This is a genomic window from Streptomyces sp. NPDC058257 (assembly GCF_042881845.1).
In the GTDB taxonomy this organism is placed as follows: Bacteria; Actinomycetota; Actinomycetes; order Streptomycetales; family Streptomycetaceae; genus Streptomyces.
Genome location: NZ_JBHVXJ010000010.1, coordinates 1 through 57671 on the forward strand (window position 1 = coordinate 1; position 57671 = coordinate 57671).

General features: G+C 68.8%; 44 protein-coding genes, 1 tRNA gene and 1 pseudogene (1 of these 46 running past the window's edge). 27 read left to right on the forward strand and 19 right to left on the reverse strand.

The window, feature by feature from the left end:
- Nucleotides 1-87: 87 nt before the first annotated feature.
- The 4 genes from ACFVXC_RS23405 to ACFVXC_RS23420 form a co-directional block, all read right to left on the reverse strand.
- Nucleotides 88-867 (reverse strand): M48 family metallopeptidase, encoded by a 780-nt coding sequence (locus tag ACFVXC_RS23405; RefSeq protein WP_389908083.1) that lies wholly within the window; start codon nt 865-867, stop codon nt 88-90.
- A gap of 5 nt (nt 868-872) precedes the next feature.
- A complete protein-coding gene (locus tag ACFVXC_RS23410) occupies nt 873-4475 on the reverse strand; it encodes a type I restriction endonuclease subunit R (RefSeq protein ID WP_389908085.1) in 3603 nt (1200 codons plus the stop codon).
- 138 nt (nt 4476-4613) lie between these two features.
- Complete coding sequence (locus ACFVXC_RS23415; protein ID WP_389908087.1) at nt 4614-4985, reverse strand: hypothetical protein; 372 nt, start codon at nt 4983-4985, stop codon at nt 4614-4616.
- On the reverse strand, nt 4982-5227 hold the full coding sequence (locus tag ACFVXC_RS23420; protein WP_389908089.1) for a hypothetical protein: 246 nt from the start codon (nt 5225-5227) through the stop codon (nt 4982-4984). The genes ACFVXC_RS23415 and ACFVXC_RS23420 overlap by 4 nt, the downstream gene beginning before the upstream one ends.
- Nucleotides 5228-5422: 195 nt before the next feature.
- On the opposite strand from ACFVXC_RS23420, the pseudogene ACFVXC_RS23425 reads away from it, so the two are divergent.
- Together ACFVXC_RS23425 and ACFVXC_RS23430 are read left to right on the forward strand one after the other, a co-directional pair.
- Nucleotides 5423-6218: pseudogene (locus ACFVXC_RS23425) on the forward strand (helix-turn-helix domain-containing protein).
- On the forward strand, nt 6211-6432 hold the full coding sequence (locus ACFVXC_RS23430) for a DUF397 domain-containing protein (protein ID WP_389908091.1): 222 nt from the start codon (nt 6211-6213) through the stop codon (nt 6430-6432). Before ACFVXC_RS23425 ends, ACFVXC_RS23430 begins: the two are co-directional and overlap by 8 nt.
- Before the next feature lie 101 nt (nt 6433-6533).
- On the opposite strand, the gene ACFVXC_RS23435 is transcribed toward ACFVXC_RS23430, so the two are convergent.
- The 7 genes from ACFVXC_RS23435 to ACFVXC_RS23465 form a co-directional block, all read right to left on the reverse strand.
- Complete coding sequence (locus ACFVXC_RS23435) at nt 6534-7802, reverse strand: restriction endonuclease subunit S (RefSeq protein ID WP_389908093.1); 1269 nt, start codon at nt 7800-7802, stop codon at nt 6534-6536.
- Entirely contained in the window at nt 7768-10413 is a 2646-nt protein-coding gene (locus tag ACFVXC_RS23440; RefSeq protein WP_389908095.1) for an N-6 DNA methylase, read from the reverse strand. The genes ACFVXC_RS23435 and ACFVXC_RS23440 overlap by 35 nt, the downstream gene beginning before the upstream one ends.
- Before the next feature lie 100 nt (nt 10414-10513).
- Nucleotides 10514-11194 (reverse strand): RloB family protein, encoded by a 681-nt coding sequence (locus tag ACFVXC_RS23445; protein ID WP_389908097.1) that lies wholly within the window; start codon nt 11192-11194, stop codon nt 10514-10516.
- Nucleotides 11194-12471, reverse strand: a complete 1278-nt coding sequence (locus ACFVXC_RS23450; RefSeq protein WP_389908099.1) for an ATP/GTP-binding protein — start codon at nt 12469-12471, stop codon at nt 11194-11196. Before ACFVXC_RS23450 ends, ACFVXC_RS23445 begins: the two co-directional genes overlap by 1 nt.
- Nucleotides 12472-12600: 129 nt before the next feature.
- Nucleotides 12601-14286, reverse strand: coding sequence for a thiamine pyrophosphate-binding protein (locus tag ACFVXC_RS23455; protein WP_389908101.1), 1686 nt, complete (start codon nt 14284-14286; stop codon nt 12601-12603).
- Nucleotides 14283-15263, reverse strand: coding sequence for an agmatinase (speB, locus tag ACFVXC_RS23460; RefSeq protein ID WP_389908103.1), 981 nt, complete (start codon nt 15261-15263; stop codon nt 14283-14285). Before speB ends, ACFVXC_RS23455 begins: the two co-directional genes overlap by 4 nt.
- A 98-nt stretch (nt 15264-15361) precedes the next feature.
- Nucleotides 15362-16828 (reverse strand): sodium:solute symporter, encoded by a 1467-nt coding sequence (locus ACFVXC_RS23465; protein WP_389908105.1) that lies wholly within the window; start codon nt 16826-16828, stop codon nt 15362-15364.
- A 173-nt stretch (nt 16829-17001) separates the two neighbouring features.
- Here ACFVXC_RS23465 and ACFVXC_RS23470 point away from each other — a divergent pair, with 173 nt between their 5' ends.
- Nucleotides 17002-18561, forward strand: a complete 1560-nt coding sequence (locus tag ACFVXC_RS23470; RefSeq protein WP_389908107.1) for a PucR family transcriptional regulator — start codon at nt 17002-17004, stop codon at nt 18559-18561.
- Nucleotides 18562-18656: 95 nt separating this feature from the next.
- Nucleotides 18657-19445, forward strand: coding sequence for a phosphatase (locus tag ACFVXC_RS23475; RefSeq protein WP_389908109.1), 789 nt, complete (start codon nt 18657-18659; stop codon nt 19443-19445).
- Between the two features lies 1 nt (nt 19446).
- On the opposite strand, the gene ACFVXC_RS23480 is transcribed toward ACFVXC_RS23475, so the two are convergent.
- From ACFVXC_RS23480 to ACFVXC_RS23495, 4 genes are all read right to left on the reverse strand, one after another.
- Nucleotides 19447-20445, reverse strand: a complete 999-nt coding sequence (locus tag ACFVXC_RS23480) for a cation diffusion facilitator family transporter (RefSeq protein ID WP_389908111.1) — start codon at nt 20443-20445, stop codon at nt 19447-19449.
- Nucleotides 20446-20523: 78 nt separating this feature from the next.
- The gene (locus ACFVXC_RS23485; RefSeq protein WP_389908113.1) at nt 20524-21432 is read right to left on the reverse strand and encodes an acyl-CoA thioesterase; all 909 of its coding nucleotides are present in this window, start codon (nt 21430-21432) and stop codon (nt 20524-20526) included.
- A gap of 40 nt (nt 21433-21472) precedes the next feature.
- Nucleotides 21473-22630, reverse strand: coding sequence for an acyl-CoA dehydrogenase family protein (locus ACFVXC_RS23490; RefSeq protein WP_389908115.1), 1158 nt, complete (start codon nt 22628-22630; stop codon nt 21473-21475).
- 118 nt (nt 22631-22748) lie between these two features.
- Nucleotides 22749-23339, reverse strand: coding sequence for a TetR/AcrR family transcriptional regulator (locus ACFVXC_RS23495; RefSeq protein ID WP_389908117.1), 591 nt, complete (start codon nt 23337-23339; stop codon nt 22749-22751).
- An 87-nt stretch (nt 23340-23426) separates the two neighbouring features.
- Here ACFVXC_RS23495 and ACFVXC_RS23500 point away from each other — a divergent pair, with 87 nt between their 5' ends.
- The 9 genes from ACFVXC_RS23500 to ACFVXC_RS23540 all read left to right on the forward strand — a co-directional run bounded on the left by ACFVXC_RS23500 (nt 23427) and on the right by ACFVXC_RS23540 (nt 35615).
- Complete coding sequence (locus ACFVXC_RS23500; protein WP_389908119.1) at nt 23427-25043, forward strand: carboxyl transferase domain-containing protein; 1617 nt, start codon at nt 23427-23429, stop codon at nt 25041-25043.
- Nucleotides 25044-25078: 35 nt separating this feature from the next.
- Complete coding sequence (locus tag ACFVXC_RS23505; protein ID WP_389908121.1) at nt 25079-27037, forward strand: acetyl/propionyl/methylcrotonyl-CoA carboxylase subunit alpha; 1959 nt, start codon at nt 25079-25081, stop codon at nt 27035-27037.
- Complete coding sequence (locus ACFVXC_RS23510; protein WP_389908123.1) at nt 27034-27999, forward strand: hydroxymethylglutaryl-CoA lyase; 966 nt, start codon at nt 27034-27036, stop codon at nt 27997-27999. The genes ACFVXC_RS23505 and ACFVXC_RS23510 overlap by 4 nt, the downstream gene beginning before the upstream one ends.
- Nucleotides 28000-28006: 7 nt before the next feature.
- A complete protein-coding gene (locus ACFVXC_RS23515; protein WP_383277534.1) occupies nt 28007-29161 on the forward strand; it encodes an acyl-CoA dehydrogenase family protein in 1155 nt (384 codons plus the stop codon).
- Between the two features lie 166 nt (nt 29162-29327).
- Nucleotides 29328-30374: an ABC transporter substrate-binding protein gene (locus ACFVXC_RS23520; protein ID WP_389908125.1), complete on the forward strand. Its 1047-nt coding sequence runs from the start codon at nt 29328-29330 to the stop codon at nt 30372-30374.
- A 187-nt stretch (nt 30375-30561) separates the two neighbouring features.
- Entirely contained in the window at nt 30562-32010 is a 1449-nt protein-coding gene (locus tag ACFVXC_RS23525; RefSeq protein ID WP_389908127.1) for a pyridoxal phosphate-dependent decarboxylase family protein, read from the forward strand.
- Nucleotides 31994-33295: a lysine N(6)-hydroxylase/L-ornithine N(5)-oxygenase family protein gene (locus ACFVXC_RS23530; protein WP_389908129.1), complete on the forward strand. Its 1302-nt coding sequence runs from the start codon at nt 31994-31996 to the stop codon at nt 33293-33295. The genes ACFVXC_RS23525 and ACFVXC_RS23530 overlap by 17 nt, the downstream gene beginning before the upstream one ends.
- Entirely contained in the window at nt 33292-33852 is a 561-nt protein-coding gene (locus tag ACFVXC_RS23535; protein ID WP_389908131.1) for a GNAT family N-acetyltransferase, read from the forward strand. The genes ACFVXC_RS23530 and ACFVXC_RS23535 overlap by 4 nt, the downstream gene beginning before the upstream one ends.
- Complete coding sequence (locus ACFVXC_RS23540) at nt 33849-35615, forward strand: IucA/IucC family protein (RefSeq protein WP_389908133.1); 1767 nt, start codon at nt 33849-33851, stop codon at nt 35613-35615. The genes ACFVXC_RS23535 and ACFVXC_RS23540 overlap by 4 nt, the downstream gene beginning before the upstream one ends.
- A gap of 73 nt (nt 35616-35688) precedes the next feature.
- Here ACFVXC_RS23540 and ACFVXC_RS23545 read toward each other — a convergent pair whose 3' ends face one another.
- Nucleotides 35689-37311 (reverse strand): beta-N-acetylhexosaminidase, encoded by a 1623-nt coding sequence (locus ACFVXC_RS23545; RefSeq protein WP_389908135.1) that lies wholly within the window; start codon nt 37309-37311, stop codon nt 35689-35691.
- A 129-nt stretch (nt 37312-37440) separates the two neighbouring features.
- Here ACFVXC_RS23545 and ACFVXC_RS23550 point away from each other — a divergent pair, with 129 nt between their 5' ends.
- The 3 genes from ACFVXC_RS23550 (at nt 37441) to glmS (ending at nt 40556) form a co-directional block, all read left to right on the forward strand.
- Nucleotides 37441-38340, forward strand: a complete 900-nt coding sequence (locus ACFVXC_RS23550; protein WP_389908137.1) for a DUF4429 domain-containing protein — start codon at nt 37441-37443, stop codon at nt 38338-38340.
- 86 nt (nt 38341-38426) lie between these two features.
- On the forward strand, nt 38427-38684 hold the full coding sequence (locus tag ACFVXC_RS23555; protein WP_389908139.1) for a hypothetical protein: 258 nt from the start codon (nt 38427-38429) through the stop codon (nt 38682-38684).
- 54 nt (nt 38685-38738) lie between these two features.
- Nucleotides 38739-40556, forward strand: a complete 1818-nt coding sequence (gene glmS / locus ACFVXC_RS23560; RefSeq protein WP_389908141.1) for a glutamine--fructose-6-phosphate transaminase (isomerizing) — start codon at nt 38739-38741, stop codon at nt 40554-40556.
- Between the two features lie 285 nt (nt 40557-40841).
- On the opposite strand, the gene ACFVXC_RS23565 is transcribed toward glmS, so the two are convergent.
- The gene (locus tag ACFVXC_RS23565; RefSeq protein WP_389908143.1) at nt 40842-41366 is read right to left on the reverse strand and encodes a universal stress protein; all 525 of its coding nucleotides are present in this window, start codon (nt 41364-41366) and stop codon (nt 40842-40844) included.
- 562 nt (nt 41367-41928) lie between these two features.
- Here ACFVXC_RS23565 and ACFVXC_RS23570 point away from each other — a divergent pair.
- From ACFVXC_RS23570 to ACFVXC_RS23585, 4 genes are all read left to right on the forward strand, one after another.
- The gene (locus ACFVXC_RS23570; RefSeq protein ID WP_389908668.1) at nt 41929-42201 is read left to right on the forward strand and encodes a hypothetical protein; all 273 of its coding nucleotides are present in this window, start codon (nt 41929-41931) and stop codon (nt 42199-42201) included.
- A 450-nt stretch (nt 42202-42651) separates the two neighbouring features.
- Nucleotides 42652-43887 (forward strand): helix-turn-helix domain-containing protein, encoded by a 1236-nt coding sequence (locus ACFVXC_RS23575; RefSeq protein ID WP_389908145.1) that lies wholly within the window; start codon nt 42652-42654, stop codon nt 43885-43887.
- A gap of 10 nt (nt 43888-43897) precedes the next feature.
- A complete protein-coding gene (gene orn / locus ACFVXC_RS23580) occupies nt 43898-44500 on the forward strand; it encodes an oligoribonuclease (RefSeq protein WP_389908147.1) in 603 nt (200 codons plus the stop codon).
- Nucleotides 44501-44747: 247 nt separating this feature from the next.
- Nucleotides 44748-44820 (forward strand) — tRNA-His (locus ACFVXC_RS23585).
- 194 nt (nt 44821-45014) lie between these two features.
- On the opposite strand, the gene ACFVXC_RS23590 is transcribed toward ACFVXC_RS23585, so the two are convergent.
- Nucleotides 45015-46070, reverse strand: a complete 1056-nt coding sequence (locus ACFVXC_RS23590) for a LacI family DNA-binding transcriptional regulator (protein WP_389908149.1) — start codon at nt 46068-46070, stop codon at nt 45015-45017.
- A 349-nt stretch (nt 46071-46419) separates the two neighbouring features.
- Between ACFVXC_RS23590 and ACFVXC_RS23595 the strand changes: the two genes are divergently transcribed.
- The 7 genes from ACFVXC_RS23595 (at nt 46420) to ACFVXC_RS23625 (ending at nt 56536) form a co-directional block, all read left to right on the forward strand.
- Nucleotides 46420-47730 carry an ABC transporter substrate-binding protein gene (locus ACFVXC_RS23595; RefSeq protein ID WP_389908151.1) on the forward strand — a complete coding sequence of 437 codons (1311 nt, stop codon included), beginning with the start codon at nt 46420-46422 and terminating at the stop codon, nt 47728-47730.
- 5 nt (nt 47731-47735) lie between these two features.
- Nucleotides 47736-48740, forward strand: a complete 1005-nt coding sequence (locus tag ACFVXC_RS23600; RefSeq protein ID WP_389908153.1) for a carbohydrate ABC transporter permease — start codon at nt 47736-47738, stop codon at nt 48738-48740.
- A 131-nt stretch (nt 48741-48871) separates the two neighbouring features.
- Nucleotides 48872-49684, forward strand: a complete 813-nt coding sequence (locus tag ACFVXC_RS23605; protein ID WP_389908671.1) for a carbohydrate ABC transporter permease — start codon at nt 48872-48874, stop codon at nt 49682-49684.
- A gap of 185 nt (nt 49685-49869) precedes the next feature.
- Nucleotides 49870-51291 (forward strand): GH1 family beta-glucosidase, encoded by a 1422-nt coding sequence (locus ACFVXC_RS23610; protein ID WP_389908155.1) that lies wholly within the window; start codon nt 49870-49872, stop codon nt 51289-51291.
- 107 nt (nt 51292-51398) lie between these two features.
- Nucleotides 51399-53078, forward strand: coding sequence for an aspartate-alanine antiporter (aspT, locus tag ACFVXC_RS23615; RefSeq protein ID WP_389908157.1), 1680 nt, complete (start codon nt 51399-51401; stop codon nt 53076-53078).
- A gap of 48 nt (nt 53079-53126) precedes the next feature.
- A complete protein-coding gene (aspT, locus tag ACFVXC_RS23620; protein WP_389908159.1) occupies nt 53127-54830 on the forward strand; it encodes an aspartate-alanine antiporter in 1704 nt (567 codons plus the stop codon).
- A 53-nt stretch (nt 54831-54883) separates the two neighbouring features.
- A complete protein-coding gene (locus ACFVXC_RS23625) occupies nt 54884-56536 on the forward strand; it encodes a bifunctional aspartate transaminase/aspartate 4-decarboxylase (RefSeq protein WP_389908161.1) in 1653 nt (550 codons plus the stop codon).
- Between the two features lie 158 nt (nt 56537-56694).
- On the opposite strand, the gene ACFVXC_RS23630 is transcribed toward ACFVXC_RS23625, so the two are convergent.
- Nucleotides 56695-57671, reverse strand: the 3' portion of a protein-coding gene (locus ACFVXC_RS23630) for a chitinase (protein ID WP_389908163.1). The gene runs 76 nt beyond the window's last position; the window shows 977 of its 1053 coding nt (coding positions 77-1053); its start codon lies beyond the right edge, outside the window — the gene reads right to left on this strand; it ends in the stop codon at nt 56695-56697.

A 57671-nucleotide genomic window follows, 5' to 3' on the forward strand; every position in this document is an offset into this window, starting at 1 on the left:
GCCTCACCCTGCTGTTCGCAGGGTGAGGCGGGACTTTTCCGCGGTCGACGCGGGCTCAGAGGTGCGTCGGCGCAGGACCCGTGAGAGCTACACGATCTCCCCCATCCACATACGCCGCCCCAGCTCGTCGAGATCCGCCCGCCGTTCCTCGTACTCGGGCAGCGCGAGCCTCAGCAGCCGCCAGAAGTCCTCTCGGTGCCCGGACACCTTCACGTGCGCCAGTTCGTGCGCGATGACGTAATCGATCAGGTGCATGGGCAGCTGGAAGAGCGGCCACCCCAGAGTCATCAGACCGGTCCCACCGAGCGCGCCCTCAGGTGGTCGGTACGAACCCCACCGGTCGCCCAGGTCCCGCACCTCAAGGTCCGGCTCGGCCACCCCCATCCGCGCGGCCCACGGCTGGAGGCGGTGCCCGGTCCAGTCCCTGCCCGCACGGCAGTACCAGTCGACGAGTGCGGCCCGCCCTGCCTGCGGGTCGGACGCCGAGTCCGCCCCCATGACGAGGCGCCCGGCGATGAGCCGCACCCGGGCGTCGGGCGGTACATCGGTCGACACGGTCAGCCGGTACGTCCGCCCCAGGTAGCGGAAGAACTCACCGTCGGCGAGCCTCTTAGCGGGATTGAGCGGGCGCGTCCGTTCCCGCTCCCGTCGCTTGGCCAGCAGCCAGTCGCGATGGGCGCGTACGAACTGCTCAGCATCAGCTGTCGAACGCCCGGCAGGGACGTGCAGGGTGAAGGTCGTGTCAGGTTCGACGGTCAGTGCAAACCGTTTCCTGCGGGCACTGCTGCGAACCCGCAGCGACAGTCCGTCCACCATGAGCAGGTCATCGGGGGCGGAAGAGGTCGAAGGGTCGGCAAGCGCGGTCACGCGCCCTATTCTCCCCTCGCCCTGCCCCGGAACTGCCGGTAGTTGTCCTGCGCGAAGGACGCGAGTCGCTCGGCCGCGCCGTCCAACGGTGCCCAGTCGGCGCCGGCGGGCCTCACACCGCTGCTGAGCAGTGTTCCGTGGAGGTGTCCCGCCAGCATGCTGATGTCCTGGTGCTGCCCCTGGTACGACGCCTTGGCCATGGTCCGTGCAGCCACGTCGCAGATCTTGCCCGTGAGTCGCCTGACGTCACCGCTGTCGTCCAGCCGTACACCAGGAGTGTCTTCCAGGATCTGCTCCACGAGCCGGTACACCTTCTGCTCAAGCGGGCTGAGCCCGGCGAGCTCCGGATCTTCCTCCTGCTCCTGCCGGGCCTGCTCGAACAGCGGCCCGAACTCGTCGATCTGTTCCTCGAAGCGGCCTGGCATGGTGCGCAGGATTTCCTCAAGCCGCTTGGAGAGCCGCTCGTACTTCGCGGGGTCCTCCCGCTTGGTCCGCTCCTCCAGGTGGAAGCGCAGTGCATGCCCCATCTCGGCCGCGGCCTCCCGCGGCGGCAGGCGTCGCACGACGTCGTCGAAGGCGGGCGCGGTGAGCGAGACCGGCGGAATGACCTGATCGATCTCCGGGCCTTCGAGGTGGTCCGCGATCATGGCACGGACCTTGCGTCCGTACCGGCGCAGCGTGAACGTGCCGCCCTCGGCATCCCGGCGCAGTCGCCGCACCCGCTTCTGGAGCAGACTCCAGCGTCGGGCGTCCGCCACGTAGTCGAGTGCCGCTTCATGAGGGAGAACGCGTTCCAGGACGGCGAGGAACTCATGCAGCTTCTCGTCGAAGTCGAGCCTCGCTTCCTCGGACTGCAGCGAGAGAGCCGCAGGACCCAGTTTGGCGAGCTGGTCGAGGTCCGCGTCGTCGATGCCACTGCCGCGCAGGAAGTCGCGGACCTTCTTGGCAGCGGGCCCCAGCTTGGCGGCCTCTTCCGAAAGACTGCGCATCGTGTCGTCGACATCGGCGTCCCGGTACCCGGCGAGTGCGCTGGAGAGGTGCTCGAAGACTCCGTAGTAGTCGACGACGTAGCCGACCTCCTTGCCGGGCGAGGTCCGGTTGACGCGGGCCACGGCCTGGAGCAGTTCGGCGTCGCGGATCGGCCGATCCAGGTAGAGAACCTGCTCGCGCGGGGCGTCGAATCCCGTGAGCAGCATGGACTTCACGATCAGGAAGGCGATGGGGCTGTCGGAGTGCACAGGGTCGGGCACCGAGGTGGGTGGCGGTGACGGCTCCGCACTCGTCACGTCGGACCACGGGGCGTTCATGCCGCCGGCGGCGTCGGCCGGCGGTGCGGGCTGCGGCGGCGGATTGAAGGGCGTCGAAGCCACCCACTCCGGCTCGGGCGCCAGCTCGGGGAACGCCTTCTGGAACCGCTCCGTGTACGCCTCCTGACGCCCGGCGTCGGTCCACTCCCGCCACTCGCCGCGTTTATGCCCGGCCCCTGGTGAGATGACCGGCACGAAGTCGATCCTCCGCAGCACGGCACGGAACTGATGGGCCTGATGGAGGTAGCGCTGCTTCCTGGACAGCTGCTCCAGAGGCACCCCGGACGCCGACTCCGGGTCGTACGCAGCGAGTTCGGCAAGAAGCTCATCACGAGCCTTGCGCAGCGCGTGGTGGTACTGCACGGCCGCCTTCCGGCTGACGGCCGCGACCTGTGCCTTGAAACCACCGGGAAGCACTGTGGTCACCCAGTGCTCCAGCATGTCCTCGGCCTTCGCCTCGATCATGGGCACGGACTCGGCGACATCCCGCTCGGTGGGCCAGCGCTTGAGCAGTGCGGCCCGCTCCTCGGGAGTGCGGTCCCGGACCAGGTCGTCGAACCCTTCGTCGAGGACCTCTCCCTCACGGACCTCGCCCTCTCCGGTCCGGCCCTCGTAGCGGATGCGTACCACGACGCCGTCGTGCTCGGCGTCCTCCATCCGGTACTCGTCGAGGAAGCCCCGCTCGGAGTCACCGCGCCCGAAGATCCGGCGGCTGTCCTCCTCGCGGCCGGTGATGATCGGCGTACCCGTGAAGCCGATCCTCGCGGCGTTCGGGATCGCCCTGCGCAGGGCGGCGTGCAGGATGCTGGTGTGCGAGCGGTGTGCCTCGTCGACGAGGACAAGGATGTCCGGCGAGGTGTTGCACTCGGGGAAGTCCGGCACGGGCCCCAGGTCTTCCTCCGTGCCCTCCTCCCGGTCCCGTTCGGCCGCCTCGTACTCCCCGGCCAGGTCCCGGTCGTCCCCATCACCCTCGGCGTCTCCGCCGAAGGTGAACCCGTTCCCGTACTTCTGGATCATCCCGAAGACGACGCGGCGCCCGCCGTCCTGGAGCAGCCCTTCCATCTGCGTACGGGTCTTCGCCGTCTCGACATCGGAATCGCTGAGCCTCAGCGTCCGGGACAGCTGCGACTGCAACTGGGTGCGGTCGGTGACCACGACGACCATGAACTCGCTGAGCCGGTGGTGGAGATGAACCCTCCGCACCAGGAATGTCATGGTCAGCGATTTACCGGAACCCTGCGTGTGCCAGATGACGCCGCCGCGCTCGTCCTCGGTGTCCCACCCGGCGCGAGTCCGCCCCGTCAGCAGCCTGCGCACGGCCTTCTCGGCGGCCCGGTACTGCTGGTGCCGGGCGACCGCCTTCACCGTCCGCACGGCCCCGCCCGCGCCGTCCGACTCGACGGCCATCGGGATCACGTAGTGCCGTACGACGTTGAGCAGACCGGCGGGGCGCAGCACCACGCCGACGAGCCTCTGCTGCTCGCTGAGCGGCCTTGGTGCGCCGTCGTCCGCGTTCCCACCTGCGCCCGCGAGCCAACCCGCGGTCTGCAACTCCCGCCGCAGCCCGCTCTCTTCCTCCGGTTCGACGCTGCGCCACGGGTGGAAGTGCTCGGGCCCGGAAGTGACGGTGCCCAGGTGCGCGGTGTCACCGGTCGCGGCGACGAGAAGCTGCACAGTGCGGAACAGTTCCGGCACACCGGCAGGACGCGGGACGCCCGTCGGCCCGTCCGGATCCGGGACGGGGTTCCCGGCGTAGTGCCGCAGGTCGAGTACAGCGCTGCGGACGGGCTCGGCGAGGTCCGGGTTCTTGCACTCGACGGCGACGATCGGGATGCCGTTCACGAAGAGGACGACGTCGAGTATGGAGAGCTCGCCGGAGCGACCACGCACGCGGAGCTGGTCGACGACGGTGAAGGTGTTGAGCGCGACGCGGTCCGGGTGCCACTCGACGTACTGAACGGTGGCGGAGGGTCCGCCGTGCCCGCCGCGAGGAGCGGGGAGGGTCCAGCCGTGGAGCAGCATGTCGGTGGCGGCGAGGTTGGCATCGACGACGCCCTTGCCGAGCGAGAGGGAGGCGAGCTCCGTCACCACACGTGTGATGTCGTCGGCGTCCATCCAGGGCTGACCGTCACCGGCCCGGACGTTGATCCGATGCAGGGCGGGCCCGAGCTGGTCGACGAGCAGCGGCATACCGGCGTCGAGAGTGTCGAGCTCCCCGCCCGGGATGCGCGTCCACCCCAGCGCCTCCAACTGCGCGACGAACGGCCGCTCCACCTCGTCCCGCTCGACCTGCACCACCACGGTTCCGCGCCTTTCCCCGTACGTCCCTGTGTTCCCCTGAGATCCATTCTGCGCCTTGGGGGTGGGGTGTGGGAGGGGGATCGGGGAGAGGGCGGGGATGGCCGTGTGGACGTACCGGGATTGCGGGGGTACGTCCACCTACGCGGCGGGGCGGGTCAGTTGTGGGGGGCACTCTCCAGGGAGACCGTCGGCCTCGTCATCGGGTACGGGGAGACGGGCGCCCCTGCTGCGGGCGATGCGGTGCACGTCGCGCAGGGACTCGGTCAATCGGGCGGCGAGGAAGTGGAGTTGGGGCGCGGTGGCCTTGCTGTCGCCCAGAAGGTCTGCGGCATGGTCGAGGAGGTCGTCGGCCATGCCGAGCTGTACGGACTCGACGTTGTCGGCGGCGCGGGAGAGATAGCTGGCGCCGGTGCCGTCACTCAGGAGGTAGCAGGGGTTGCCGCCGAGGTTGGTCCAGGGGAGGAGGCGGGGCCTGCTGACGGTGGCGGCGTCGTGACTCTGGTCCATCATGCGGCCACCTCGACGCCGTGGATGCTGCGCGGGCCGACGTCAACACCGTGCACGGCGAGCCAGAGGGCTCGGCAGCGGGAGCGTTGCAGCAACGCCTTCTCGCGTTGATCGTGGGCAAGGAGGCGGCGCGCGGCCGGGAGAGGGGCGGGGATGAGTGGCGTTCCGGACAACCGGTGGCGCCCGGCAGCGGGCCACAGCAGCCGCAGCAGCGGCTCGATGAGGCGGGAGATATGGTGCAACACGTCGTCAACTCCTGTGTAGTTGAGGGCCATGCCCCCGGGCCGTTTCGAGGACGGTCGCGGGGGTCTTCCGTGCCGGAGGCAGGTCGACTTGCATGGACATCGCTGCGTAGCGATTCACTTACACAGTGAGATGGCGCGGGCTAGGCTCGCTAGTGGGTCAGAGGTGCCAAGGCATCTGTCGCACGGGAGTTAACGATGAGCAACACCTATGGGGAGTGGTTCAGGGCCCAGCGGGAGGCGGCGGGCCTGACACAGCAGGAGCTGGCCGATCGGGCGATCATGACGCGTTCGCACATCGCGCATATCGAGGCGGGGCGTCGGCTGCCGTCGAAGCAGGATGCGCAGCGGCTGGACCAGGCGCTGAACACCCAGAACGTACTGGCCAGCTTCCTTCCCGACGAGGACGCGGCAGTCGCCGACCACTTCGAGGCAGCCCTGCAACTCGAACAGCAAGCAGTCAGCATCCGGGAGTTCGCGCTGTCCTTCGTGCCGGGCATCCTCCAGACGGAAAGGTACGCACGTGCGGTCCTGCGCGTCAGCTTCCCCCCGGTAAGAGCTGAGGAGTGTGACAGGCTCGTTGTCACACGGCTTGAGCGGGCGAAAGGTCCTAGAGGATCCCGTGTCGCCCGTAGTGTGGGCACTCCTGGACGAGGCCGTCGTGAGCCGACCTGTCGGCGGCCCAGTTGTCATGGCTGAGCAGATCATGCACATCGTGCGCCTGGCTGAGTCGCAACGTATCCGCGTGCATGTACTGCCGCGCTCCCTGGGCTTCCACCCACTGCTGGAAAGCATGCTTACGCTGATGTGGTTCGATGACCAGCCACCGGTGGCATACAGCGAGGGGGTGCGCATGGGGAAAGTGCACGACTCCCCGTCCATCGTCCAGGAGCTGCAAGGTCGTTACGATCTTGCCCTGAGCGACGCACTGCCGCTCAAGGAGTCACTGACCCTGCTGAGGGCGACAGCAAAGGAATACGGACATCATGGCTGAACCGACCATCTCGCACGCTGCCGCACTGAGCGGCTGGCGTAAGTCGTCTTACAGCGGCAGCGAGGGCGGCAGTTGCCTGGAGGTCGTAGACAACTACCCAGTCGGCGTCCCGGTCCGCGACTCCAAGACCCCGAACGGCCCGGCTCTGCTCTTCCCGTCACCGAGCTGGTCGTCGTTCGTCATAGCGGTCAAGAATGGAAACCTCTCCGCCTGACCGCTCCTCCGCCTCAACCGTCCTGGCCCTCGTCACAAGGCGAGGGCCGGATGCATTTGGCAACACCACTCCGCGTGGTTGAGCCGAGCCAGCCTCCAGCCTCAGGCAGCCAGCGCTGAAGCCCCGACCCGCCCGGACAACAGGTCATCCACAAGCCCCCGCTTCAACTCACGGACCTTCGCCAACTCCGCTTCCTGACCCGCGACCTCACGCAAAAGAGCCGCACCAAGGCCAGCGATCCTCGCCTGATCCTCAATCGGGGGAACTGGAATCTGAAAGTCACGCACGTCCGACTTCGTGATGTTGGGATCCTTCCGTGTGCTGGCAGCAAATCGACGCCACTTGTGCCGTCCATGTTGCAGTGCAAGAAGGAGATAGTCGGGGTCGAGGTCGGACTGGGGAATCAGTACAGAGATCGCCTGGTTCACAGCCGAATTATTTCGCAGAATCGCCGTGCGACCAATCTGCTCCCAGCCTCCGTACATTGCCACGAGCACTGAGTCTGCCGGAAAGACGCGCATGCCGAGATCTTTCAGAGCTGCGGGAGTCAGGGCCTCATCAGTCGTCGAGAGTGAACCCTCGTTGAGGTCAAGGGTCTTGACCCACGGAACACCTACGTCGGCAAAGTATTTATCTCCCGCCGCTCTCGGCGGAGTTGAACCGGAACCAAGCTGGCAGAGCTCTCCGATAGACACCGTGGTCCACCCCTTTGACTCTGACGACGGCTCCTCACCCTTCTGACGTCCCCACCCTCGAAACGCGTCCTCCAAGAGACCGCGCCTGAGCTGCTTCAGCTTGACGATCGACGCCTCGATCCCACGTTCCAGTTCCGTCACGCTGTCGAGCACATCGACGATCCGCTGCTGCGCAGCAATGGAAACTAGCGGAAACGGCAGCGCACCGAACCGGTTCCCACCGAGGTGAGAAATGCTCGTCTTCTCTGCGATTCCCGCGAATACCGCGTTCGCGCGCCACCAAACGAACACCGCCTGCGCGAACTTGGGGAGGAGTTCAGGCCCCGGACGAAACCGGATCAGGGTGTTCTGGAAGCAGAAGGTACCTGGGGCACCGTCGTACAGCGCACTCCGCCCCACCATCATCAAGTTCTCCTGCCCTTCGTTCAGCAGGATGTCACCCGGAATGAGCCCGTACGTCTCGCGCTCCGCCGGAGAGAACGCCATCGCGTTGACGTCCGAGTAATCGATACGCCCCTCATACACGTTCGCAACCCTGAGATAGGGCCGTTGGCCTGCCCCGGATCGGCTCGCCGGCGACAACTGCTTACCAACTCGCACGTCACCTAGGTCCTTGACGGGAACCCAGTGGACAAGCCCTTCACTCCGCATAGCCCAGCTCCCCCAGGAACCCATCCAACATCGCCGCCACTGCTTCCCGCCCCGCCCGAATCTCCCTCAACGACACGGCGTACTTCCGCTCCCACGCCTCATAAGACGCCACCAACTCCCGCTGCCACCACACCACATGCCCCTCCAGCTTCGCCGCAAGGTCATCCCGCAGCAGGTCGAGCACCACGCGGCGCTCCCCCTCCGCGTCCAACTCACCCCGGGCCCGGAACAACCGGGGCGGCTCCTCCCCCAGCGTGGGCGGATCACTCGGATACGGGTGCCGATGGAAGTCCGCCTCAAGGCGCTTGATGACCGCCCCCGCCTTCGTCCGCGCCTTCTTCACCTGCGACAGCTCCGCCGCGAGCTTGGTCAACTCCTCGACGCTGAGGGCGACTTCCCCGGCGTCGGAGTCAGAATCGGAGTCGGAGTCGCCGCCCGAGGACTCACCGTCGGCTTCCCCATCCACCGGCTCCTCCCCGCCCCCCGAAAGCCGAACACTCAACTCCTTGAACCGCGCGTCCAGCTCCGCCTTCCGCGCATCCGCCTCCGCCAACTCCTCCAAGAAGTCAGAGGCAATGGCAGCGACCACCTTGTGGTCATACGCCTGACGCCGCTCCGCAGCCGTCCGCGTCCTCAACTTCTTTGTCCGCGCGTCCTGTTCAGGCGAAAGCATCGTGTCGACGTTCTCAACCCATCCGTCGACGACACCCGTGAACCCGTTCTCGGATAGCGCGAGCAGGTCGTACTTGGCCTCGTACCACCACCCGGCTACCGCCCCGGAAAGCGCGTACCGGTCGAGCAGCCCGACCTGGCTCAGCCGCTCCACGAACGACGCCATCAACTGTCCCCGCACAGCCATCAGCGCAGCCTTACGCTCCGAGGGCGTCGTCGAGTCCAGCACCTCGGGTGTGGCCGCCACCTCGGCAAGGCGTCGCGCCTCCGCGGCCCACCACTCAGCGAACGCCGCCCGCAGCGCCTCCTCCCTGGGCCGCGCCAGCCCGCCCAGCTCGGGCCGCGCACCCTCCTCCCGGAAGTCGACATACGCCGGATCGTCCGACCCGCGCTCCACGAACAGGTCCCCGACTCCGATCCCGTACGAGTCGAGCAGGGGCTTCTTCGCCTCGATCTCCGCACGCGGCACCCCGCCCACCAGATGCGCCCGCACGTCCTGCGGTTCGGGCGGTGGTGTGTTGTCCACGTACCGGCGGATGTTGAGGTTGTCGTCGTTGTCGGCGAGCTCCTCGCGGCTCACGAGCCGGGAGAAGCCCGGCACCTCCGCGTACGCGTGGAAAGTCGAAACGATCTTCTCGGCGTGCTCAGGCAGCAGCACGTTCTGTGCCCGCTCCGCGTGGAACTCACGGTCGGCGTTGATGAACAGCACCTTGCCCGCCCGCGCCGGATCCTTCCGCCCCGGCGGGCGGAGCACCAGGATGCAGGCCGGGATGCCCGTCCCGTAGAACAGGTTCGGCGCGAGACCGATGACCGCCTCGATGGCGTCATCGTTCAACAGCCGCGTGCGGATGCCCTGTTCGCCCTTCTCGCCACCCCCGCGGAAGAGCACACCGTGCGGCATGACCGTGATGACCATGCCGCCCCGGCCCTCTCGCTTGGCCTCCCACAGCATGTGCTGGAGGAACATCAGGTCGGCCTTGCCGCGCTCGCTGGTCTCGCCGTACGCGGCACGCTCGGACTTGAACGCGAGGTCGTCCAAGGCGTAGTCCATGGAGAACGGCGGATTGCTGAGCACGCCGTCGAACCGGTCCTCGTCCGACCTCGGCACATGCGTCGGCTGCGAGAGCGTGTCACCGGTGGTCAGGTCGAAGCGCCGCACCCCGTGCAGGACCATGTTCATCGTCGACATGATCCAGGAGCCACTGTTGGCGTCCTGTCCGGCGAAAAACATCGACGAGGTGTCGCCGCCGTGCTCCTCCACGTACTCCGCCGCGTGGATGAGCATGCCGCCCGAGCCGACGCACGGGTCGTAGATCCGCATGTCCTCGGTCGGGGCGAGGAGTTCGACCATCATGCGGACCACGGCACGCGGGGTGTAGAACTCGCCGCCCTTGCGGCCGGCCGAGTCCGCGAACTCCTTGATCAGGTACTCGTACGCGGCACCGATCAGGTCCGGGAACTCGAAGTCCTCCGTACGCAGACGCACGCGCCCGAAGTGCGCGATGAGTAGCTTGAGCCGCTGGTCGGCGAGCTTGGCCGCGCCGGACGCGGCGCCCGATCCGCCGATGCGGTTGAAGTCCAGGTGGTCGAAGAGCCCCTTGAGCTTCTCATTCTGCGCCTCAAGGGCCTGCAGTGCGGGGCGCAACGTCATCTCGTTGATGTTGTGGGTAGCTGCGGAGACCACGTTCCAGCGAGCCTTCTCCGGCACGTACAGCACATCGCGCTCACTGTAGGGGCCCACCCGCTCAAGGTAGCCGGGGAGCTTCTCGGTGCTGAGCTTCAGCTCCTCGACCGCGAATACCCGTAGCTTCTCCCTGGCCGCCTCAAACTCGTCATTGGCCCGCTTCAGGAACAGCAGCCCGAAGATGTAGTCCTTGTATTCGGAGGCATCCATCGTCCCGCGGAGAATGTCCGCGGCGGCGAACAGATGCCGCTCCAACTGGGCGAGCGTGAGCTTGGCCACGTACGACTCCCTACGACCCGACCGACCTGAGATGACGGAGAGACTTTATGACCCGGCCGGGGTCATACCGAAATCAGCAGGCGCCGTCCAGTGGGAGAGATCAGTACGAGTCGATGTGCAGCGCCTTCTCCACGAAGTCATGCACGTCTGTGTACGGGTCCCGGTCCCACTTGCCCACATGGGCGCCGTGCTGGCTGTTCATGCGCTCGGCGTTGTTCCGCGCGTCCTTGTAACTGCCGACGACCTGGTCCGGCAGGACGACCTTCGGATTCTTGGCGTCCTGGGAGCCTCGCTGGAACGGCAGTCGGTCGGCCGCCCCGTCGCACACCCCGCCGAACGAGCCGCTGACCGGCTTGTAGTGGGCGAGGCGCCACACCTCGAAACACGGATGGGAGAAGGCGACGCCGATACCCGCTGTCTTTGCCTGCTCCAGCGCATCGCGAATGTACTTGTAGTTGTCGTGGTCGAAGAGGCACCAGACTTCGGGCCAAAAATCGTCGTCCAGCTTGGCCCGCTTCGCCTTGCGGTCCTCCTCGCGCTTCAGCTTGATCGCTTGCTCCACGAGGTCGAGCGGCTTGCGGCCGCTGTCCGCCTTGCGGTTGGCGATGTGCATCTCGACCGGGACCTTGTCGGCGTGCGGGACGCCATGGTCCTTGAGGATGTCGAGGTAAGAGGGCTCGGTCACTTTACCCTCGGTGAAGATGAAGACCTGGCGCCTGCGCTGCCCGCCCCGCTGGGCCGGACGCTCCCAAGAGTCCTTGCCTCTCCGCCCCCGCCCCATCAGCCTCGCCCCGCCTGATTCACCTGATCGCCCGCTTCGTCGTACGCACCGACCTCACGCGCCGCGAGCAGCCTCCGCGCGATCTGCCCCTCCAAGAGAGAGGGGACCCCACCGAAGGTCCCCGCCAGATAGGACTGCGTAAGGTCCTCGTCCTCACCCGGCTCCGCGTCACTGAGCGGATAAAGCTCCGTCGCCCCGTCCTTGTCCTTCTGTGTCAGCCACACCTGGTCGGGGTCGAGAAGGCGCTCCCCACTCGGGGTGGTGAGCACCGTCGCGTCGTGCGAAGTGAAGATCAGCTGGGCGCCCTTGGGATTCGCGTACGGATCGTGGAAGAGCCGGACTACCTCCGCGGCGAAGCGTGAGTGCAGGCTGGCGTCGAGTTCGTCGACGAGAAGGACAGCGCCTTCGTCGAGGGCCAGAAGGAGAGGGCCGAGGAGAGCGAACCAGGAGCGAGTGCCGTAGGACTCCTCCTGCCAGTCGAAAGGCACTTCTCCAGCTGCCGAACGGTGCGTCAGCTTCACCACGTCCCGGCCCGGGCCGTCCTGGACGACGTGTGCGCCGGTGATGCCGAGGTCTGCGACCCGCAGCAGCTCCTGGATGCGCTTGGCTCTCGGCCCTGACAGTTCCTTTGTGGTGTACCGCTCGCGTTCCGCCCGCTCCTCCTCCGGGTTGATCATCCAGAGGTTGCGGCGGAACCAGTGGAAGAGCGGAGAGAGCTGCGGGTGGTTGTCCGTGCCGGCCGTGGAGAGCAGAAGAGCGTCCGGTCGTGTACGCCGCGCGAGCTGGGCGCGATCTTTGACGCGCCCGCCCGGCCACTTGAAGACCTCCGAGCGGGAGGCATCCCGGTCGAGCCACTCCTGGCGACGGCCTCGCGGATAGCTGTGCAGCCATTCGGCCTCGACGCGAGTGGGGCCGAGTTCGAAGCCGTATGTCCAGCGGACCGAGTCGATGACGACATCGACCTCGAAGAAGGAGGGCTCGCTCTCGCCCTTGGGGTTCAGAGCGAAGACCTGACGCGGGATACCGTCGTAAGAGGCCCAGCGCGCATAGGAGTTGAGGACCGCATTGCGCATGTCGGTCAGTGCGGTCAGCACATTCGACTTACCGGAGGCGTTGGCCCCGAAAATGCCGATCAGTGGAAGCACGGTGACCGATCCACTGCCCGCGAGCTCCACCGCGTTCGCCGACTCCGCCTGTTCGTCGCCAGGCACAACGAAGGACAGCTCCTGCTCATCTCGCAGGGACCGTACGTTCGCGACGCGGAACCTCAGCAGCACGCTGTCCTCCTCTCCGGGGTCAGGGTAATGGCCATCTGTGACAACGGCCCGGTCGGGAGCGCCTGCGGCCTCCGGGAACATATCTTCCGGAGGCCGCTTCGCACAGCTAGATGGGTGATCAGTTATGGCTCAGAGGTGCGTCGGCTCGAACATCCGCAGCAGGGCCGGGAGCACGACGACCGAGGGACCGGGGGCCGCGAGCGCCTTCGCCAGGTCGTCCTCCAGGGTCTCCGGGGTCGTACGGACGCCCGGCACTCCGAAGGACTCCGCGAGGGCGACGAAGTCCGGGCGGGAGAGCTCCGTGGCGCTCGCCTCGCCGAAGGCGTCGGACATGTACTCCCGGAGGATTCCGTAGCCGCCGTCGTCCACGATCAGCCAGGTCACCGGGAGGTCGTACTGCTTCGCCGTGGCCAGCTCCGCGATCGAGTACATCGCGCCGCCGTCGCCGGAGACGGCGAGGACCGGGTGGGAGGGGTCCGCCGCCGCCGCGCCGAGCGCCGCCGGGAAGCCGTACCCGAGGCCGCCCGCACCCTGCGCCGAGTGCATCGTGTTCGGGCGCCGCGCGTCGAAGGCGGACCAGGCCCAGTAGGCCAGGATCGTCATGTCCCAGAAAGAGGGCGCCGCGTCGGGGAGCGCGTCGCGCACCGAGGCGAGGACCTGCTGCTCCAGGGTGAGGTCCTGGGCGGCGATGCGCTCCTTGACCTTCGTGAGCACGGACCGCACCCGCTCGGGGGCCGAGGGGTCCTCGCGGGGGGTGTCGATCGTCTCCAGGAGGGCGGAGAGCGCGAGGCGCGCGTCCGCGTGGATGCCGAGCGCCGGGTGGTTGGACTCCAGCTTCCCCGCGTCGGCCTCGATCTGGACGACCCGGCCGCGCGGCTTGAACGTGTGGTAGTTCGAGGAGAGCTCGCCCAGGCCCGAGCCGACCACCAGGAGGACGTCCGCGTCCTCCAGGAAGTCGGTGGTGTAGCGGTCCTCCAGCCACGACTGGAGCGAGAGCGGGTGCTCCCAGGGGAAGGCGCCCTTGCCGCCGAAGGTCGTGACGACGGGAGCGTTCACCAGCTCGGCGAGGGCGAGGAGCTTGCCGGAGGCATCGGAGCGGACGACTCCGCCGCCCGCGATGATCGCCGGGCGCTCGGCCCGGGACAGCAGGTCGGCCGCCACGGCGGTCAGCTCGGGGCGCGGGACGACCTCGTCCGGGGTCGCGTCCATGGCGGTGACGACGGGCAGGGTCGTCTCCGCGAGCAGCACGTCCTGCGGGATCTCCACCCACACCGGGCCGTGCGGGGCGGTGAGCGCCGACTCCCAGGCCGCCGCGATCGCGGACGGGATCTGCGAGGCCGTGCGCACGGTGTGGACGGACTTCACGATGTCGCGGAACGACGCCTGCTGGTCGCGCAGCTCGTGGAGGTAGCCGTGCCGGCCGCCGCCGAGCCCCGCCACCGGGATCTGGCTGCCGATGGCGAGCACGGGCGATGATCCGGCCGCCGCCTCCTGGAGCGCCGCGAGCGAGGTCAGCGCGCCGGGGCCGGTGGAGAGCAGCAGCGGGGCCACCTCGCCGGTGATCCGGCCGTACGCGTCCGCCGCGAAGCCCGTGTTGTTCTCGACGCGAAGGCCCACGTACGACAGGGCCGAGCGCCGCAGGGCGTCGAACATGCCGAGCGCGTGCTGGCCGGGGAGACCGAAGACCGTCGTCGCGCCGAGGCCCTGGAGGGTCTCCACGACGAGGTCGCCGCCGTTACGTCCGGCGGGCGGGTTCAGGGCCGCCTCCTGCTGCGCGTCCGTGGGCCGCAGTACTACGTCGTGGTCGTGCGTCACTTGGCCGCCCGCCCTTCGGCGATCTGGCGGGACATGATCGTCGTCAGCTCGTACGCGGTGTGCGAGGCGGCGACGGCCGTGATCTCCGCGTGGTCGTAGGCGGGGGCGACCTCGACGACGTCCGCCGACACGAGGTTGCAGGAGGAGAGCCCCCGCAGGATCTCCAGGAGCTCGCGCGACGTCATGCCGCCCGCCTCCGGGGTGCCCGTGCCGGGCGCGTGGGCCGGGTCCAGGCAGTCGATGTCGATGGAGATGTACAGCGGGCGGTCGCCGATGCGCTGGCGCAGCTGGTCGGCGACCTCGTCGGCGCCACGGCGGTAGATGTCCGCCGACGTGACGATGCCGAAGCCCATCTTCTCGTCGTCGGTGAGGTCCTGCTTGCCGTAGAGGGGGCCGCGCGTGCCGACGTGGCTGAGCGCCTCGGTGTCGAGGATGCCTTCCTCGACGGCCCGGCGGAACGGCGTGCCGTGGGTGTACTCGGCGCCGAAGTACGTGTCCCAGGTGTCCAGGTGCGCGTCGAAGTGCAGCAGAGCGACCGGGCCGTGCTTCTTGGCGACCGAGCGGAGCAGCGGCAGGGCGATGGTGTGGTCGCCGCCGAGCGTCATCATGCGGGCGCCCGAGCCGAGGAGGTCGTCCGCGGCGGCCTCGATCGTCTCCACCGCCTCGTTGATGTTGAACGGGTTGGCGGCTATGTCGCCCGCGTCCGCGACCTGCGCGAGCGCGAAGGGGGAGGCGTCCTGAGCGGGGTTGTACGGGCGCAGGAGGCGCGAGGCCTCGCGGATCGCGTTGCCGCCGAAGCGTGCGCCGGGGCGGTACGAGACACCCGTGTCGAAGGGCACGCCGACCACCGCGACGTCCGTCCTGCCGCCCACCTCGTCGAGGCGGGGCAGCCGGGCGTACGTCGCCGGGCCCGCGTACCGGGGGATGCGGGAGGAGTCGACCGGGCCGCGGGGGGTCGGGGTCTCGGCGCTGCTCATGGTCGGTTTCCTCCTGGTGGTACGAGTGTTGCTGTGCTGCTGGGACAAGTGTCGCGCGGCCCGCTGACAGTGACGCGGACAGTGGGCCGCGCGCCGGACTAGACGGCCACCGGCGATTCCGGTTCCGCTTCCTGGGACCCCCGGCCCGCGAGCCGCTCGCGCCAGGCGGCGAGGACGTGGGCGTCCGTCGGCTTGGTGGCGAGGGAGACGACGACGTACACGCCGAGGGAGATCAACAGGCCGTAGTAGATGGGCTCGTTCGCGAGGATTCCGTACCCCCACATCAGCCCGATGACGGAGAGCCCACCGGCGACGATGGCCGCGAGCGCGCCCTCCGCGGTGCCGCGCTTCCACAGCAGTCCGCCGAGGATCGGCACGAGAAGACCGGCGACGAGCAGGTTGTAGGCGACGGTGAGCGCCTGGACGACGTCGTTGAGGGCGATGGCGATGAGGACGACGGCGACGCCCATGATCAGGATGAAGAGGCGGTTGCCCCTCACCTCGTCGTGCTCCTCGCCATCGCCCTTCGGTGAGACGGCGCCCCGCAGCCGCGACCAGATGTCGTTGTTGGCGACGGTGGCGCAGGCGATGAGCGCTCCGGAGGACGTGGACATCACGGCGGCGAGCGCCGCGGCGAGCACCAGACCCCGTACGCCCATGGGCAGTTCGTCCTTGACCATGGTCGCGAAGGCCGCGTCGGCGCTCGGCAGCTTCGGGTACATGACCTTGGCGGCCGTGCCGATGACGGCGCCCGCGATCGCGTAGACGAGGCAGTAGGTACCGGCGACGGTGCCGCCGTAGCGGGCGACCTTGTCGCTGCGCGCGGTGAAGACGCGCTGCCAGATGTCCTGCCCGATGAGCATGCCGAACGTATAGATCAGGACGTACGTGAAGATCGTCTCGCCGCCGATGCCCAGCGGGTCGAAGTACTCGGTGGGCAGCTTGGCCTTCATCTCGCTGAAGCCGCCGGCCTTGACGACGGCGATGGGCAGAAGGAGGAGCAGCACCCCGATGGTCTTCACCACGAACTGCACCATGTCGGTGAGCGTGATCGACCACATGCCGCCGAGCGTCGAGTACGCGACGACGATCGAGCCGCCGAGGATGATCGCGATCGTGCGGTTCATGTCGAAGATGACGTCGAAGATCGTGGCGTACGCGATGGTCGAGGTGACCGCGAGCATCAGCGTGTACGACCACATGACGACTCCGGAGATGACGCCCGCGCGTCCGCCGTAGCGCAGGTCGAGCATCTCGGAGACGGTGTAGACCTTCAGGCGTGCGATGCGCGCCGAGAAGAAGACGCTCAGGGCGAGCAGGCCGAGGCCGATCGTGAAGACCATCCAGGCGCCGGAGAGCCCGTACTGGTAGCCGAGGCCGACACCGCCGATGGTGGACGCGCCGCCGAGGACGATGGCGGCCATGGTCCCGGAGTACATCCACGGTCCGAGGCGGCGTCCCGCGACCAGGAATTCGCTCTTGGACTTGGCGCGGCGCATGCCCCACCAGCCCATCGCGAGCATGCCGGCGAGATAGACGACGATCACTGTGTAGTCGACGGCCATAGGGGGCCCTCCTTCGCGCACCTCGGTGGCGTGTCGTGCAGATGGGGGTGAGGGGGGTGGCAACGACCGGCCGCGGGGACATCCGCCCGTACCCGTGGCCTGGGGTCGGCACGACCTTAGGTGGCCGGAAAGCAACGCTGAAGTGTACGTTTCATCCACTCTTCACGACCAAGATGGATGGATCGTCCACCGTGCCGGACCCTGCCGCCTCCTCGCCTGCCTCGCCTGCCTCACCCGTGTCACCCGCGTCACCCATCACTCCCCCGACTCCGCCGGCTCCTCTCACCGCGCTCCTCGCCCGGGAGGATCTGGGCCTGCGCCAGATCGCGGGCCCCGACGCCAGGGAGAGCGGGGCGGCCGTCCAGTGGGTACACACCTCGGAGATGGCGGACCCGTATCCGTACCTCCTGGGCGGCGAGCTGCTTTTGACGGCGGGCGTGCACATCACGGACCCGGTGGGTACGGGCGTCTATCTGGACGACTACGTGGCGCGGATCGTCGAGGCGGGCGGCGCGGCCCTGGGCTTCGGCGTCGCGCCCGTGCACGACACGGTGCCGCGCGCCCTGGTGACGGCCTGCGACCGCTACGGCCTGCCGCTCCTGGAGGTGCCGCCGCGCACGACGTTCAGCGGGGTCGCCCGCGCGGTGTGGCAGCTGGTGGCAGAGGCCAGGCACGCCGAGCTGCGCCGCGTGACGGAGGCCCAGCAGGGCCTCGCCACAGCCGCCGCGCGCCCGGACCCGGTGCCCGCGGTGCTGCGGCAGCTCGCGGCACGCCTGGGCGGCTGGGCGGTGCTCTACGCGCCGGACGGCGCGGTCCTCCACACGGCGGGGACGGCTCCGGGGACGGGGGTACGGCAGGCGGTGCACGACCTCTCCGAAGTCGTACGTCCGGCAGGGCGGCCAGGGCCCGCCCCCGCGTCGGCCACCGACTCCGTGGGCGGCGCCCGCCTCACCGCGTACGCGCTCGGTGGCGGGCAGGGGTTCGCGCTCGGGGTGGCCGCCGAGCAGCGCGAGCCGGGGGATCACACCATCACCGGGGTGGCCGTCGTGCTGCTCTCGCTCCTCACAGGGAAGCACCAGGGGGCCGCCGATTCCGTGCGCTCCGCGGCGCTCGTGCGGCTGCTTCTGGGCTCGACGGCGGGCGATGTCGCGCCTCTGCTGGGGGCCGGGGAGTGGACCGTGGTGCACGCGCGCGGGGATGCGGCGGCGAACGACCCGGTGGCCCACTCCGTCGCCGCCTCCGCGCTCGCCGCCGCGCTGGGCAGCGGCCTGGTCGACACGGACCAGGACCAGGATCTCGTACGGCTCCTGCTCCCCGGCGACCGCGAGCCCACCGGACAGCCGGGCTGGACCCTGGGCGCCTCCGCCCCCGCGCCCTCGGGCGAGCTGCCCGCGGCCGACGCCCAGGCGGACCGCGCCCTGCGCCGCGCCGAGGCCACCCGCGCGCCCCTCGTCCGGCACCGCGAGACGGGCATCGCCGCTCTGGTCGCGCCCGCCGAGGCCGCCGCCCACGCGCGCGTGCTGCTCGCCCCGCTCGGCGAGAGCGCGGCGCTCACCGAGACCCTGCGCACCTGGCTCTCCCTGCACGGCAACTGGGACCGGACGGCGACCGCGCTCGGCGTCCACCGCAACACGGTCCGCCAGCGCATCGCCCGCTGCGGGGCGCTCCTGAACTCCGACCTCGACGACGCGGACGTACGGATGGAGCTGTGGTTCGCGCTCACCAGGAAGTGACCCGGGATCGATTCGACCGGAGAGGGGTGCACCTCACAGGTCCAGGGTTCGGGACTGCCCGCCACCAGCGGGTGACCGACGGCAGAATAGGACCCATGCCAATATCCAGCCGTGCCGCGCTCGTCGACCACCTAGTACGCTCCCGCATCGCCGGCGACGTCGCCACACCACGCGAGAACAACCTCAGCCACTACAGGAAGCTCGCGAACGGCGACCGCCACTACTGGCTCGGCCTGGAGCTCGGCGACCGCTGGACCGACGAGCAGGACGTCCTCGCGGTGATGGCCGAGCGGTGCGGTGTGATCGACGACGACGCGTTCCGGCAGGGGCAGGACACCATCGACCCGGAGCTGACGGTCGACGCCCTTGAGCGCATGGCGGCACGTCTGCGCAAGGCGGCGGCCGGCAAGGAGAGGGTCCTTTTCGCCACCGGCCACCCCGGGGGCCTGCTCGACGTGCACCGCGCCACGGCGGCAGCCCTGCGCTCGGCGGGCTGCGAGATCGTCGTCATCCCGGAGGGCCTCACCGCCGACGAGGGCATGGTCTTCCAGTTCGCGGACGTGGCGATGCTGGAGCGCGGCGCGACCCTGTGGCACACGCACTCCCCCGAGCCGATGAACGCGATCCTGGACGGCCTGGAGCGCGAGGGGCGCCCGCTGCCGGACCTGGTCGTCGCCGACCACGGCTGGGCCGGACGGGCAGGCCAGCGCGGTATCGACTCCGTGGGGTACGCGGACTGCAACGACCCGGCGCTGTTCATCGGCGAGGCCGAGGGCACCCTCCAGGTGACGGTCCCGCTGGACGACCACGTCACGAGCCCGCGCCTCTACGACCCGATGACGGCCTACCTGCTCGACGCGGCGGGCCTCACGTCGGAGGCCTGAGTCACGGCCACGGGTTGAGCCCTTCCTCGCGCCGCTGGGCGTACCCCGGCGTCGGGTCCAGATAAACCCGTCGTACGCCGGGGAACCGCTCCCGCACCCGGCGCTCGGCCTGTTCGCAGGCCCACTCGATCTGCGCCGCCGTCGAAGCGTCACGGAAGTCGACCTTGGCGGCGACGAGGGCCTCGCGCGGCCCCTGGAGCAGCGTCGTCAGTTCGAGCACGGCCTCGACGTGCTCGGAGGCGAGGAGTTCGTCGCGGATCTCCACCCGCATCGGCTTGGGCAGCGGACGCCCGATGAGGAGCTGGGCGTTGCTGCGCCCAAGGACCCAGGCGACGTACAGGAGCAGCGCGCCGATGCAGAGCGAGGCCACGCCGTCCCACGCGCCGGAACCGGTGAGCTGCCCGCCGAGCAGTCCGCCGGCCGCGAGCACGAGGCCCGCGAGGGCGGCGGAGTCCTCCATGACGACGGCCTTCACCGCGGTGTCGGGCGTGTAGCGCAGGTAGCGCCCGAAGGACGCCCCGAAGCGCTCCGCCTCACCGCGTGCCTGTTTGACGCCGGTGCGCAGCGAATAGCCCTCCAGGAGGAAGGCGATGGCGAGCACGATGTACGAGATGAGCGGGTCGCCGAGCTCCTCGCCCGCCACCAGCGTGTGGACGCCGTCGTAGATCGAGAAGACGGCGCCGCCGACGAAGGTGGCGACGGCCGCGAGCATCGCCCAGATGTAGCGCTCGGGGCCGTAGCCGAGCGGATGCTCCTCGTCGGCGGGCTTCTCGCTCCGCTTCAGGGCGGTGAGGAGCAGCAGCTCGGTGACGGTGTCGGCCAGGGAGTGCGCCGCTTCGGAGAGCATCGCGCTCGACCCGCTGATGACACCGGCGACGGCCTTGGCGACGGCGATCCCGAGGTTGGCGACGGCTGCGACGATGACGGTGAAGGTGCTCTCACCGCCGTCCTCCGGCGGCTCGGGCGGCTGGGTCCTGCTGCTGTCGGCCTGCTCACTCATGCATCGGACGGTATGTCCGATCACCGGGGAACGCGATACGTCGGTCAGGGCGGCGGAGGCGTGTCGATCAGCTGTCGATCAGCGCGGAACGCGAACGACGCCTTCCTGAATCACCGTCACCGCGAGCTGTCCGTCCTGCGTCCAGATCCGCGCCTGGCCCAGGCCACGCCCGCCGGACGACGACGGCGACTCCTGGTCGTACAGGAGCCATTCGTCGGCCCGGAAGGGGCGGTGGAACCACATGGCGTGGTCGAGCGAGGCTCCGACGACGTCACCGACCGCCCAGCCGCCCCGGCCGTGCGCGAGCAGCACCGAGTCGAGCAGCGTCATGTCGGAGACGTACGTGGCGAGGCAGACGTGCAGCAGGGACGCGTCGATACCGCCGTCGAGTTTGCCGTTCGTGCGGAACCACACCTGGGAGCGCGGCTCGCGCGGCTGCCCGACCGTGGCCCAGGGGGGTGCGTCCACGTAGCGCAGGTCGACGGCCGCGCGGGCCTCGACCAGGCGCTCGGCGACGTGTGACGGCAGATGGCGCGGCAGCATCTCGGCGGCGGTCGGAAGCGTCTCCGGGTCCGGTGCCGACGGCATCCCCGTCTGGTGCTCCAGGCCTTCCTCGTACGTCTGGAAGGACGCGGAGAGGTGGAAGATCGGCTGCCCGTGCTGGACGGCGACGACGCGGCGGGTGGTGAAGGAGCGGCCGTCGCGGATCCGGTCGACGGTGTAGACGATCGGCGCGCCCGGGTCCCCCGCACGCAGGAAGTACGCGTGCAGGGAGTGGGCAGTGGGGCCTCCCCTGCTCGAGCGAAGCCGAGAGCTCGGGGAACGGTCGGCGGGGACCGTGCGGCCCGCCGCCACGAGCGCCTGGGCGGCCACCTGGCCGCCGAAGACGCGCGGGACGAGCGCCGAGCGGCTCACGCCCCGGAATATGTCCTCCTCGATCTGCTCCAGGTCGAGCAGATCGAGGAGTGACTCAAGTGCCTTGTTCATGAATCCAGTTCTACAGGGCGGTCTTTACAGGACCATGTCCTTACAGGCCCATGTTCTTGGCGATGATCATCTTCATAACCTCGCTTGTGCCGCCGTAGATGCGGTTGACGCGGTTGTCCGCGTACAGGCGGGCGATGGGGTACTCGTTCATGAAGCCGTAGCCGCCGTGCAGCTGGAGGCACTTGTCGATGACGCGGTGCGCGACCTCGGTGGTGAAGAGCTTCGCGGAGGCGGCCTCGGCGGCGGTCAGCTCGCCCGCGTCCAGGGCCTCCAGGGCGCGGTCGGCGACGGCCTCGGCGGCGTCCACCTCGGCCTGGCAGGCGGCGAGCTCGAACTTGGTGTTCTGGAAGGAGGCGACCGTCTTGCCGAACACGGTGCGGTCCTGCACGTACTCCTTGGCGAACCGGACGGCGGCCTTGGCCTGCGCGTACGCGCCGTAGGCGATGCCCCAGCGCTCGGAGGGCAGGTTGCTTCCGAGGTAGTAGAAGCCCTTGTTCTCCTCGCCGAGGAGGTCCTCGACGGGGACCTTGACGTCGACGAACGCCAGCTCGGCGGTGTCGGAGGTCTTCAGGCCCAGCTTGTCGAGCTTGCGGCCGACGGAGTAGCCCTCGGACTTGGTGTCGACGGCGAAGAGGGAGATGCCGAAGCGGCGGTCGTCGGCGGTGGGCGCGGACGTACGGGCGCAGACGATCACGCGGTCGGCGTGCACACCGCCGGTGATGAAGGTCTTGGAGCCGTTGAGGACGTAGTGCGTGCCGTCCTCGGAGAGCTTGGCCGTGGTCTTCATGCCCGCGAGGTCGGAGCCGGTGCCCGGCTCGGTCATCGCCAGGGCCCACATCTCCTCGGCGGAGACGAACTTCTCGAGGTAGCGCTTCTTCTGCTCGTCGGTGCCGAGCGCCTTGATGTACGGCAGGGCGAGCAGCACGTGCACACCGGAGCCACCGAAGCTGACGCCCGCGCGGGCCGTCTCCTCGTACTGGATGGCCTCGAACTTGTGCGACTCCATGCCCGCGCCGCCGAACTCCTCGGGGACGCTGATGCCGAAGAGACCGAGCTCGGCGAGCTTGTAGTAGAACTCGCGCGGCACCTGACCCGCGGCGAACCACTCCTCGTGGACCGGGACGACCTCGGCCTCGATGAAGGCGCGCAGGGTCTCCCGGAACGCCTCGTGGTCCTCATTGAAAACGGTACGGCGCACGGAGAACTCCTTCGATACGGCACCAGGCTCGGCCAAGCGCGACACGACTAAGCGCTTGCTCAGATCAACGTTACCCGCCGGTCACCGGACCGTCCAGAGATAAGCCCTGTCGCTCCCGTCACGCCACCGCCGCCGCGAACGCCCCGCGCGCCAGGCCGTGCAGCAGCCGCGCCATGGCGCCGCGACTGGGCAGCGCGTCGCGCCGGCTCAGGTGCGGCGTGGAGTTGAGCAGCCCGAAGACCGCGTGCACGCAGACGCGGGCCGCGTTCTCGGCGAGATCCGGATAGACCTTGCGCACCACGTCGACCCAGATCTCCACGTACTGCCGCTGGAGCTGGCGGACCAGCTTGCGGTCGGTGTCCCGCAGCCGGTCGAGCTCGCGGTCGTGCAGGGTGATCAGGGAGCGGTCGTCCAGGGCGAAGTCGATGTGCCCCTCGATGAGCGCGTCGAGCACCTGCTCCGGCCCCCCGTCCGCGTCGGCCACACATCGTTTGCCGCCGGTCAGCAGCTGCCCGCTGATGCCGACGAGCAACTCGGCGAGCATCGCGTCCTTGCCCGCGAAGTGGCGGTAGAGACCGGGGCCGCTGATGCCGACGGCGGCTCCTATCTCATCCACTCCGACTCCGTGGAAGCCGCGCTCGGCGAAGAGCCTGGCGGCCTCTCTGAGGATCTGCTCGCGACGGGTGGGGGCGTCGGTTCTGGTGGCCATGGAATCAATTCTAGACAGGACGGTTAGCGGTCGTTAACCTGAACGCGATACGTTAACGCTCATTAACCGAGCAAGGGGGCTCGACTGATGCTGCAGGCACCGGTCCTCGCGAGCGCGGCTGATCCCGCGTCCGAAGCATGGCGGACGAACGAGGCGGCGCACACCACCCTCGTCGAAGGCCTGCGGGCCAAGCTCGCGGCGGCCAGGCTCGGCGGCGGCGAGCGGTCCCGCGCCCGCCATGTCGCGCGCGGCAAGCTGCTGCCCCGCGACCGCGTGGACGCGCTGCTCGACCCCGGCTCGCCCTTCCTCGAACTGGCACCGCTCGCGGCCGACGGGTTGTACGGCGGGGATGCTCCGGCCGCCGGAGTCATCGCGGGGATCGGCCGGGTCTCCGGGCGTACCTGCGTGATCGTCGCCAATGACGCCACCGTCAAGGGCGGCACGTATTACCCGATGACGGTGAAGAAGCACCTGCGCGCCCAGGAGGTCGCGCTGGAGAACCGCCTCCCCTGTCTGTATCTGGTGGACTCGGGCGGCGCCTTCCTGCCCATGCAGGACGACGTCTTCCCGGACCGCGAGCACTTCGGGCGGATCTTCTACAACCAGGCGCGGATGTCCGGAGCGGGCGTCCCGCAGATCGCGGCCGTCCTCGGCTCGTGCACGGCGGGCGGGGCGTATGTCCCCGCGATGAGCGACGAAGCGGTGATCGTCCGCGATCAGGGCACGATCTTCCTCGGCGGCCCCCCTCTGGTGAAGGCGGCGACCGGCGAGGTCGTGACGGCCGAGGAGCTGGGCGGCGGCGAGGTCCACTCCCGGGTCTCGGGAGTGACGGACCACCTCGCGGAGGATGACGCGCACGCGCTGCGCATCGTGCGGACGATCGTCTCCACGCTCCCGGACCGCGCCGAACCCCCGTGGTCCGTCCGCCCGGTCGAGGAGCCCAAGGTCGACCCCCTCGGGCTGTACGGGGCGGTGCCGACGGACTCCCGCACCCCCTATGACGTCCGCGAGGTCATCGCGCGCGTGGTCGACGGCTCGCGCTTCGCCGAGTTCAAGGCGGAGTACGGCCAGACCCTGGTGACCGGCTTCGCCCACCTCCACGGCCACCCGGTCGGCATCATCGCGAACAACGGCATCCTCTTCTCCGAGTCCGCCCAGAAGGGCGCCCACTTCATCGAGCTGTGCGACCAGCGCGGCATCCCCCTCGTCTTCCTGCAGAACATCTCCGGCTTCATGGTCGGCCGGGACTATGAGGCGGGCGGCATCGCCAAGCACGGAGCCAAGATGGTGACGGCGGTGGCCTGCACGCGCGTGCCGAAGCTGACGGTCGTGATCGGCGGTTCGTACGGCGCGGGGAACTACTCCATGTGCGGCCGTGCCTACTCCCCCCGCTTCCTGTGGATGTGGCCGAACGCCAAGATCTCCGTGATGGGCGGCGAGCAGGCCGCGTCGGTCCTCGCGACCGTCAAGCGCGACCAGTTGGAGGCGCGGGGCGAACAGTGGTCGGAGGCGGAGGAGCAGGCGTTCAAGGAACCGGTCCGCGCCCAGTACGAACAGCAGGGCAACGCCTATTACGCCACCGCGCGCCTCTGGGACGACGGCGTGATCGACCCCATGGAGACCCGGCAGGTCCTCGGCCTCGCCCTGACCGCCTGTGCCGAGGCCCCGCTGGGCGAGCCCGGCTTCGGCGTCTTCCGGATGTGAGGCGGACGATGACTGACTTCAGCAGGAGAGGGACGATGTTCGACACCGTTCTGGTCGCCAACAGGGGCGAGATCGCGGTCCGCGTGATCCGGACGCTGCGGGCGCTCGGCGTGCGCTCGGTCGCCGTGTTCAGCGACGCGGACGCGGACGCCCGGCATGTGCGCGAGGCCGACACGGCCGTGCGCCTCGGTCCGCCGCCGGCCGCCGAGAGCTATCTGTCGGCCGAGCGCCTGCTCGACGCGGCGGCCCGCAGCGGCGCCCAGGCGGTCCACCCCGGGTACGGCTTCCTCGCGGAGAACGCGGAGTTCGCACGGGCCTGCACGGACGCGGGCCTCGTCTTCATCGGGCCGCCCGCATCGGCGACCGACCTGATGGGCGACAAGATCCGCGCCAAGGAGACGGTCGAGGCGGCCGGGGTCCCGGTGGTCCCCGGATCGTCGGGCAGTGGCCTGACCGACGCCCAACTGGCCGACGCCGCGCGGGACATCGGCATGCCGGTGCTGCTCAAGCCCTCGGCGGGCGGCGGCGGCAAGGGCATGCGGCTCGTGCGGGACGCCGCCCTGCTCGCGGACGAGATCGCCGCCGCGCGCCGCGAGGCGCGGTCCTCCTTCGGCGACGACACGCTGCTCGTGGAGCGGTGGATCGACCGCCCCCGGCACATCGAGATCCAGGTCCTGGCGGACGGCCACGGCAATGTGATCCACCTCGGCGAGCGCGAGTGCTCGCTCCAGCGCCGCCACCAGAAGATCATCGAGGAGGCCCCGAGCGTCCTCCTCGACGAGGCCACGCGCGCGGCGATGGGCGAGGCGGCGGTCCAGGCCGCACGCTCCTGCGGGTATGCGGGCGCGGGCACGGTGGAGTTCATCGTGCCGGGCAAGGACCCGGCCTCGTACTACTTCATGGAGATGAACACGCGGCTCCAGGTGGAGCACCCGGTGACGGAGCTGATCACCGGCATCGATCTGGTGGAGTGGCAGCTGCGGGTCGCCGCCGGGGAGGAACTCCCGTACGGGCAGGACGACGTCACGCTCACCGGGCACGCGATCGAGGCCCGCGTCTGCGCCGAGACCGTGTCCGTCAAAGCGGGCTCACGCGGCTTCCTGCCGTCGGGCGGCACGGTCCTCGCCCTGCACGAGCCGCAGGGCGACGGCGTGCGGACCGACTCCGGGCTGAGCGAGGGCACGGAGATCGGAAGCCTGTACGACCCGATGCTGTCGAAGGTCATCGCGTACGGGCCCGACCGGCCGACGGCGCTGCGCAAGCTGCGGGCGGCGCTCGCGGACACGGTGATTCTCGGGGTGCCGACGAACGCCGGGTTCCTGCGCAGGCTGCTCGCGCACCCGGCCGTGGTGGCGGGCGAGCTGGACACCGGCCTCGTGGAGCGCGAGGCGGAGAGCCTGGTCCCCCAGGGCGTGCCCGACGAGGTGTACGAAGCGGCGGCGGCCGTCCGCACCGCCGCCCTCGAACCCACCGGCGACGGCTGGCGTGACCCGTTCTCGGTGCCGAGGGGCTGGCGCCTCGGCGGCACCCCGGCCCCGCTGACGCACCACCTCCGCGTGCCGGGACACGACCCCGTCGGGCACATCACGGGCGAGGGCCCGCACACCGTGGAGCCCGGCCGCGTCACGGTCCACGTGGACGGCATCGCCCACACCTTCCACCGCGCCGCCGACTGGCTCGGCCGGGACGGCGACGCCTGGCACGTACAGGATCACGACCCGGTGGCGGCGAGCCTCACCGGCGCCGCCCACAGCGGGGCCGACGCCCTGACCGCCCCCATGCCCGGCACCGTCACGGTCGTCAAGGTCTCCACCGGCGATCAAGTGGCCCAGGGCCAGAGCCTCCTGGTGGTGGAGGCGATGAAGATGGAACACGTCATCTCCGCCCCGCACGCGGGCACCGTCAGCGAACTCGACGTCACACCGGGCTCGACCGTCGCCATGGACCAGATTTTGGCCGTGGTGATCCCCGAGGTCCCGCAGGAGGAGAAATGACGCTCCCCACGGCGCTCCCCATGGCCGTCCCCACCCAGGACCTGCCGCCACGCGTCCGCATCTATGAAGTGGGCGCCCGGGACGGCCTGCAGAACGAGAAGGCGCTCGTCCCCACGGAGATCAAGGCGGAGTTCATCCACCGCCTGGCCGCCGCGGGCCTCACGACCATCGAGGCGACCAGCTTCGTGCATCCCAAGTGGGTGCCCCAACTGGCCGACGCGGAGCAGCTTTTCCCGCTCGTGAGCGACCTTGAGCGGGACGCGCGGGCCAAGCTCCCGGTCCTCGTGCCCAACGCCCGAGGTCTTGACCGCGCCCTCGCGCTCGGCGCCCGCGGCGTGGCCGTCTTCGTCAGCGCCACGGAGTCCTTCGCCAAGGCCAACCTCAACCGCACGATGGGCGAGGCCCTCGCGATGTCGGAGCCGGTCGTGGCACGCGCCCGCGAGCAGAAGGTGCACGTGCGGGGCTATCTCTCCATGTGCTTCGGCGACCCGTGGGAGGGCCCGGTGCCCATCGCCCAGGTCGTCCGCACCGCGAAGGCCCTGGTGGACATGGGCTGCCAGGAGCTGAGCCTCGGCGACACCATCGGCGTGGCCACACCGGGCCATGTTCTCGCCCTGCTGGCGGAGTTGAACGAGGAGGGCGTGCCGACGGACCGCATCGGCGTGCACTTCCACGACACGTACGGCCAGGCGCTGGCCAACACCCTGGCCGCCCTGCAGCACGGCGTGCGCACGGTCGACGCGTCGGCGGGCGGCCTCGGCGGCTGTCCGTACGCGAAGAGCGCCACCGGAAACCTCGCCACCGAAGACCTCGTATGGATGCTCGACGGCCTCGGCATCGAGACCGGCGTCGATCTCGGCCGCCTCACCGCCACCAGCGCGTGGATGGCCGAACAACTGGGCCGACCCAGCCCGTCCCGCACCGTCCGTGCCCTGACGGGCACCTCCCACCAGGAGCAGTGAGAGAACGATGGACCACCGTCTGTCCCCCGAGCACGAGGAACTCCGCCGCACCGTCGAGGCGTTCGCGCACGACGTCGTCGCCCCGAAGATCGGCGACCTCTACGAACGCCACGAATTCCCGTACGAGATCGTCCGTGAGATGGGCCGCATGGGCCTGTTCGGCCTCCCCTTCCCCGAGGAGTACGGCGGGATGGGAGGCGACTATCTCGCCCTCGGCATCGCGCTCGAAGAGCTGGCGCGGGTCGACTCCTCCGTGGCGATCACCCTGGAGGCGGGCGTCTCCCTCGGCGCCATGCCGATCCACCTCTTCGGTACGGACGAGCAGAAGCGCGAGTGGCTGCCCCGGCTCTGTTCCGGTGAACTCCTCGGCGCCTTCGGCCTGACCGAGCCGGACGGCGGCTCGGACGCGGGCGGCACCCGTACGACCGCGGTGCGGGACGGCGACGAGTGGGTGATCAACGGCTCCAAGTGCTTCATCACCAACTCCGGCACGGACATCACGGGCCTGGTCACGGTCACCGCCGTCACCGGCCGCAAGGCGGACGGCCGTCCCCTCATCTCCTCGATCATCGTGCCGTCGGGGACACCCGGGTTCACGGTCGCGGCCCCGTACTCGAAGGTCGGCTGGAACGCATCGGACACCCGCGAGCTGGCCTTCTCCGACGTTCGGGTCCCGGCGGCGAACCTCCTCGGTGAGGAGGGGCGCGGCTATGCCCAGTTCCTGCGGATCCTCGACGAGGGCCGGGTCGCGATCTCCGCGCTGGCGACGGGCCTCGCGCAGGGCTGCGTCGACGAGTCCGTGAAGTACGCCAAGGAGCGGCACGCCTTCGGCAAGCCGATCGGGGCGAACCAGGCGATCCAGTTCAAGATCGCCGACATGGAGACGCGGGCGCACATGGCCAGGGTCGGGTGGCGGGACGCGGCATCGCGTCTCGTCGGCGGGGAACCCTTCAAGAAGGAGGCGGCGATCGCGAAGCTCTACTCCTCCACGGTCGCCGTCGACAACGCCCGCGAGGCCACGCAGATCCACGGCGGCTACGGCTTCATGAACGAGTACCCCGTGGCCCGTATGTGGCGGGACTCCAAGATCCTGGAGATCGGCGAGGGGACCAGCGAGGTCCAGCGCATGCTGATCGCCAGGGAGCTGGGCTTCGCGGGATAACGGCGCGGCACAGGGGAAGCCGCCCGGGACAACAGCCCGGATAGCAGCCCCGCCCGTGGGAAGGCGACCGCGAGGGCCACTGGACATTCGCTTAGGTTAGGTTAGCCTAAGCGCTGATTCCGGCCAGTGGCCAACCGCCGCCGTCCTCACGAAAGCAGAGATCCTCATGCCCAACGCCCGCCTCCCTCAGCCTTCCCGCCGCGGCCTTCTCGCCGCCGGCGGCGCCCTCGGCCTCACGGCCCTGCTGGCAGCCTGCGGGGACGAGAAGAAGGACGGCTCGGGCACGTCGGCGGACTCCGGGGACTCGGGCCCCTGGAGCTTCAAGGACGACCGCGGCAAGACCGCCAAGAGCGAGGGGACGCCGAAGAACATCGTCGCCTTCACCGGCGTCGCCGCCGCGCTCTTCGACTACGGCGTCGAGGTCAAGGGCGTCTTCGGCCCGACGAAGACCAAGAGCGGCAAGCCCGACGTCCAGGCCGGTGACATGGACATCAGCAAGCTGACGATCCTCGGCAACGAATGGGGTCAGTTCAACATCGAGAAGTACGCGGGCCTCACCCCCGACCTCCTCGTCTCCACGATGTTCGACGACGCGGGCACCCTCTGGTACGTCCCCGAGGAGAGCAAGGACAAGATCCTCAAGCTCGCCCCGAGCGTCGGCGTCAGCGTCTACGACCGCCAGATGACCCAGCCCCTCCAGCGCCTCCTCTCGCTGGCCGAGTCGCTCGGCGCCGACGTGAAGGCCGACAAGGTCGTCAAGGCGAAGAAGCGCTTCGAGGCCGCCGCCGAGCGGCTGCGCAAGGTCGCCAAGGCGAACAAGGACATCAAGGTCCTCGTCGGCTCGGCGAGTCAGGACATCTTCTACGTCTCCGGGACGAACCTCTCCGCCGACCTGGAGTACTTCAAGTCCCTCGGCGTGAACTTCGTAGAGCCGTCCGAGAGCTCCAAGAAGGAGAGCGGCGGCTGGTTCGAGAACCTGAGCTGGGAGAACGTCAACTCGCACGACGCGGACGTCATCATGATGGACAACCGCACCTCCGCCCTCCAGCCGGCCGACCTGGACAAGTCCAAGCCGACCTGGGCGAAGCTGCCCGCGGTCAAGGCCGGCCAGGTCATCCCGCGCGTCACCGAGCCCATCTACTCGTACGACAAGTGCGCCCCGATCCTTGAGGACCTCGCCGACGCGATCGAGAAGGCAAAGAAGGTCAGCTGACCCTCCGTCCGAGGCCCGCACAGCACAGCCCTCTCCACATTTCGGAGAGGGCTGTTCCATTTTCCGGAGAGGGTCGTTCCGTTTCCCTGCCTCATGGTGATCACCAGACCCCCCTGGGTTTATCCACAGGGGTAGTTAGGTTAGGCTTACCTCACTTCCCCCAAGTCCCCTCACCCAGAGGAAGTTCATGCGCTCGCACCTGCTCAACGACACCACCGCGGAGCGTTACCGCAGCTCCGTGACCGAAGGAGTCGAGCGGGTGGCGGCCAGAATCGCCACCACCTCACGCCCTTTCACCGGCGTCTCCGTCGAAGATCTCGCGCCCCGCATAGAGGCCGTCGACCTGGACGAACCCCTGCACGACACCATCGCCGCCCTGGACGAGCTCGACGAGCTCTACCTGCGCGACGCCGTGTACTTCCACCATCCCCGCTATCTCGCGCACCTCAACTGCCCGGTCGTCATTCCGGCCGTGCTCGGCGAGGCAGTGCTCTCCGCGGTCAATTCTTCCCTGGACACCTGGGATCAATCCGCGGGCGGCACACTGATCGAACGCCGTCTCATCGACTGGACCGCCGACCGCATCGGGCTCGGCCCGGCCGCCGACGGCGTCTTCACGAGCGGCGGCTCACAGTCCAACCTCCAGGCCATGCTGCTCGCCCGCGAGGAGGCCGCCAAGTCGGGACAGCCCGCCGCGCGGCTGCGCATCTTCGCCTCCGAGGTGGGCCACTTCAGCATCCAGAAGGCCGCGACCCTCCTTGGCCTCGGCGAGGACGCCGTGATCGTCATCCCCACCGATCACAACAAGCGCATGCAGACCGTGGCGCTCGCCCGCGAACTGGAGCGCTGCCGCGACAACGACCTCACCCCCATGGCGGTCGTCGCCACGGCGGGCACCACCGACTTCGGCTCCATCGACCCGCTCCCCGAGATCGCCGAACTCTGCGAGCAGTACAACACCTGGATGCACGTCGACGCGGCGTACGGCTGCGGTCTGCTCGCCTCGCTCAAGAACCGGCACCTCATCGACGGCATCGACCGCGCCGACTCCGTGACCGTCGACTACCACAAGTCCTTCTTCCAGCCGGTGAGTTCCTCCGCCGTCCTGGTCCGCGACCGGTCGACGCTGAGTCACGCGACGTACCACGCGGAGTACCTCAACCCGCGCCGCATGGTGCAGGAACGTATCCCCAACCAGGTCGACAAGTCCCTCCAGACGACGCGGCGCTTCGACGCCCTGAAGCTGTGGATGACGCTGCGGGTGATGGGCGCCGACGCCATCGGCGAGCTCTTCGACTCCGTGTGCGACATGGCGGACGAGGGCTGGGCGCTGCTCGCCGCCGACCCCCGTTACGACGTCGTCGTGGAGCCCCAGCTCTCCACGCTCGTCTTCCGCTACATACCCGAGTCGATCTGCGACCCCTCCGCCATCGACCACGCCAACCTGTACGCCCGCAAGGCCCTGTTCGCCTCCGGTGACGCCGTCGTCGCGGGCACCAAGGTCGGTGACCGCCAGTACCTCAAGTTCACCCTGCTCAACCCCGAGACCACGGTCGCCGACATCACGGCCGTCCTCGATCTGATCGCCGGCCACGCCGAGCAGTACCTGGGAGAGACCCTTGACCGCGCTTCCTGATCACCGAGAACCACTGGAACCCCTGGAACCTGTGGAACCCCTGGACTTCATCGGTATCGGACTGGGCCCCTTCAACCTCGGCCTCGCCTGTCTGACCGAACCCATCGACGAGCTCAGCGGCCTCTTCCTGGAGTCCAAGCCGGACTTCGAGTGGCACTCGGGCATGTTCCTGGAGGGCGCTCACCTCCAGACCCCGTTCATGTCGGACCTCGTCACCCTCGCGGACCCGACGTCCCCCTACTCCTTCCTCAACTACCTGAAGGAAGCGGGGCGGTTGTACTCGTTCTACATACGCGAGAACTTCTATCCGCTGCGCACCGAGTACAACGACTACTGCCGCTGGGCCGCGGCCAAACTCTCCTCGATCCGTTTCAGCACGACGGTGACCGAGGTGACATACGCCGATGAGCTGTACGTCGTCCACACCTCCACCGGCGACACCTTCCGGGCCCGCCACCTCGTCCTGGGCACCGGCACCCCGCCGCACATCCCCGAGGCCTGCGCGGACCTCGGCGGGGACTTCATCCACAACTCCCGCTATCTGCAGAGCAAGCCGGAGCTCCAGCGGAAGGAGTCGATCACGCTCGTCGGCAGCGGGCAGTCCGCCGCCGAGATCTACCACGACCTCCTGAGCGAGATCGACGTCCACGGCTACAAGCTCAACTGGGTCACGCGCTCCCCGCGCTTCTTCCCGCTCGAATACACCAAGCTGACCCTTGAGATGACGTCTCCGGAGTACGTCGACTACTTCCACGCGCTGCCGGAAGCCACCCGCTACCGCCTCCAGGACCAGCAGAAGACGCTCTTCAAGGGCATCGACGGCGACCTGATCAACGAGATCTTCGACCTCCTCTACCAGAAGAACCTCGGCGGCCCGGTGCCGACGCGTCTGCTCACCAACTCCTCGCTGCAGAGCGCGCGTCACGAGAACGGCACCTACACCCTGGGCCTGCGCCAGGACGAACAGGGCAAGGACTTCGAGCTGGAATCCGAGGGCCTGATCCTGGCCACCGGCTACCAGTACGCCACCCCCGACTTCCTGGAGCCGGTGCGCGACCGCATCCGCTGGGACGGCCGGGGCCGCTTCGAGGTCGCCCGCAACTACTCGATCGACACCACGGGACGCGGCATCTTCCTGCAGAACGGTGCCGTGCACGCCCACTCCCTGACCAGCCCCGACCTGGGCATGGGCCCGTACCGCAACGCGTACATCATCGGTGAGCTGCTCGGCGCGGAGTACTACCCCGTCGAGAAGTCCATCGCGTTCCAGGAGTTTTCCGTATGAGCACCCCCAGCGCCCCCGCAGAGCTCACGCTGCGCCCCATCGACCCGCTGAAGGACGCCGAGCTCCTGCACGGCTGGGTCACCCACCCCAAAGCCTCGTTCTGGATGATGCAGGACGCGACGCTCCCGGACGTCGAGCGCGAGTACATGGCGATCGCCGCCGCCGAGCACCACGACGCCTTCATCGGCCTGCACAAAGGCGTTCCCGCCTTCCTGATGGAGCGCTACGACCCCAGATACGTCGAACTCGTCGGTCTCTACGACCCCGAGCCCGGCGACGTGGGCATGCACTTCCTCACCGCGCCGTCCGACGTCCGCATACCCGGCTTCACCCGGGACGTGATCACCAAGGTCATGGCGACGCTCTTCGCCGACCCGGCGACGGCGCGCGTGGTGGTCGAACCCGACATCGACAATACGGCCGTCCACGCCCTCAACGAAGCCGTCGGGTTCCGCGCGTCCGAAGTCATCCAGAAGCCGGAGAAAAGAGCTCTCCTGAGCTTCTGCACCCGCGAGCAGTTCGAAGAAGCAGTACGCGAAAGGGAATCGGCGATATGACCCTGTCCGACGCAACGGCGCACCTCTCCCCCGAGCGCTGGGAGCAGGCCAACCGCCTCCTCATCCGCAAAGCCATCGCCGAGTTCTCCCACGAGCGGCTCTTCACCCCGGAGCCCCTGGGCGACGACAAGTACGTCATCCGCAGCGACGACGCCCTGACCCGCTACCGCTTCACCGCCAAACGCCTGCGGCTCGACCACTGGCAGGTCGACTCCGAGTCCATATCCCGGCACCGCGACGGCACCGAACTCCCCCTCAACGCACTCGACTTCTTCATCGAGCTGCGCACGGCCCTCGGCCTGAGCGACGAGATCTTGCCGGTCTACCTGGAGGAAATCTCCTCCACGCTCTCCGGCACCTGCTACAAACTCACCAAGCCCGCGATCCCGGCCGCCGAACTCACCCGCTCCTGCTTCCAGGAGATCGAGACGGGCATGACCGAGGGCCACCCCTGCTTCGTCGCCAACAACGGCCGGCTCGGCTTCGGCGTGCACGAGTACCTCTCGTACGCTCCCGAGACGGCGAGCCCCGTACGCCTCGTGTGGCTGGCGGCGAGCAAGGAGCGCGCCGCGTTCACCGCGGGCGCCGGCATCGACTACGAGTCGTTCTTCCGGGCCGAGCTCGGCCCGGAGACCCTTGACCGCTTCGATCACAAACTCCGTGACCAGGGCCTGGACCCCGAGGACTACCTCCTGATCCCCGCCCACCCCTGGCAGTGGTGGAACAAACTCTCCGTGACCTTCGCGGCCGAGGTCGCCCAGCGGCACCTCGTCTGCCTGGGCGAGGGCGACGACGAGTACCTGGCCCAGCAGTCGATCCGTACGTTCTTCAATACGAGCGACCCGGCCAAGCACTACGTCAAAACGGCCCTCTCGGTCATCAACATGGGCTTCATGCGCGGGCTCTCGGCCGCGTACATGGAGGCGACCCCGGCGATCAACGACTGGCTCGCGAACCTCATCGACACCGACGAGACCCTGAAGGGGACGGGCCTCACGATCATCCGCGAGCGCGCGGCCGTCGGCTACCGCCACCTGGAGTACGAGGCCGCGACCGACCGCTACTCCCCGTACCGCAAGATGCTCGCGGCCCTGTGGCGCGAGAGCCCCGTCCCTACGCTCGCCGAGGGCGAGCAACTGGCCACGATGGCTTCGCTGCTGCACACCGACCTCGAAGGCGCGTCCTTCGCGGGCGCCCTCATCGAGCGCTCCGGACTCGCCCCCGCCGAGTGGCTGCGCGGCTATCTGCACGCCTATCTGACGCCGCTCCTGCACAGCTTCTACATGTACGACCTCGTCTACATGCCGCACGGCGAGAACGTCATCCTGGTCCTGAAGGACGGCGTCGTACAGCGGGCGATCTTCAAGGACATCGCCGAGGAGATCGCGGTCATGGACCCCGACGCGGTGCTCCCGCCCGCGGTCGAACGGCTGCGGGTCGAGGTCCCCGACGACCAGAAGCTCCTGTCCATCTTCACGGACGTCTTCGACTGCTTCTTCCGCTTCCTGTCCGCGAACCTCGTCAGCGAGGGCCTGGTGGACGAGGAGACGTTCTGGGGCGCCGTCACCGAGTGCGTCACGACGTACCAGGAGGCCACGCCCCAACTGGCCGACAAGTTCAAGCAGTACGACATGTTCGCCCCCGAGTTCGCGCGGTCCTGCCTGAACCGGCTCCAGCTGCGGGACAACGAGCAGATGGTGGACCTCGCCGACCCGGCGGGTGCGCTGCAACTGGTCGGGACGCTCAAGAACCCGATCGCGTAGCCGGACATCCATGAGCCGAGTGGGGCTCCCGGGACGGTCCCCGGGAGCCCCACTCATGTACGTACGTGCGTGACTACTTGCCGGGCCAGGGCACCTCGGGCGACTTGTAGTAGCCGATGCCCAACGCGTCCCAGCGGGGCCCCTGTTGGGCGAGCCGCGCCTTGTACGTGTTCCAGTCGTGCGTCGACGCGGGCGACCAGCCGAGCTCGGCGATGCCGGGCAGCCGCGGGAACGCCATGTACTCGATGTGCGCGGAGGTCGAGAGCGTCTCCGACCACAGCTCCGCCTCGACACCCTTGATCGAGTCCGCGGGCGCGCCCTTCAGGTACGTACCCGGGTCCCAGTCGTAGCTGCGCTGGACCGAGACGTAGCCCGCCCAGGACAGGCCGAGGGGGGTGTCCTTGTCGTACTTCATGTCGAGGTAGGAGCGGTCGGCGGGCGAGAGGACCAGCTTGGTGCCGTTCTTCGCCGCGTTGACGACCTGCTCGCGCTCGGCGGCGCCGGTGGCGTCGTACCCCCAGTACTGCGCGATGGCGCCCTTGGCGGGTGTGGCGCCGGTCAGCTGGTGCCAGCCGATCGCGGTCTTGCCGTACTTGGCGACCACGGGCTGCACCTTGTTCATGAACGTCACATAGTCCTCATGGCTGGTGGAGTGCGCCTCGTCACCGCCGATGTGGATGTACCTGCCGGGCGTCAGTGCGGCGATCTCGCGGATGACGTCGTCCACGAAGTCGTACGTCACGCCCTTCTTCACGCACAGCGAGCTGAAGCCGACCTCGGTGCCGGTGTAGAGCGGGGGCGCGACGCCGTCGCAGTTCAGCTCGGCGTACGAGGCGAGCGCGGCGTTCGTGTGGCCCGGCATGTCGATCTCGGGGATCACTTCGAGCTGCCGCGATGCCGCGTACCGGACGATGTCCTTGTACTGGGCCTTCGTGTAGTAGCCGCCCTTGCCGCCGCCGACCTGCGTGGAGCCGCCGTACGTCGTGAGCCTGGGCCAGGAGTCGATGGCGATGCGCCAGCCCTGGTCGTCGCTCAGGTGCAGATGCAGCTTGTTGACCTTGTAGAGCGACATCTGGTCGATGTAGCGCTTGACCTTGTCGACCGAGAAGAAGTGCCGCGACACGTCGAGCATCGCGCCACGGTGCTCGTAGCGGGGCGAATCCTTGATGGTGCCGCCCGCGACCAGCCACGGGCCCTTCTGCTTGGTCTTCTTCTCGGCGGCGGCCGGCAGCTGCTGCCGCAGCGTCTGGACCCCGTAGAAGAGCCCGGCGGGCTTGCGGGCCGTGATGGTGAGGGAGCCGCGCTTGGATTCCAGGCGGTAGCCCTCGTTCCCCAGGGACTTGTCCTTGGAGTTCAGCCGCAGCCGGATGCCGTCGCGGCCGTCGTCGTCGGTGACCTTCAGGGAGTACCCGGTCGAGGGACGCAGGACGCCCGCCAGATAGCTGCCGATCCGGTGCGCGTCGCGCGAGTCGTCGACCCTGATGCGGGTCTTGGAGTTGATCTCGTACGGGGATCCGCCGGGGTCGGTGGACGCCGGGGCCGGGATCACCTGGCCGAGCGGGGTCGGGGTGGTGGCCGTGGCTGCCTCCTTCACGCCGTCGCCGCCGCCCGGCGCGGCGGCCACGGACGAGAATCCGGCCGCGGCGACGAGCAGCAACGAGCCGAACAGGCGGGTCGATCTGTGGTGCTGTCTCACGAGCGGGTCCCTTCGACGGGCCATCACTGTGGTGCAACGCAATCGAACGGTCACCATGGGTACCCTGCGCCCCGTGGCGGGTCAAGGGTGTAGACCACTTCGGCGGCCCGCCGATGGAAGAATCGTCCCATGGCGGAAATCATCCAGCGCGACGGGACCTGGACCTTCGACGGAGAGATGCTGCGCCTTGTGCCGGGACGCGACAAGAACGTGTCTCTGCTGCGCAGGTCGCTGGGAGAACTGGCCGTGCCGCTGGGCGCGTTGGCGGGCATCGCCTTCGAGCAGGGGAAGAAGTCGGGGCGCCTGCGGCTGCGCCTGCGGGACGGCGCGGATCCGTTGCTGCAGGCCGCGGGGGGCAAGCTCGGGGACGCGGCGGATCCGTATCAGCTGACGGTGGAATCGGACCGCTACGGAGTCGCGGAGTATGTGGTCGACGAGGTCCGCAACGCGCTGCTCATCGAACAGGTGCCCGCCGCGCCCTGCGAGAGCTATCTCCTTCCGGGGCCCTCGGTGCCGCTCTCGGTGTCGGCGGGGGACGGCACGGTGAGCTTCGACGGCGATCACATCCGTCTGGAGTGGAACTGGAAGACGGAAGAGGCGAAGTCGGCGTCCGGTACGCGCTCGCTGGCGCTCGCCGAGGTCGCCGCGGTGGAGTGGCAGCCCGCGGTGGGCCTGGAGAACGGCTACCTCCGCTTCAGCGTGCGGCACGCACCCACGAAGGCCCCTCCGAAGTACGACCCGAACTCCGTCGAACTGTGGGGCTTCAAGAAGGACCCGCTGATGGCACTGATCGCGGCGGCCGTGCAGGCGCGGTTGCCCCATCCGGCGGCGGCCCTCGCCGAGCCCGCGGACGCGCACGCCGCACTGGTGGCCCAGCCCGCGCCCGCCCCCGCGCCCGCCGCCCCGGCCGAGGACGATCATGACGCCCTCCTGCGGCGCCTCCGTGAGCTGGGCGAACTGCATCAGTCCGGGATACTCACGGACGAGGAGTTCTCGCTCGCCAAGCAGGCGGTACTGAAGCGCATGTAATCCGTCGGGGCCAGTTTTCGACGCATCCCTGCCCGATTCCGGGCAGGATTGTTGCACCCGGAGGGCTATTCCCTCAGGATCAACGAATGCACGACGACCTGGTGGACCACCTCACCCGCAGCACCCAGCTCCAGCGGGGCGAAGCGCTGCGGGTCGTCCAGGACGTGCTCGCCTACTTCGACGAGACGACCGAGCAGTTCGTCCGTCGCCGCCACCGCGAACTGCAGGGTCAGGGCCTGCTGAACGCGGCGATCTTCGAACAGATCTCGGCGGATCTCCAGTACCGCGCGGTCTCGCCGCCTGAGCTCACCCTCAGACAGCTGCGCCGCATGATCTACGGCTGAAGCCCGGAAGACGCGAAGCCAGAACCACACCCTCTTACGGCTAGGACACCCTTTATGTGCGGAATCGTCGGTTATATCGGCAAGCGTGACGTGGCCCCCCTCCTCCTGGAAGGCCTCCAGCGCCTGGAGTACCGCGGCTACGACTCCGCGGGCGTCGTCATCACCAGCCCCAAGGCCTCGGGGCTGAAGATGGTCAAGGCCAAGGGGCGCGTGCGCGACCTGGAGGCCAAGGTCCCCGCCCGCTTCAAGGGCACCACCGGCATCGCCCACACCCGCTGGGCCACCCACGGCGCCCCGTCCGACGAGAACGCCCACCCGCACATGTCGGGTGACGACAAGGTCGCCGTCGTACACAACGGCATCATCGACAACGCGTCCGAGCTGCGCGCCAAGCTCACCGCCGACGGCGTCGAGTTCCTCTCCGAGACGGACACCGAGGTCCTCGTCCACCTCATCGCCCGCGCCCAGGCGGACAAGCTGGAGGAGAAGGTCCGCGAGGCCCTGCGCCACGTCGAGGGCACGTACGGCATCGCCGTCCTGCACGCCGACTTCAACGACCGCATCGTCGTCGCCCGCAACGGCTCCCCCGTCGTGCTCGGCATCGGCGAGAAGGAGATGTTCGTCGCGTCGGACGTCGCCGCGCTCGTCTCGCACACCCGCCAGGTCGTCACCCTCGACGACGGCGAGATGGCCACCATCAAGGCCGACGACTACCGCACGTACACCACCGAGGGCTCGCGTACGACCGCGTCGCCGACCACCGTGGAGTGGGAGGCGGAGTCGTACGACATGGGCGGACACGACACGTACATGCACAAGGAGATCTTCGAGCAGCCCGAGGCCGTGGACCGCGTCCTGCGCGGCCGCATCGACGACCGCTTCTCCACCGTGCACCTCGGCGGCCTGAACCTCGACGCGCACGACGCCCGCAAGGTGCGCCGCGTCAAGATCCTCGGCTGCGGCACCTCGTACCACGCGGGCATGATCGGCGCCCAGATGATCGAGGAGCTGGCCCGCATCCCCGCGGACGCCGAGCCCGCGAGCGAGTTCCGCTACCGCAACCCGGTCGTGGACCCCGACACCCTCTACATCGCCGTCTCCCAGTCCGGCGAGACGTACGACGTGCTCGCCGCCGTCCAGGAGCTGAAGCGCAAGGGCGCCCGCGTCCTCGGCGTGGTGAACGTCGTCGGTTCGGCGATCGCCCGTGAGGCCGACGCGGGCGTGTACGTCCACGCGGGCCCGGAGGTCTGCGTCGTCTCGACCAAGTGCTTCACCAACACCACGGTCGCCTTCGGCCTGCTCGCGCTGCACCTGGGCCGCATCCGCGACCTGTCGGTCTCCGACGGCAAGCGGATCATCGAGGGCCTGCGCAAGCTGCCGGGACAGATCTCGGAGATCCTCAAGCAGGAGGACGAGATCAAGAAGATCGCCAAGAATTACGCGGAAGCCCGCTCGATGCTCTTCATCGGACGTGTACGCGGCTACCCCGTCGCCCGCGAGGCCTCCCTGAAGCTCAAGGAGGTCTCGTACATCCACGCCGAGGCCTACCCCGCCTCCGAGCTCAAGCACGGCCCGCTCGCGCTCATCGAGCCCGCGCTCCCGACGGTCGCGATCGTCCCGGACGACGACCTCCTGGAGAAGAACCGCGCCGCCCTCGAAGAGATCAAGGCCCGCAGCGGCAAGATCCTCGCGGTCGCGCACCAGGAGCAGGAGAAGGCCGACCAGACCATCCTGGTCCCGAAGAACGAGAACGAGCTGGACCCGATCCTGATGGGCATCCCGCTCCAACTCCTCGCCTACCACACGGCGTTGGCGCTCGGCCGGGACATCGACAAGCCCCGCAACCTCGCCAAGTCCGTCACGGTGGAGTAGTCCGCGCGCCGCGGAACGTGAACGGCCCCTCGCGCGTGCCACCAGGCGTGCGAGGGGCCGTTCTTCAGGGGGCGGGGGCGCCCATTCCCCCGACCCACGCCTGCCTCGACCGGTGGCCGTCACTCCCCGGCCTGCAGGGCGTGCAGTTGTCCTTGCCACCAGTACGTACCCTTCACAAGGGCACAACCCACCCCTACGCACGAGTAGATTTATCTACACCCGGAAAGCCGCGCGGCAAGGAAGTTGACGCCGCACCACCCTCACCCCACCTGCGGCAAGGCGGCGTTACGGAATGACGACGACGGGGCGTTGCGCGCGGCGCGCGAGCCGACCCGCGACCGAGCCGAAGATGCGCCCCACGATCCCGTGCGTCGATCCGACGACGATCGCGTCCGCCGAGTACTCACGGCCGACCTCTTCGAGTTCGTGGCAGATGTCGCCGCCGCGCTCGACAAGGATCCACGGCACCTCGGACAGATAATCCGCACAGGCAAGTTCGAGGCCGAGCACTTCCGTGCGGTGGTCCGGCACGTCGACGAAGACCGGCGGCTCGCAGCCCGCCCACACCGTGGTGGGGAGCCTGTTGGCGACATGCACGATGATCAGACCGGATCCGGAGCGATGGGCCATGCCGATCGCGTACGAGAGCGCGCGCTCGCTGGACATCGAGCCGTCGAAACCGACGACCACCCCGTGCCGAAAGGCCGGATCGCAGGAATGACGTAGTTCTTCAGCCGCCTGGGGGGTCGCCGTGGGATCGGCGACCTGCCGCTTGCGGTCCGCTGGTTCGGAGAATTCGTGACCGGCCATGGGTGTCTCGGCGAAGGAGTCCTCTGTGGGAGGGTCGACTTTGTTCGGGTCGTACAGCGCAGTATCGGGCAGAACGGACAGGATCAGACAGGATCGAGCAGGGGCGAGGAGGAGCAGCGACGAAAACCGGAGCTGTGTCCGGGAATCATCTTCCCAACCCCATACCCTCAAGGGTACGGCGACACTCCTCTCCTGCCCAGGGCTTGTTACCGGCCCTGCGGGAGCCTCACGGCGTTCACCGGAGCATGCATGAGCGTCGCCCGTATGGCAATGGTTGCTGCCCCGTACAGGTGGTTTGGGCACCCACTCGTGTGGGCTGCCATCGGCCACAAGGTTCACGCCAGTGACCGGCCGGGCGACCACGCGTTGAACTCCGGTACGCCACCGCCACAGGGAGACCTCCGTGCCTGGACCGCCCCCCGTGTCCTCACAGGTCACGACGGACTCACACGTCACGCTGCGGAGCCACCGACGCCCGCCGCAGGGGGCGCACGAACGCCCGCGCGGGGGCGTTCCGGCGCCGCGCGCCGAGGACACATCGCCCACCCCCGCGCAGGACTCCGTGAGCGATGTCGTGCGCTGGGCCGCGTTCAGCTGCGTCCTGGTCCCCGTGGTCCTTGTGGGCTATGGGACGTCGCTGGCCGGAGCCGCCGGGTCCGCGCTCGGTCTTGTGGCCGTGACGGGGGTCTGCCGGCTGCTTCTGCGACAGTCCGAGCGAGGGGCCGCGCGACTGATCGAGGAGCAGGGCGACGACCGTCGCGGGCGGCACGGGCGGGCGGGCCCGGGGGCGCACAGGGGCGGTCGGCATGCTGGTGGGTCTACGCCGGAGGACTGACCGATTCGCACGTACTCCCCCGTTGCTTTTCAGCCAACTTCCTATGGCCATGCATTCCTTGGCCGAAGGGGCACCCAACCCCGGTCCCACCAGGGCTGAAAGGCGTACAGAGGCCGTCTGAACCCTACGGGGACCGGCCACGGAGGTGAGGCGCACTTCCCAGCAACGCCCGTGAGTGCAACGCTTCGTGATCGACTGCTTCACGCCAAGTTGCCATGTCGACATAGTGCCGGGTCCTTAACTGGTCACCCCGGCAGCACAGGACACAGTAGATTCGATCATGACTGTATTACGGCGGGGGACTGGTGGAGGACCGAGGGGAAACGTGCAGGAGCGACAGGTCCGACAGGAACGCCAAGAGCGCCGGGAACGCAGAGACCGTAGAAAACGGAGCAAAAACAGAAAAGGCCAAGAACAGGGAGCCGCGACGACCGAGGGGGGCTTAGCACCATGAGCCACGACTCCACTGCCGTGCAAGAAGCCACGTCGCGGAAGCTTTCCGGACGCCGCCGCAGGGAGATTGTCGCGGTGCTGCTGTTCAGCGGTGGCCCCATCTTCGAGAGTTCCATACCGCTCTCCGTGTTCGGGATCGACCGGCAGGACGCCGGGGTTCCCCGGTACCGGCTGCTGGTCTGCGCCGGCGAGGACGGCCCGCTGCGTACGACCGGGGGGCTCGAACTCACCGCGCCGCATGGCCTGGAGGCGATAGGACGCGCGGGCACCGTCGTGGTGCCGGCCTGGCGGTCGATCACATCGCCGCCACCGCCGGAGGCACTCGACGCGTTGCGCCGCGCGCACGAAGAGGGCGCCCGCATCGTGGGGCTGTGCACCGGAGCTTTCGTGCTCGCGGCGGCGGGTCTGCTCGACGGCCGCCCGGCGACCACACACTGGATGTACGCACCGACGCTGGCCAAACGGTATCCGTCCGTCCATGTGGACCCGCGTGAGCTCTTCGTCGACGACGGAGACGTACTCACGAGCGCCGGGACCGCGGCCGGAATTGATCTGTGCCTGCACATCGTGCGGACGGACCACGGCAACGAAGCGGCGGGCGCGCTGGCCCGCAGGCTCGTCGTGCCTCCGCGCAGGGCCGGCGGCCAGGAGCGCTACCTCGACAGGTCTTTACCTGAGGAGATCGGCGCCGACCCTCTCGCCGAGGTCGTCGCCTGGGCCCTGGAACATCTCCACGAGCAGTTCGACGTGGAGACCCTGGCCGCGCGCGCGTACATGAGCAGGCGCACGTTCGACCGCAGGTTCCGCTCGCTCACCGGGAGCGCTCCCCTGCAGTGGCTGATCACTCAGCGCGTACTGCAGGCACAGCGGCTGCTCGAAACCTCCGACTACTCCGTCGACGAGGTCGCGGGCCGCTGCGGATTCCGTTCGCCGGTGGCCCTGCGCGGGCACTTCCGCCGCCAGCTGGGCTCGTCGCCCGCCGCCTACCGGGCCGCTTACCGCGCCCGCAGGCCGCAGGGGGGTGAGCGGGCCCTGCTGGAATCCCCGGCGCCCGTTCCCACCACGGCGACGGTGAACACGGAGAGCGGTCCGGTGCCGTCACAGACCCGGCGTACGGCGGCCGCGAGTGCGCTCGCCCCGTCGACCTCGCTGTCGACGGATCCGGGCAAGCCGTACTCGGATGTGTACGCGCCAGGGCGCCAGCCACTGCCCGGCCAGAGGAGTGCGCCGTAGGGTAAGACGCATGAACGATCGCATGGTGTGGATCGACTGCGAGATGACCGGGCTCTCGTTGACGGATGACGCACTTATCGAGGTGGCCGCACTGGTCACCGACTCGGAACTGAACGTGCTCGGCGAAGGTGTGGACATCGTGATCCGCCCGCCGGACGCGGCGCTGGAGACCATGCCCGAGGTGGTGCGCAAAATGCACACCACCTCGGGGCTCCTCGACGAGCTGGCATCGGGCACGACGCTGGCCGACGCCGAGGAGCAGGTCCTGGCGTACGTACGTGAGCACGTCAAGGAGCCGCGCAAGGCTCCGCTCTGCGGGAACTCGGTCGGTACCGACCGGGGCTTCCTGCTGCGCGACATGGGGACGCTGGAGGAGTTCCTCCACTACCGCATCGTCGACGTCTCCTCGATCAAGGAGCTCGCCCGGCGGTGGTACCCCCGGGCGTACTTCAACAGCCCGGACAAGAACGGCAATCACCGGGCTCTCGCGGACATCCGCGAGTCCATCGCCGAGCTGCGGTACTACCGCGAGGCGGTCTTCGTGCCGCAGCCGGGCCCGGACTCCGACACCGCGAAAACCATCGCGGCCAAGTACGTGCTGCCCGCGCAGTAGCCTCCGCGGAACCCTTCTGTACGGGGTCCGGGCTGTATCTCTCGGGGGGCGACCCCCGGACCCCCAGCCGCGGACAGCCGGGCGGAAGCCGATACCCATCCGGAGCCCAGCCGCACGGAAATCCGTGTGACGTCCGCCCCGGTAGCCATCCCTCGTGCAGGGTCCGGAAAACGCGTGCGCGAGCACCCCTTCGGACCCTGTACACTTTTTCTCGGCCGGTCGGAAGAAAGAAAAACGACCGGACATGGTGGGTGTAGCTCAGTTGGTAGAGCACCTGGTTGTGGTCCAGGTGGCCGCGGGTTCAAGTCCCGTCACTCACCCTGAAGAAAGGGCCCCGGTTCTCAGGAACCGGGGCCCTTTCGCATGCCGTCCGCAATTGCCGCTCCCGTAATCGCGCGAGGCCGCCGCCTTCGATCACACGGGGTGCGAAGAGCTCCCTTGCGGCCGACTCCCCGCACACCCTTCCCACCTCTCGTGGTGGCCGTGCCGAGTGCGTGTGGCGCCGCGTCGCCGCTCAGGACGACGCCCGCTCCACCAGTTCCGTCGGAAGCACCAGTTGGCGGTGTTCCAGGCGCCGGGCGGACGCGGGGCGGTCGTCCGCGATCTCGGCGAGCAGCAGATCGATCATCGCCCGGCCCATCTCCTCGATGGGCTGGCGCACGCTCGTCAGGGGCGGGTCCATGTGGCGGGCGATCGCCGAGTCGTCGAAGCCGACGAGCGCCACGTCGTCGGGTATGCGGCGCCCGGCCTCGCGCAGGACCTGACGGGCGCCCGCGGCCATCACGTCGGAGCCCGCGAACACCGCGTCCACCCCGGGGCAGGCCTCCAGGAGCTCCGACATCGCCCGTCGGCCACCCTCCTCCGTGAAGTCGCCGGCGGCGATGAGCCGCTCGTCCACCGGGCGGCCCGCGTCCGTCAGTGCGGCGCGGTAGCCGTCGAGGCGGCGCTGGGCGCCGTAGACGTCCAGGCGCCCCGTGATGGTGGCTATGCACGTGCGTCCGCGCCCCAGAAGGTGCTCCACCGCCGAGTGCGCCCCGGCGAAGTTGTCGGAGTCGACCGAGGGCAGCGCCTCGTCGGCCGAACGGCGCCCGCTGATCACCGCGGGGATCTCCAGCTGGGCCAGGAGGTCGGGCAGTGGGTCGTCGGCGTGGACCGAGACCAGCAGGACCCCGTCGACGCGGTGGGCCGCGAGGTACTGGGCCAGGCGCTGACGCCTGCGGTCGTTCCCGGCGAAGATCAGGAGCAGCTGCATCTCCGTCTCGCCGAGCTCGGCGCCGACCCCGCGCAGGACGTCGGAGAAGTACGGCTCGGCGAAGAAACGGGTCTCCGGCTCGGGCACGACGAGGGCGATGGCGTCGGTGCGGTTGGCGGCCAGCGCACGGGCCGCCGTGTTCGGGACGTAACCGAGTTCCGCGACGGCGGCCTCGACCGCCGTCCGGGTCGCCTCGCTCACCCGCGGCGATCCGTTGATCACCCGGGAGACCGTCCCGCGGCCCACTCCGGCCCTGGCGGCGACCTCCTCCAGGGTCGGTCGCCCGCCACTGCGGCTGCGCGCACCGTGAGCTGCCATTGTCCGCCTCCCGTCGCACTTCCCCCGGCGAGGAATGTAGAGGAATGTAACAGCCTGATCATCGCCGGGCGGTTGGGCCGAACGCGCGAGCGTCCTCGTACCAGACCGAGTCGCACCCGAGTCGCCGCCCGAGTAACAGCCCGATAACTGAAGACATATCTCTATGTCCGGTCCCTTGACACCCCCGCTCCCAGCCACGACTCTTCAACTCATCACTTGTGGGAGCGCTCCCACAGTACCTGACACGTACACATCCCGCACGTTCCCCACCCGAGCCGCAGAGTCAGATCAACGGGGCAAGAAGTGCAGTTGGCCGGGGGGTCGGCACGTCAGGCAACAGGAGGACGTAATGCGCACGAGTTTCCGCCGACCCGGTCGGCTGGTGGCCTTCGCGACCGTGACCGCGCTGGCCACAAGCCTGCTGGCCGGTTGTTCAAGCGACGACGACGGCTCGGGGGGCGGCGACGGCAAGGTCACGCTCAACGTGGGCACCTTCGGTGTCCTTGGCCTGAAGCAAGCAGGTCTCTACGCCGAGTACGAGAAGTCGCACCCGAACATCAAGATCAAAGAGAACGTGATCGAGCGCAACGACGCCTATTACCCGAAGCTCCTCACCCAGCTCCAGTCCGGTGCCGGTGTCAACGACGTCGCGGCCATAGAGGTCAGCAACATCACCGAGGTCGTCAAGACCCAGGGCGCCAAGTTCGAGGACCTGAGCAAGGCCGACGGCGTGGACAAGTCCACGTATCTCGACTGGAAGTGGAAGCAGGCCACCACCGACGACGGCAAGACGATCGGCCTCGGCGTCGACATCGGCCCGACGGCGCTCTGTTACCGCAAGGACCTCTTCAAGAAGGCCGGTCTTCCCACCGACCGCGAGGAGCTCGCCAAGGCGTGGGCCGGTGACTGGAACAAGTACGTCGCGCTCGGCGACAAGTACATGAAGAAGGCACCCGACGGCACCAAGTTCGTCGACTCCGCCTCCAGTGTCTACAACGCGGTCTTCGCCGGTGCGAAAGAGCGCTACTACGACAAGGGCGGCAAGGAGATCTACGAGGACAGCCAGGGCCGCAAGGACGCCTGGAACGCGGCGATGAAGGTCGCGAAGGGCGACATGTCGTCCAAGCTCAAGCAGTTCGACCCGACGTGGGACCAGGGCTTCGCCAACGCCAAGTTCGCCACCGTGGCCTGCCCCGCGTGGATGGCCGGATACATCCAGGAGAAGACGGGCGCAGAGGGCAAGGGCCAGTGGGACATGGCCAAGGCGCCCACCGACGGCAACTGGGGCGGAACGTTCCTGGGCGTGCCGAGCGCGGGCAAGCACAAGAAGGAGGCGACCGAGCTCGCCGTCTGGCTGACCCAGCCCGAGCAGCTCTCGAAGGTCTTCGCGAAGCAGGCGAGCTTCCCGTCCACCCCGTCGGCGTACGACACGCTGAAGCCGTCGCCGGCGACCAAGGCGTACTTCAACGACGCGCCCATCACGGAGATCTACGCCGACATCGCGAAGAACACCCCCTCGGCCGTCTACGGCCTGAAGGACGCCCAGATCGGCCAGTCCATCACGGACATCGGTGTGCTCCAGGTGGAGCAGCAGGGCAAGTCTCCGGCTGAGGGCTGGGAGGCCGCGCAGAAGGAGATCAAGGATGTTCTGGGACAGTGACGCGCATGTCCGAGACCGCTGAGTACGCCGAGTCCGCGTCCCCCGGTGAGGGGGACGCGGCCCCGGCCGCGTCCGGGGCCCGCAAGGGCTCCCCCACGTCCTCGTGGCGCAGTCGCCTGTACCGCTGGGACATAAAGGCGTCGCCGTACGTCTTCGTCGCCCCGTTCTTCCTCTTCTTCGGCGCCTTCGGGCTCTTCCCGCTGCTCTACACCGGCTGGGCATCGCTGCACCGCCTGGAGCTGACCAATCTCGACGACAGCACCTGGCTGGGCCTGGACAACTACACCAACCTGCTGCAGAGCGACTACTTCTGGAACGCGCTCGGCAACACCTTCACCATCGGCATCATCTCCACCGTCCCCCAGCTCGCCATCGCACTCGGCGTCGCGCACCTGCTCAACTACAAGCTGCGCGGCTCCACCCTGTGGCGGGTCGCGATGCTCGCTCCGTACGCCACGTCGGTGGCGAGTGCCTCGCTGGTCTTCACGCTGCTCTTCGCGTGGGACGGCGGCATGGTCAACTGGATCATCGGGTCCGTCGGCATCGACCCGGTCAACTGGCGTGAATCGTCGTGGGGTTCGCAGTTCGCGGTGTCGTCGATCGTCATCTGGCGGTGGACCGGCTACAACGCGCTGATCTATCTGGCGGCGATGCAGGCCGTGCCGCACGACCTGTACGAGTCGGCCTCGCTCGACGGCGCCTCGCGCTGGCAGCAGTTCCGGCACGTGACCATCCCGATGCTGCGGCCGACGATCCTGTTCACGGTGGTCGTCTCCACCATCGGGGCGACCCAGCTCTTCGGTGAGCCGCTCCTCTTCGGTGGCACGTCCGGGTCCAAGGGCGGCGCCGACCACCAGTTCCAGACGCTGGGTCTCTATCTGTACGACCAGGGCTGGATCAACGGCCATCTGGGCAGGGCTTCCGCCGTCGCCTGGCTGATGCTCGTGATCCTGCTGCTCATCGCCGCGGTCAATCTGCTGATCGCCCGACGTCTGAGGAAGGCCCAATGAAGTCCCGCACCACGGGCCCGACGACCGACGTCGCCGCGGCCCCGGAGACCGATCTGGTCGCGAGCCCGAAGGCGGCCCGCGCCAAGGACCCGAAGTCGGGCCGCCCCCTGGGGCTCAAGGCCGGTCGCACCATGCACGCGGGGCCCGTGACCTATGTCGTTCTCGCGCTGTTCATGGCCGTCTCGCTCGCACCACTGATCTGGACGGCGATCGCGGCCTCGCGCACGAGCGGCAGGCTCGCCCAGACACCGCCGCCCCTGTGGTTCGGCGGGAACCTCTTCAAGAACCTGGAGCGGGCCTGGACGGAGGCGAGCCTGGGTGACGCGATGCTCAACACCACGATCGTGGCGGGCAGCATCACCATCGGCACCGTCCTGTTCTCCACGATCGCCGGATTCGCCTTCGCCAAGCTGAAGTTCAAATTCAGCGGTCTGCTGCTCCTCCTGACGATCGGCACGATGATGGTGCCGCCGCAGCTGAGTGTCGTACCGCTCTATCTGTGGATCGCCGACCTGCAGTGGACCAACCAGCTCCAGGCGGTGATCCTGCCGACGTTCGTGAGCGCCTTCGGGGTGTTCTTCATGCGGCAGTTCCTGCTCCAGGCGCTGCCGAGCGAGCTCATCGAGGCGGCCCGGATGGACGGGGCGAGCAGCCTGCGCATCATCTGGCACGTGGTGTTCCCGGCGGCGCGGCCCGCGATGGCGGTCCTCGGGCTGCTGACGTTCGTCATGGCCTGGAACGACTTCCTCTGGCCGATCATCGCCCTCAACCAGTCGAACCCCACCGTGCAGGTGGCGCTCAACTCTCTCGGTACGGGCTACATCCCGGACCGGGCGGTGATCATGGCGGGCGCGCTGCTCGGCACCCTGCCGCTGCTCCTGGCGTTCGTCCTCTTCGGAAAGCAGATCGTGAGCGGCATCATGCAGGGCGCGGTCAAGGGCTAACCGGCATCGGCCGTCATCAGTGCCATCAGTGCCATTGGCCGTCACAGGCCAAGGCCCCTCTCCGCCTGCCGTATCCCTCTCCCGCGCGCCAGGGTCGAGCCGCCGCCACCTCGACCCTGGCCGCCCGCCCCTCTTCCTTCACCCCTCCTCTTCCTCCTTCCCCCCCTTCCCATGGGAGCGCTTCCATGCCCGAATCCCTCACCTTTCCGGCCGACTTCCTCTGGGGCGCGGCCACGTCCGCGTACCAGATCGAGGGCGCCGTACGCGAAGACGGCCGCACCCCCTCCATCTGGGACACCTTCAGTCACACGCCCGGCAAGACGTTCGACGGCGAGACCGGTGACGTCGCCGTCGAGCACTTCCACCGCTACCGCGACGACGTGGCGCTCATGGCGGACCTCGGTCTGGACGCCTACCGGTTCTCCGTCTCCTGGTCGCGGGTGCAGCCCACCGGACGTGGCCCCGCCGTCCAGCGCGGCCTCGACTTCTACCGGCGGCTCGTCGACGAACTGCTCGCCAAGGGCATCAAGCCCGCCCTGACCCTCTACCACTGGGACCTGCCGCAGGAGTTGGAGGACGCGGGCGGCTGGCCGGCGCGGGAGACGGCGTACCGGTTCGCCGAGTACGCGGGTTTCGTGGCCGAGGCCCTCGGCGACCGGGTCGAGTCGTGGATCACCCTGAACGAGCCGTGGTGCAGCGCCTTCCTGGGCTACGGATCCGGCGTGCACGCCCCTGGCCGCACCGACCCGGCGGCAGCGCTACAGGCGGCGCACCACCTCAACCTCGCGCACGGCCTGGGCACGCAGGCGCTGCGCGCCGCCCTTCCGGCCCGCGCCCGCATCGCGGTGAGCCTCAACTCCTCGGTGGTCAGGGCTGTTTCGGAGAGTCCGCAGGACCAGGACGCCCGCCGCCGCATCGACAACCTCGCCAACGGCGTCTTCCACGGCCCGATGCTGCACGGCGCCTACCCGGCGGACCTGCTCACCGACACGGCCCGCATCACCGACTGGTCCTTCGTGCGGGACGGCGACCTGGCCGCCGCCCACCAGCCGCTGGACGCGCTCGGCCTCAACTACTACACGCCCGCCCTCGTCTCGGCCGCCCAGGACGGCCCGGCGAACGCGCGCAACGACGGACACGGCGCCAGCGAGCACTCCCCGTGGCCCGGCTCCGACGACGTGGCCTTCCACCAGACGCCGGGCGACCGCACCGAGATGGGCTGGACCATCGACCCGACGGGGCTGCACGACCTGATCATGCGCTACACCCGGGAGGCGCCGGGCCTTGCGCTGTACGTCACCGAGAACGGCGCCGCCTACGACGACAAGCCCGACGCGGAGGGCCGCGTCCACGACCCGGAGCGCATCGCCTACCTCCACGGCCACCTGGCCGCCGTCCGCCGGGCCATCACGGACGGCGCCGACGTCCGCGGCTACTACCTCTGGTCCCTCATGGACAACTTCGAATGGTCGTACGGCTACAGCAAGCGCTTCGGCGCGGTGTACGTCGACTACGAGACGCAGGCCCGCGTCCCGAAGTCCAGCGCCCACTGGTACGCGGCGGTGGCGGCCGCCGGTGAGCTGCCGCGGGAGGGCGTCGCGGGCTGACCCGCCCCCGAAAGCAACCCTTGAGGAGCCGAGTGGCAGCCCGCCGCTCGGCTCCTTAGGTTTCCCATATGCCACATAACGCATCCGATCAGGCACGGTGAGCGCCGGTGGGCGTACTCCGTGATCACCCCGAGTTCGCGCTGTTCGTCTGCCTCGCCCTGGGCTACCTGGTCGGCAAGGTACGCGTCGGCCCCATCACCCTCGGCGGCATCTGCGGCACCCTGATCGTCTCGCTGCTGCTCGGCGCCTGGGCCAAGGTCGTCGTCTCCGACGACGTCAAGACGATCTTCTTCGCGCTCTTCATCTTCGCCCTCGGCTATCTCGCGGGCCCTCAGTTCTTCTCCAACCTCAACCGCGAGAGCCTGCGCTTCTTCGCGCTCTGCGCGATCGAGCTCGTCTGCGTCCTTGGCATCGCACTCGGCCTCGCCAAGGCCTTCGACCTGGACGTCGGCACCGCCTCGGGCATTCTGGCGGGCGCGGCCACCGAGTCGGCCGTCGTCGGCACCGCGACCGAGGCCATCGGCAAGCTCGACGGCCTCACCCCGGACCAGATCACCCAGTACCAGGGGCACGTCGCCACCGCGTACACGGTCTGCTATCTCTTCGGCCTGATCACCATCGTGCTCTACACCAGCCAGATCATGCCGATGATGCTGCGCATCAACCTGCGGGACGCCTCGCGCGAGCTGTGGGAGAAGATGCGCGGCTCGGGCGACGGCCTGGAGTCCGACGAGCGGGAGGCCCTGCCCGGCATGGTCGGCCGCACCTATCTGGTGACGACGGCCGACGGCAGGACCGTGGGCGATCTGGAGTCCGAGCTCGAAGGGCGGATCACCGTCGAGGCCGTCAAGCGCGGCAGCAAGACCCTGACGCCCCGCCCTGGTCTCGCCCTGACCCTCTCCGACCTGGTCCTGGTCGTCGGCCGCCGCGCCAACGCCATCGAGGCGGGACGCCTTATCGGCACCGAGACCCCCGGCATCCCCGGCGTCGACACCCCACTCGCCACCGCCCAGGTCGCCGTCACCGAGAAGTCGATGGACGGCATGAGCGTGGACGCGATGCAGCGCGCGCACCCCGAGTTCATCAAGGACGGCGTGTACGTCACCGACGTACTGCGCGGTGATCAGCATCTGCCCGCCGACGGGGGCACCACCGTGCGGCGCGGTGACGTGCTCACCCTGGTGGGCGCGCGCTCCGGCCTGAACAAGCTGGTCGCGCGGATCGGCGCGGTCGTCAAGAACGACGCCACCGACTTCATCTATCTGGGGCTCGGCATCGCGGCCGGTTCGCTGCTCGGGCAGGTCGTCGTGCACTTCGGCGACGTGCCGATGTCGCTCGGCACGGGCGGCGGCTGTCTGGTCTCCGGGCTGCTCTTCGGCTGGTTCCGCTCGCGCAGGCAGACCTTCGGGGCGTTCCCGCCGCAGGCCGCCAACACCCTCAAGGACATGGGCCTGGCGATCTTCATCGCGTGTACGGGGCTCGTCTCGGGACCACAGGCCTGGCCGCTGCTCAAGCAGTACGGGGCGCTGCTTCCGTTCGCCGGGATCGCGATGGTCCTGGTACCCGCGACGATCTCGCTGTTCATCGGCCGCAAGCTCCTGAAGATCGAGAAACCGCTCCTCATCGGCGCCATCGCGGGCCAGCAGTGCTCGACCCCGGCGATCACCTCCGTCACCCAGGTGGCCCAGAGCTCGGTCCCGCTGCTCGGCTACACGATCACTTACGCCCTCTCGAACTTCCTGCTCCCACTGACCGGACCGATCCTCGTCGGCGTACTCGGCACCTGAAGCGGCCTGCTCGGCATCATCCGAAGCGGCGCACCCGGAGCGTAGAAAATGATCGACTTCCTCAACCGGAACATCTTCCAGCCCCACCCCGAGCTGCTCGTCTTCATCACCGTGGCGATCGGTTTCCTCTTCGGGAAGCTGCGCTACAAGGCGATCGGGCTCGGCGCGGTCACCGGCTGTCTCATCGCGGGGCTGCTGCTCGGGGCGCAGTCCAAGGTCGAGATCGACGGGACGGTGAAGAACCTCTTCTTCACGATGTTCCTCTTCGCCCTCGGCTACAAGGTCGGCCCGCAGTTCTTCCGCGGACTGAAGAAGGACGGCCTTCCGCAGGTGCTCAACGCGGTCGTGGTCTGTGTGACGGGGCTGCTCGTCTGCTGGGGCTTCGCCGCGATGCTCGGATACGGTCCCGGGCTCTCGGCCGGTCTGCTCGGCGGGGCGCTCACCCAGTCCGCCGTCATCGGTGTCGCGGGCGACGCGATCTCCAATCTGCCGGGGCTCAGCTCCGGGCAGGTCAAGAGCGAGTCGAACCTGGTCGCCATCGGGTACGCGGTGACGTATCCCCTGGGCACGATCCTCTGCGCGATGCTGCTCGCCAACGTCCTGCCGAAGCTCTACCGCAAGGATCTCGCGGCCGAATCCGCCGCCCTGGCAAAGGAGTTGGACACACCGGGCGACAACCCCGACCTGGCCGAGGGCTACTACGAGGTGGTCCTGCGCGCCTACACCATCCAGCGCCCCGACCTCGTGGGACGCACCATCGAGGACTTCGAGAACCAGCAGCGCGAGCTGGGCCGCCGGGTCTACATCACCCGCGTACGCAGGGACGGGAACATCCTCGACCACGACCAGCGGACCGCGCTGCGCGAGGGCGATGTCGTCGCGCTGAGCGCGCTGCGCGGCTCGCTCGTCGAGTTCGACCCGCGCACGCACATCGGCGGCGAGAGTGACGACGTCGAACTCCTCGGCTACCAGACCGAGTCCCTGCACGTCGTCGCCTCGGAGAAGGCCCAACTCGGCCGTTCTATCGCCGACTTGCGCCGCGAGCCGTTCATGGTCGGCGTCTACGTCGACAAGCTGTACCGCTCCGGCGCCGAGTTCCCCTACCGCCTCACCACGAAGCTGGAGCGCGGCGACACCCTGATCCTCACCGGCCCCAAACGCCTGGTGGACCCGGCGGGCAGGGAGCTCGGCAAGCCCGTACCGACGTCGTTCGCCACCGACATGATCTGGGTAGGCCTCGGCATCTTCCTCGGCGGCTGCATCGGCATCCCGGCACTGACCGCGGGCGGTGTGCCGATCTCGCTCTCCACGTCCGGGGGTGCGCTGATCATGGGTCTGGTCTTCGGCTGGATCCGCGGCAAGTACCCGACGTACGGGAACGTCCCGCCCGGCGCCCAGTGGTTCATGGACACCCTCGGGCTCTGCCTCTTCGTCGCGGTCGTCGGCATCAACGCGGGCCCGAGCTTCACCTCCGGTCTGTCGACGGCGGGCTGGGGCCTGCTCCTCTTCGGCGCGATCGCCACGGTGATCCCATTGATCGTCGGCTTCCTCTTCGGCCACTACGTACAGAAGATCCGCTTCCCGATCCTGATGGGAGTCCTCGCGGGCGGCCAGACGACCACCGCGGCGATCGGCGCGATCAACGAAACGTCGAGGTCCCAGATCCCGACGCTCGGCTACACGATTCCGTACGCCGTCGGCAACGTGCTCCTGACCATCTGGGGCGCGGTCATCGTCCTGCTCCACCACTGAACCCCGCCCGACCCCCGCCCACTGAACATCCGTCCGCATGTGAGGAACGAGCCGTGCCCAAGACCACCTTCACCCGCGAGGAAATCCAGTCGTTCGCGCAGCTCAGCCCGTTCGAGCTGAAGGACAAGTTCATCCAGATCGCCCAGGCGGTGCAGGCCGACAAGCCGGGCCAGAAGGAGAAGTCCAGCGCGCAGATGCTCAACGCGGGCCGCGGCAACCCCAACTGGGTCGCCACAGGACCTCGCGAGGCGTTCTACGCGCTCGGCTACTTCGCCCTCTCCGAGTCCCGCCGCGTCTGGACCGCCGACAACCTCGGCGGCATGCCGGAGAAGACGGGGTCGGGCGTCCGCTTCGACACCTTCGTACGCCAGCACCCTGACCTGCCCGGCATCGAGCTGCTCCAGAGTTGCGTCGAGTACGCCGTCGAGCGCTTCGGCTTCGACAGGGACGACTTCATCCATGAGCTGACGGACTGCTCGGTCGGCGACAACTACCCCGTGCCCGACCGGATGATGAAGCACGCCGAGCAGATCGTGCGCGGCTACGTCGCCGACGAGATGTTCGACCACAAGCCCCCGGCGGGCAATCTGAGCCTGTTCGCCACCGAGGGCGGCACGGCCGCGATGTGCTACATCTTCGACTCGCTCATGAAGAACGGCATCCTGCGCAAGGGCGACAAGATCGCCCTGATGGTGCCGGTGTTCACGCCGTACGTGGAGATTCCCGAGCTCGACACGTACGAGTTCGACGTGACGTACGTCCAGGCCAGCATGTTCGCCGAGGCGGGCGTACGGGAGTGGCGCTATCCGCAGGAGGAGGTGGCGAAGCTGGCGGACCCCGGCATCAAGCTGGTCTGCCTGGTCAACCCCTCCAACCCTCCCTCGCTGGCGCTGAGTCAGCGGGTCGCGGACCAGATCAAGCAGATCGTCGCCACGTCGAACCCGAACCTGCTGATCGTGACGGACGACGTGTACGGCACGTTCGTCGAGGGCTTCCGCTCCATCGCCGCCGACCTGCCGCGCAACACGCTGCTGGTCTACTCGTACTCCAAGCACTACGGCTGCACCGGCTGGCGGCTCGGCGTCATCGGCCTGAACGACGACAACGTCATCGACGAGCTGATCGCGGCGCTCCCGCAGACGGAGAAGGACCGGCTCGCCAAGCGGTACGGGACGCTGACCCTTGAGCCGGAGAAGATCAAGTTCATCGACCGCCTCGTCGCGGACTCGCGCCAGGTGGCCCTGAACCACACCTCGGGCCTCTCGCTCCCCCAGCAGATGATGATGGTCCTCTTCTCCCTCTTCGACATGCTGGAGGAGGGGCAGGCGTACAAGCTGCGCATCCGCTCGATCGTGCGGCAGCGGCTCGAACTGCTCCTTGAGGGAGCCGAGATGAAGATCTCGGACGACCCCGAGCGGGCCGGGTACTACATCGAGCTGGACCTGCTCGCCGAGGCGGAACGCGTCCACGGCAAGGACTTCGCCGACTTCCTGGAGAGGAGCTACGAGCCGGTCGACCCGCTGTTCCGCCTCGCCGAGCAGACCCACGTGGTGCTCCTGAACGGGGGCGGGTTCGAGGGGCCCGAGTGGTCGGTGCGGGTGTCGCTCGCCAACCTGGACGACCTCGACTACCTGAAGATCGGGCACCATCTGCGGGCGATCTTCAACGACTACGCGTCGGAGTGGAAGGCGTCCAAGGCGGGGTAGTGCGGGCAAGAGGTGGGCGCCCCGACCGGGTGGGGGGATGTGGGGTGCCGGTCGAGGCGCCGTGGGGGGCGGTGGTTCGGGCGGGTCAGGGGGGCGGGGGCTACTTGTAGGCCTCGGTGGCTCCGGGGGCTACTCGCAGGCGCCGGTGGTTCCGGGGGCTACTTGTAGGCGCCGAAGGCCTTCGTGAAGGCGAGCGGCTCCTGCTCGATCGACGAACAGGTCGGCTGCGCGCTGTTGCCCGCGCCGCCCTCACAGGCCTTGTCGCGGGTCGAGGACCACATCGCCAGCCAGCCGATGCCCTTCTCCTCGGCGAACTTCACCAGCTGCGTGGCGTCGTCGGCCTTGAAGACCTCGGTGGCGACGTCGTTCACGCCGATCATCGGGGTGACCGCGACGGCCTTCCAGGCGGCCTCGTCGGAGAGACCGAGGGCGCCCTTGATCTGCTTCTGCGTGGCGGTCGCGGCGTCGATGGCGTACTGGCCCATGTCACCGCTGTAGGAGGGCCCGTAGTCCATCGCCATGATGTTGACGGCGGAGACCTTCACTCCGTTCTTCTTCGCGTCGGCGACGAGGTCGACGCCCGGCTGGGTCAGGCCCTCGGGCATGACGGGCAGCGTGAACGAGACGTCCAGGCCCGCGTGGTCCTTCTGCAGCTGCGCGATGGCCTGCGCGCGGCGGGTGTTGGCGGCGGTGTCGGGAAGGGCGCCGCCCTCGATGTCGAAGTCGACCTTCGTCAGCTTGTACTTGTCGATGACCTTGCCGTACGCCTTGGCCAGCGCGTCGGCGCTGTCGCACTTGAGGCCGAGCTCGGAGCCGGCGGCGCCGCCGAAGGACACGCGTACGTCGCCGCCCTTGGCCCGCAGGTCGCCGATCTGCGAGGCGACCTTGTCGTCGTCGAGCCCGGTGACGCCGCCCCACAGGGGCTCGCAGCTGCCGCCGGAGGTGATGAAGGCGAGGTTGAACTCCTTGACGCCGGTCTTGGTCGCGGTGTCGACGAGGTCGTACGCGGGAGCCAGTGAAGTGTCCACGAACGGGGCGAACTTGGCGCTGCTCTCGGCCTTCGCGGTGGGCGCGGTGGGCTCGGCGGGAGCCTTGCTGGCGAGCGCCGTCCCGGAGAAGGCGAAGGCGCCGCCGC

Coding starts and splice junctions, on each gene's coding strand:
- ACFVXC_RS23415 (WP_389908087.1), bottom strand. CDS start 4,985: ATGATGGACCAGAGTCACGACGCCGCCACCGTCAGCAGGCCCCGCCTC.
- ACFVXC_RS23430 (WP_389908091.1), top strand. CDS start 6,211: ATGGCTGAACCGACCATCTCGCACGCTGCCGCACTGAGCGGCTGGCGT.
- ACFVXC_RS23435 (WP_389908093.1), bottom strand. CDS start 7,802: ATGGGTTCCTGGGGGAGCTGGGCTATGCGGAGTGAAGGGCTTGTCCAC.
- ACFVXC_RS23445 (WP_389908097.1), bottom strand. CDS start 11,194: ATGGGGCGGGGGCGGAGAGGCAAGGACTCTTGGGAGCGTCCGGCCCAG.
- speB (WP_389908103.1), bottom strand. CDS start 15,263: ATGAGCAGCGCCGAGACCCCGACCCCCCGCGGCCCGGTCGACTCCTCC.
- ACFVXC_RS23465 (WP_389908105.1), bottom strand. CDS start 16,828: ATGGCCGTCGACTACACAGTGATCGTCGTCTATCTCGCCGGCATGCTC.
- ACFVXC_RS23470 (WP_389908107.1), top strand. CDS start 17,002: ATGGATGGATCGTCCACCGTGCCGGACCCTGCCGCCTCCTCGCCTGCC.
- ACFVXC_RS23475 (WP_389908109.1), top strand. CDS start 18,657: ATGCCAATATCCAGCCGTGCCGCGCTCGTCGACCACCTAGTACGCTCC.
- ACFVXC_RS23480 (WP_389908111.1), bottom strand. CDS start 20,445: ATGAGTGAGCAGGCCGACAGCAGCAGGACCCAGCCGCCCGAGCCGCCG.
- ACFVXC_RS23485 (WP_389908113.1), bottom strand. CDS start 21,432: ATGAACAAGGCACTTGAGTCACTCCTCGATCTGCTCGACCTGGAGCAG.
- ACFVXC_RS23495 (WP_389908117.1), bottom strand. CDS start 23,339: ATGGCCACCAGAACCGACGCCCCCACCCGTCGCGAGCAGATCCTCAGA.
- ACFVXC_RS23500 (WP_389908119.1), top strand. CDS start 23,427: ATGCTGCAGGCACCGGTCCTCGCGAGCGCGGCTGATCCCGCGTCCGAA.
- ACFVXC_RS23505 (WP_389908121.1), top strand. CDS start 25,079: ATGTTCGACACCGTTCTGGTCGCCAACAGGGGCGAGATCGCGGTCCGC.
- ACFVXC_RS23510 (WP_389908123.1), top strand. CDS start 27,034: ATGACGCTCCCCACGGCGCTCCCCATGGCCGTCCCCACCCAGGACCTG.
- ACFVXC_RS23515 (WP_383277534.1), top strand. CDS start 28,007: ATGGACCACCGTCTGTCCCCCGAGCACGAGGAACTCCGCCGCACCGTC.
- ACFVXC_RS23520 (WP_389908125.1), top strand. CDS start 29,328: ATGCCCAACGCCCGCCTCCCTCAGCCTTCCCGCCGCGGCCTTCTCGCC.
- ACFVXC_RS23525 (WP_389908127.1), top strand. CDS start 30,562: ATGCGCTCGCACCTGCTCAACGACACCACCGCGGAGCGTTACCGCAGC.
- ACFVXC_RS23535 (WP_389908131.1), top strand. CDS start 33,292: ATGAGCACCCCCAGCGCCCCCGCAGAGCTCACGCTGCGCCCCATCGAC.
- ACFVXC_RS23540 (WP_389908133.1), top strand. CDS start 33,849: ATGACCCTGTCCGACGCAACGGCGCACCTCTCCCCCGAGCGCTGGGAG.
- ACFVXC_RS23550 (WP_389908137.1), top strand. CDS start 37,441: ATGGCGGAAATCATCCAGCGCGACGGGACCTGGACCTTCGACGGAGAG.
- ACFVXC_RS23555 (WP_389908139.1), top strand. CDS start 38,427: ATGCACGACGACCTGGTGGACCACCTCACCCGCAGCACCCAGCTCCAG.
- glmS (WP_389908141.1), top strand. CDS start 38,739: ATGTGCGGAATCGTCGGTTATATCGGCAAGCGTGACGTGGCCCCCCTC.
- ACFVXC_RS23565 (WP_389908143.1), bottom strand. CDS start 41,366: ATGGCCGGTCACGAATTCTCCGAACCAGCGGACCGCAAGCGGCAGGTC.
- ACFVXC_RS23575 (WP_389908145.1), top strand. CDS start 42,652: ATGAGCCACGACTCCACTGCCGTGCAAGAAGCCACGTCGCGGAAGCTT.
- orn (WP_389908147.1), top strand. CDS start 43,898: ATGAACGATCGCATGGTGTGGATCGACTGCGAGATGACCGGGCTCTCG.
- ACFVXC_RS23590 (WP_389908149.1), bottom strand. CDS start 46,070: ATGGCAGCTCACGGTGCGCGCAGCCGCAGTGGCGGGCGACCGACCCTG.
- ACFVXC_RS23595 (WP_389908151.1), top strand. CDS start 46,420: ATGCGCACGAGTTTCCGCCGACCCGGTCGGCTGGTGGCCTTCGCGACC.
- ACFVXC_RS23600 (WP_389908153.1), top strand. CDS start 47,736: ATGTCCGAGACCGCTGAGTACGCCGAGTCCGCGTCCCCCGGTGAGGGG.
- ACFVXC_RS23605 (WP_389908671.1), top strand. CDS start 48,872: ATGCACGCGGGGCCCGTGACCTATGTCGTTCTCGCGCTGTTCATGGCC.
- ACFVXC_RS23610 (WP_389908155.1), top strand. CDS start 49,870: ATGCCCGAATCCCTCACCTTTCCGGCCGACTTCCTCTGGGGCGCGGCC.
- aspT (WP_389908159.1), top strand. CDS start 53,127: ATGATCGACTTCCTCAACCGGAACATCTTCCAGCCCCACCCCGAGCTG.